Source organism: Mycobacterium sp. E3247 (assembly GCF_001667785.1).
GTDB lineage: Bacteria > Actinomycetota > Actinomycetes > Mycobacteriales > Mycobacteriaceae > Mycobacterium.
The window spans coordinates 1-41971 of sequence record NZ_LZJG01000028.1 but is presented as its reverse complement, the minus strand read 5'-3'; the positions used below and the strand labels follow the sequence as shown (position 1 = coordinate 41971).

The 41971-nt window shown below is 65.9% G+C and carries 44 protein-coding genes; 27 read left to right on the top strand and 17 right to left on the bottom strand.

Going from position 1 to position 41971, the window contains the following annotated elements:
- Both hrpA and A9X04_RS01305 read left to right on the top strand, forming a co-directional pair.
- Positions 1 to 3813, top strand: a 3813-nt coding sequence (gene hrpA / locus A9X04_RS01310) for an ATP-dependent RNA helicase HrpA (protein ID WP_156764170.1), incomplete at its 5' end; no start/stop codon positions are given.
- Between the two features lie 112 nt (positions 3814 to 3925).
- A complete protein-coding gene (locus A9X04_RS01305) occupies positions 3926 to 5419 on the top strand; it encodes an FAD-dependent monooxygenase (protein ID WP_255396470.1) in 1494 nt (497 codons plus the stop codon).
- Here the strand turns inward: A9X04_RS01305 and A9X04_RS01300 are convergent.
- Positions 5416 to 5598: a hypothetical protein gene (locus A9X04_RS01300; protein WP_067916981.1), complete on the bottom strand. Its 183-nt coding sequence runs from the start codon at positions 5596 to 5598 to the stop codon at positions 5416 to 5418. The two genes, A9X04_RS01305 and A9X04_RS01300, sit on opposite strands and share 4 nt — an antisense overlap.
- A 162-nt stretch (positions 5599 to 5760) precedes the next feature.
- Between A9X04_RS01300 and zwf the strand changes: the two genes are divergently transcribed.
- Positions 5761 to 7260, top strand: a complete 1500-nt coding sequence (zwf, locus tag A9X04_RS01295; protein ID WP_067916979.1) for a glucose-6-phosphate dehydrogenase — start codon at positions 5761 to 5763, stop codon at positions 7258 to 7260.
- Positions 7261 to 7304: 44 nt separating this feature from the next.
- A complete protein-coding gene (locus A9X04_RS01290) occupies positions 7305 to 7745 on the top strand; it encodes a nuclear transport factor 2 family protein (protein ID WP_067916977.1) in 441 nt (146 codons plus the stop codon).
- 48 nt (positions 7746 to 7793) lie between these two features.
- Here A9X04_RS01290 and A9X04_RS01285 read toward each other — a convergent pair whose 3' ends face one another.
- Positions 7794 to 8717 (bottom strand): class I SAM-dependent methyltransferase, encoded by a 924-nt coding sequence (locus tag A9X04_RS01285; RefSeq protein WP_067916975.1) that lies wholly within the window; start codon positions 8715 to 8717, stop codon positions 7794 to 7796.
- Positions 8718 to 8882: 165 nt separating this feature from the next.
- Between A9X04_RS01285 and A9X04_RS01280 the strand changes: the two genes are divergently transcribed.
- Positions 8883 to 9764: a CoA ester lyase gene (locus A9X04_RS01280; RefSeq protein WP_067916974.1), complete on the top strand. Its 882-nt coding sequence runs from the start codon at positions 8883 to 8885 to the stop codon at positions 9762 to 9764.
- 10 nt (positions 9765 to 9774) lie between these two features.
- On the opposite strand, the gene A9X04_RS01275 is transcribed toward A9X04_RS01280, so the two are convergent.
- Positions 9775 to 10521 carry a sensor domain-containing protein gene (locus tag A9X04_RS01275; RefSeq protein ID WP_067916972.1) on the bottom strand — a complete coding sequence of 249 codons (747 nt, stop codon included), beginning with the start codon at positions 10519 to 10521 and terminating at the stop codon, positions 9775 to 9777.
- A gap of 396 nt (positions 10522 to 10917) precedes the next feature.
- On the opposite strand from A9X04_RS01275, the gene A9X04_RS01270 reads away from it, so the two are divergent.
- Positions 10918 to 11307, top strand: coding sequence for a hypothetical protein (locus A9X04_RS01270; RefSeq protein ID WP_067916971.1), 390 nt, complete (start codon positions 10918 to 10920; stop codon positions 11305 to 11307).
- 193 nt (positions 11308 to 11500) lie between these two features.
- Entirely contained in the window at positions 11501 to 12736 is a 1236-nt protein-coding gene (locus tag A9X04_RS01265) for an osmoprotectant NAGGN system M42 family peptidase (protein ID WP_102417793.1), read from the top strand.
- Between the two features lie 11 nt (positions 12737 to 12747).
- On the opposite strand, the gene A9X04_RS01260 is transcribed toward A9X04_RS01265, so the two are convergent.
- Both A9X04_RS01260 and A9X04_RS01255 read right to left on the bottom strand, forming a co-directional pair.
- Positions 12748 to 13518: a class I SAM-dependent methyltransferase gene (locus tag A9X04_RS01260; protein WP_067916969.1), complete on the bottom strand. Its 771-nt coding sequence runs from the start codon at positions 13516 to 13518 to the stop codon at positions 12748 to 12750.
- 52 nt (positions 13519 to 13570) lie between these two features.
- Positions 13571 to 14254 (bottom strand): GAP family protein, encoded by a 684-nt coding sequence (locus A9X04_RS01255; protein ID WP_067916968.1) that lies wholly within the window; start codon positions 14252 to 14254, stop codon positions 13571 to 13573.
- Between the two features lie 243 nt (positions 14255 to 14497).
- On the opposite strand from A9X04_RS01255, the gene A9X04_RS01250 reads away from it, so the two are divergent.
- Both A9X04_RS01250 and A9X04_RS01245 read left to right on the top strand, forming a co-directional pair.
- Complete coding sequence (locus tag A9X04_RS01250; protein ID WP_067916967.1) at positions 14498 to 15931, top strand: FAD-binding oxidoreductase; 1434 nt, start codon at positions 14498 to 14500, stop codon at positions 15929 to 15931.
- A gap of 41 nt (positions 15932 to 15972) precedes the next feature.
- Entirely contained in the window at positions 15973 to 17034 is a 1062-nt protein-coding gene (locus A9X04_RS01245; protein ID WP_067916965.1) for a hypothetical protein, read from the top strand.
- Between the two features lie 83 nt (positions 17035 to 17117).
- Here the strand turns inward: A9X04_RS01245 and A9X04_RS01240 are convergent, their stop codons facing one another.
- Positions 17118 to 17669 (bottom strand): FKBP-type peptidyl-prolyl cis-trans isomerase, encoded by a 552-nt coding sequence (locus A9X04_RS01240; RefSeq protein ID WP_369828905.1) that lies wholly within the window; start codon positions 17667 to 17669, stop codon positions 17118 to 17120.
- 189 nt (positions 17670 to 17858) lie between these two features.
- Here A9X04_RS01240 and A9X04_RS01235 point away from each other — a divergent pair, with 189 nt between their 5' ends.
- On the top strand, positions 17859 to 18215 hold the full coding sequence (locus A9X04_RS01235) for a DUF732 domain-containing protein (protein ID WP_067916961.1): 357 nt from the start codon (positions 17859 to 17861) through the stop codon (positions 18213 to 18215).
- A 252-nt stretch (positions 18216 to 18467) separates the two neighbouring features.
- Positions 18468 to 20735, top strand: a complete 2268-nt coding sequence (locus tag A9X04_RS01230) for a bifunctional diguanylate cyclase/phosphodiesterase (protein ID WP_067916959.1) — start codon at positions 18468 to 18470, stop codon at positions 20733 to 20735.
- A gap of 14 nt (positions 20736 to 20749) precedes the next feature.
- Here A9X04_RS01230 and A9X04_RS01225 read toward each other — a convergent pair whose 3' ends face one another.
- Complete coding sequence (locus tag A9X04_RS01225; RefSeq protein ID WP_067916957.1) at positions 20750 to 21448, bottom strand: DUF899 family protein; 699 nt, start codon at positions 21446 to 21448, stop codon at positions 20750 to 20752.
- Positions 21449 to 21511: 63 nt separating this feature from the next.
- Positions 21512 to 21730 (bottom strand): hypothetical protein, encoded by a 219-nt coding sequence (locus A9X04_RS30765; protein WP_197508976.1) that lies wholly within the window; start codon positions 21728 to 21730, stop codon positions 21512 to 21514.
- On the opposite strand from A9X04_RS30765, the gene A9X04_RS31235 reads away from it, so the two are divergent.
- Positions 21660 to 21941, top strand: a complete 282-nt coding sequence (locus A9X04_RS31235) for a hypothetical protein (RefSeq protein ID WP_369804366.1) — start codon at positions 21660 to 21662, stop codon at positions 21939 to 21941. The two genes, A9X04_RS30765 and A9X04_RS31235, sit on opposite strands and share 71 nt — an antisense overlap.
- Positions 21942 to 22044: 103 nt before the next feature.
- Positions 22045 to 23580, top strand: coding sequence for a hypothetical protein (locus tag A9X04_RS01215; protein WP_156764169.1), 1536 nt, complete (start codon positions 22045 to 22047; stop codon positions 23578 to 23580).
- A 32-nt stretch (positions 23581 to 23612) separates the two neighbouring features.
- On the opposite strand, the gene A9X04_RS30185 is transcribed toward A9X04_RS01215, so the two are convergent.
- Together A9X04_RS30185 and A9X04_RS01210 are read right to left on the bottom strand one after the other, a co-directional pair.
- A complete protein-coding gene (locus tag A9X04_RS30185; RefSeq protein ID WP_197508978.1) occupies positions 23613 to 23750 on the bottom strand; it encodes a hypothetical protein in 138 nt (45 codons plus the stop codon).
- Positions 23751 to 23795: 45 nt separating this feature from the next.
- On the bottom strand, positions 23796 to 24386 hold the full coding sequence (locus A9X04_RS01210) for a TetR/AcrR family transcriptional regulator (RefSeq protein ID WP_067916953.1): 591 nt from the start codon (positions 24384 to 24386) through the stop codon (positions 23796 to 23798).
- Positions 24387 to 24485: 99 nt separating this feature from the next.
- Between A9X04_RS01210 and A9X04_RS01205 the strand changes: the two genes are divergently transcribed.
- From A9X04_RS01205 to A9X04_RS01195, 3 genes are read left to right on the top strand one after another with little or no spacing between them, the layout of a single operon-like run.
- Positions 24486 to 24962 (top strand): DUF1772 domain-containing protein, encoded by a 477-nt coding sequence (locus A9X04_RS01205; RefSeq protein ID WP_067916951.1) that lies wholly within the window; start codon positions 24486 to 24488, stop codon positions 24960 to 24962.
- Positions 24963 to 25007: 45 nt separating this feature from the next.
- Positions 25008 to 25325, top strand: a complete 318-nt coding sequence (locus tag A9X04_RS01200) for an NIPSNAP family protein (protein WP_067916949.1) — start codon at positions 25008 to 25010, stop codon at positions 25323 to 25325.
- Positions 25326 to 25348: 23 nt separating this feature from the next.
- Complete coding sequence (locus tag A9X04_RS01195) at positions 25349 to 25744, top strand: DUF4267 domain-containing protein (protein ID WP_067916983.1); 396 nt, start codon at positions 25349 to 25351, stop codon at positions 25742 to 25744.
- 71 nt (positions 25745 to 25815) lie between these two features.
- Here the strand turns inward: A9X04_RS01195 and A9X04_RS31230 are convergent, their stop codons facing one another.
- Positions 25816 to 26115: a hypothetical protein gene (locus A9X04_RS31230; protein WP_082974737.1), complete on the bottom strand. Its 300-nt coding sequence runs from the start codon at positions 26113 to 26115 to the stop codon at positions 25816 to 25818.
- Between the two features lie 506 nt (positions 26116 to 26621).
- Here A9X04_RS31230 and A9X04_RS01185 point away from each other — a divergent pair.
- Complete coding sequence (locus A9X04_RS01185; protein ID WP_067916945.1) at positions 26622 to 27707, top strand: methyltransferase; 1086 nt, start codon at positions 26622 to 26624, stop codon at positions 27705 to 27707.
- A 36-nt stretch (positions 27708 to 27743) separates the two neighbouring features.
- Here the strand turns inward: A9X04_RS01185 and A9X04_RS01180 are convergent, their stop codons facing one another.
- The gene (locus A9X04_RS01180) at positions 27744 to 28361 is read right to left on the bottom strand and encodes a TetR family transcriptional regulator (protein ID WP_067916944.1); all 618 of its coding nucleotides are present in this window, start codon (positions 28359 to 28361) and stop codon (positions 27744 to 27746) included.
- 161 nt (positions 28362 to 28522) lie between these two features.
- On the opposite strand from A9X04_RS01180, the gene A9X04_RS32010 reads away from it, so the two are divergent.
- Both A9X04_RS32010 and A9X04_RS01170 read left to right on the top strand, forming a co-directional pair.
- Positions 28523 to 29779, top strand: a complete 1257-nt coding sequence (locus tag A9X04_RS32010; protein ID WP_156764168.1) for a PPE family protein — start codon at positions 28523 to 28525, stop codon at positions 29777 to 29779.
- 498 nt (positions 29780 to 30277) lie between these two features.
- The gene (locus tag A9X04_RS01170) at positions 30278 to 32518 is read left to right on the top strand and encodes a bifunctional diguanylate cyclase/phosphodiesterase (protein ID WP_231985631.1); all 2241 of its coding nucleotides are present in this window, start codon (positions 30278 to 30280) and stop codon (positions 32516 to 32518) included.
- Positions 32519 to 32641: 123 nt separating this feature from the next.
- On the opposite strand, the gene A9X04_RS01165 is transcribed toward A9X04_RS01170, so the two are convergent.
- Entirely contained in the window at positions 32642 to 32848 is a 207-nt protein-coding gene (locus tag A9X04_RS01165) for a hypothetical protein (RefSeq protein WP_067916939.1), read from the bottom strand.
- 198 nt (positions 32849 to 33046) lie between these two features.
- On the opposite strand from A9X04_RS01165, the gene A9X04_RS01160 reads away from it, so the two are divergent.
- From A9X04_RS01160 to A9X04_RS01145, 4 genes are all read left to right on the top strand, one after another.
- Positions 33047 to 33277 carry a DUF167 domain-containing protein gene (locus tag A9X04_RS01160; protein ID WP_067916937.1) on the top strand — a complete coding sequence of 77 codons (231 nt, stop codon included), beginning with the start codon at positions 33047 to 33049 and terminating at the stop codon, positions 33275 to 33277.
- A gap of 87 nt (positions 33278 to 33364) precedes the next feature.
- Positions 33365 to 34177: a PPOX class F420-dependent oxidoreductase gene (locus A9X04_RS01155; RefSeq protein WP_067916935.1), complete on the top strand. Its 813-nt coding sequence runs from the start codon at positions 33365 to 33367 to the stop codon at positions 34175 to 34177.
- A gap of 326 nt (positions 34178 to 34503) precedes the next feature.
- A complete protein-coding gene (locus A9X04_RS01150; protein WP_067916933.1) occupies positions 34504 to 34749 on the top strand; it encodes a hypothetical protein in 246 nt (81 codons plus the stop codon).
- 425 nt (positions 34750 to 35174) lie between these two features.
- Positions 35175 to 36110 carry an SAM-dependent methyltransferase gene (locus A9X04_RS01145; protein WP_067916931.1) on the top strand — a complete coding sequence of 312 codons (936 nt, stop codon included), beginning with the start codon at positions 35175 to 35177 and terminating at the stop codon, positions 36108 to 36110.
- A 173-nt stretch (positions 36111 to 36283) separates the two neighbouring features.
- Here A9X04_RS01145 and A9X04_RS01140 read toward each other — a convergent pair whose 3' ends face one another.
- Positions 36284 to 37246, bottom strand: a complete 963-nt coding sequence (locus tag A9X04_RS01140; protein WP_067916929.1) for an alpha/beta fold hydrolase — start codon at positions 37244 to 37246, stop codon at positions 36284 to 36286.
- A gap of 263 nt (positions 37247 to 37509) precedes the next feature.
- On the opposite strand from A9X04_RS01140, the gene A9X04_RS01135 reads away from it, so the two are divergent.
- The 3 genes from A9X04_RS01135 to A9X04_RS01130 all read left to right on the top strand — a co-directional run bounded on the left by A9X04_RS01135 (position 37510) and on the right by A9X04_RS01130 (position 39787).
- Complete coding sequence (locus tag A9X04_RS01135; protein ID WP_067916928.1) at positions 37510 to 38811, top strand: EAL domain-containing protein; 1302 nt, start codon at positions 37510 to 37512, stop codon at positions 38809 to 38811.
- A gap of 125 nt (positions 38812 to 38936) precedes the next feature.
- A complete protein-coding gene (locus A9X04_RS29320) occupies positions 38937 to 39338 on the top strand; it encodes a nitroreductase family deazaflavin-dependent oxidoreductase (protein ID WP_082974733.1) in 402 nt (133 codons plus the stop codon).
- A gap of 113 nt (positions 39339 to 39451) precedes the next feature.
- Positions 39452 to 39787 carry an SDR family NAD(P)-dependent oxidoreductase gene (locus tag A9X04_RS01130; protein WP_082974731.1) on the top strand — a complete coding sequence of 112 codons (336 nt, stop codon included), beginning with the start codon at positions 39452 to 39454 and terminating at the stop codon, positions 39785 to 39787.
- A 26-nt stretch (positions 39788 to 39813) separates the two neighbouring features.
- On the opposite strand, the gene A9X04_RS01125 is transcribed toward A9X04_RS01130, so the two are convergent.
- Together A9X04_RS01125 and A9X04_RS01120 are read right to left on the bottom strand one after the other, a co-directional pair.
- Positions 39814 to 40392: a zeta toxin family protein gene (locus A9X04_RS01125; RefSeq protein WP_067916926.1), complete on the bottom strand. Its 579-nt coding sequence runs from the start codon at positions 40390 to 40392 to the stop codon at positions 39814 to 39816.
- A 22-nt stretch (positions 40393 to 40414) separates the two neighbouring features.
- On the bottom strand, positions 40415 to 40804 hold the full coding sequence (locus tag A9X04_RS01120; RefSeq protein ID WP_067916924.1) for a hypothetical protein: 390 nt from the start codon (positions 40802 to 40804) through the stop codon (positions 40415 to 40417).
- 114 nt (positions 40805 to 40918) lie between these two features.
- On the opposite strand from A9X04_RS01120, the gene A9X04_RS29315 reads away from it, so the two are divergent.
- On the top strand, positions 40919 to 41158 hold the full coding sequence (locus A9X04_RS29315; RefSeq protein ID WP_082974729.1) for a hypothetical protein: 240 nt from the start codon (positions 40919 to 40921) through the stop codon (positions 41156 to 41158).
- A gap of 78 nt (positions 41159 to 41236) precedes the next feature.
- Here A9X04_RS29315 and A9X04_RS01115 read toward each other — a convergent pair whose 3' ends face one another.
- A complete protein-coding gene (locus A9X04_RS01115; RefSeq protein ID WP_231985629.1) occupies positions 41237 to 41566 on the bottom strand; it encodes a hypothetical protein in 330 nt (109 codons plus the stop codon).
- Between the last annotated feature and the right edge of the window lie 405 nt (positions 41567 to 41971).

The window sequence follows — 41971 nt, the reverse complement described above, 5'->3', positions numbered from 1 at the left end:
CGCGACGCCAAACCCGACAAGCTGCGCCACCTCGCCGAGGAGATCGCCGGGGCGGAGGCGCTCGTCGCCGCCCGGCAAGCCGCGGTGCCGACCATCGCCTATCCCGACCTCCCCGTCAGCGCGCGGCGCCGGGAGATCGCCGATGCGGTGCGAGCGAACCAGGTCGTGGTGGTCGCCGGCGAGACCGGTTCGGGCAAGACCACGCAGCTGCCCAAGATTTGCCTCGAGGCCGGCCGCGGCGTTCGCGGAACTATCGGGCACACCCAACCGCGGCGGCTGGCCGCCCGCACGGTCGCGCAGCGCATCGCCGACGAACTGGGCAGCCCCCTGGGCGAGACGGTCGGCTACACCGTGCGATTCACCGATCAAGTCAGCGACCGAACCCTGGTCAAACTGATGACCGACGGCATCCTGCTGGCCGAGATTCAACGCGACCGCCGCCTGCTGCGCTACGACACCCTGATCCTCGACGAGGCGCACGAGCGCAGCCTGAACATCGACTTCCTGCTGGGTTACCTGCGCGAGCTGCTGCCGCGCCGCCCCGACCTGAAAGTGATCGTCACCTCGGCGACCATCGAGCCGCAGCGTTTCGCGGACCACTTCGGGGGCGCGCCGATCGTCGAGGTGTCCGGGCGGACGTACCCGGTCGAGATCCGGTACCGACCGCTCGAAGTCCCGGTGTCGGGCGGTCCGGACGATGATCCCGACGACCCCGACCACGAGATCGTGCGCACCGAGACGCGTGACGAGGTCGAGGCGATCGTCGACGCGATCGGTGAGCTGGAGGCCGAGCCGGCCGGGGATGTCCTGGTATTCCTCTCGGGTGAACGCGAAATACGCGACACCGCAGAGGCATTGGGCGGACTGAAGAACACCGAGGTGCTTCCCTTGTACGCCCGGCTGCCGACGGCCGAGCAGCAGAAGGTGTTCGCACCGCACACCGGGCGGCGCGTCGTGTTGGCGACCAACGTGGCCGAGACGTCACTGACCGTGCCCGGCATCCGCTACGTCGTCGACCCGGGCACTGCCCGTATTTCACGCTTCAGCCGTCGCCTGAAGGTGCAGCGGTTGCCGATCGAACCGATCTCCCAGGCGTCGGCCGCGCAACGGGCGGGCCGCTGCGGCCGGGTGGCGGCCGGTGTGTGCATCCGTCTCTACTCGGAGGAGGACTTCGCGGCCCGTCCGCGCTACACCGACCCGGAGATCCTGCGGACCAATCTCGCCGCGGTGCTGTTGCAGATGGCGGCCCTGGGCCTCGGCGAGGTCGAGAGCTTTCCGTTCCTGGACCCGCCGGACCGGCGCAGCATCCGCGACGGCGTGCAACTGCTGCAGGAATTGGGGGCTTTCGACGCCCAGGGCGCCATCACCGAACTCGGCCGCCGCCTGGCGCGGCTGCCGGTCGATCTCCGGCTGGGCCGGATGATTCTGCAGGCCGAGACCGAGGGATGCGTGGCAGAGGTGCTGGTGCTGGCCGCGGCGCTGACCATCCACGACCCGCGGGAGCGGCCCACCGACCGCGAGGACGCGGCTCGACAGAAGCATGCGCGTTTCGCCGACGAGGACTCCGACTTCCTGTCCTACCTGAACCTCTGGCGCTACCTAGGGGAGCGGCGTAAGACCTTGTCCGGCAATCAATTCCGCCGGATGTGCCGAGATGAGTTCCTGCACTATCTGCGCATCCGCGAGTGGCAGGACCTGGTCGGGCAGCTACGCGGCATCGCGCGCGACCTGGGCGTCAGCGAGTCTGGCGACCCGGCCGACCCCGCACGGGTGCACGCGGCGCTGCTGGCGGGGTTGCTGTCGCACGTCGGCATGCGCCGCGAGGACGGGCGCGAGTATCTCGGCGCGCGCAACTCGCACTTCGTCCTCGCACCGGGCTCGGCCCTGACCAAACGGCCGCCCCGCTGGGTGGTCGTGGCCGAACTGGTGGAAACCAGCCGCCTCTACGGGCGCACCGCCGCGCGCATTCAGCCGGAGGTCGTCGAGCGCGTCGCGGGCGACCTCGCGCAGCGCTCCCACAGCGAACCGCACTGGGACCCCAAGCGCGGCGAGGTGATGGCCTACGAGCGGGTGACGCTGTACGGCCTGCCCCTGGTTGCGCGCCGCCGCGTGGGTTACGCCCGGATCGAGCCGGCGGTGGCGCGGGAGTTGTTCATCCGGCACGCATTGGTGGAGGGCGACTGGCAGACGCGTCATCACTTCTTCCGCGACAACGCTCGGCTGCGCGCCGAGCTCGAAGAACTGGAGGAGCGGGCCCGCCGCCGCGACCTGCTCGTCGGCGACGACGAGGTCTATGCGCTCTACGACGCGCGCATCCCGGCCGACGTCGTGTCGGCGCGGCACTTCGACGCGTGGTGGAATAAGCAGCGGCACAACACCCCCGAGCTGCTGACGTTCACTCGTGACGACCTGTTGCGCACCGGAGACACCGCCGACACCGAGCGGCCGACGGCCTGGCATTCGGGCGATCTCAGCCTGCCCCTGACCTACCGGTTCGAACCCGGCGCCGCCGACGACGGCGTCACGGTGCACGTGCCGATCGACGTGCTCGCGCGGCTGGGTGGTGACGAGTTCGCCTGGCAGGTGCCGGCGCTGCGCGAGGAGCTGGTGACCGCCCTCATCCGCTCCCTGCCAAAAGACTTGCGCCGCAACTTCGTTCCCGCGCCGGACACCGCCCGCGCCGTGCTCGACGGGATCGACCCGGCCGGCGAGCCGCTGCTGGAAGCGTTGCAGCGCGAGTTGCGCCGTCGCACCGGCGTTCTGGTGCCCATCGACGCTTTCGACCTGGACAAGCTGCCCGCGCATCTGCGCGTGACCTTCGCGGTCGAATCAGCCGACGGCACCGAGATCGCCCGCGGCAAGAACCTCGATGCGCTGCAACAACGGCTGGCCGCGCCCGCCCGCCGGGCCGTCGCGCAGGCGGTCGCCGGCGACCTGGAACGAACGGGGCTGCGTGCCTGGCCCGCCGACCTGGACGCGCTGCCACAAGTCGTCGAGGAGACGGTCGACGGACGCACCGTACGGGGCTTTCCCGGTTTCGTCGACGCCGGTGGCGCGGTCGACCTGCGGGTGTTCGCGACGTCGGCGGAGCGGGACCACATGCTGGGGCCGGGCCTGCGCCGATTGGTGCGGCTCAGTGCGGCGTCACCGATCAAAGCCGTTGAGCGACAACTGGCCCCGCGAACACGGCTGGCACTGGGGTCGAACCCGGATGGCTCGCTGACCGCGCTGCTCGAGGACTGCGCCGACGCCGCGGCCGACACGTTGATACCCGGGCCGGTGTGGACCCGCGACGACTTCACCACGCTGCGCGAGCGGGCCGGCAAGAACATGGTGTCGGCGACCACCGACATTGCGGCCCGCGTGGAGCGGGTGTTGGCCGCCGCCCAGGACGTGCAGCTGCTCCTGCCCGACCAGCCGCCGCTCCCGCAGAGCGACGCGATCGCCGACATCCGCGCGCAGCTGAACCGACTCTTGCCGCCGGCGTTCGTTACCGCCACCGGACGCGCCCACCTGGCCGATCTGACCCGCTACCTGAACGCGATCCGCCGGCGCCTCGACCGACTGCCGCACGGGATCGACGCGGATCAACAGCGGATGCTGCGGGTGCACGCCGTCCAGCGCGCCTACGACGAATTGCTGCACGCGCTGCCGTCCGCGCGGCGGGCGGCCGACGACGTCCGCGATATCGCGAGGCAGATCGAGGAATTGCGCGTGAGCCTGTGGGCGCAACAGCTGGGCACCCCACGGCCGGTGAGCGAGCAGCGGATTTACCGAGCCCTCGACGGGCTGTGGGAGCGTCCGGCGGATTAATCCCCTCCCACTCTCAACCTATAGCGCACTGGGGGGCTTGCGGCAAGGCCCGGGTGATGCCGCACAATCGCTGGCCGAAGTCCGTTTTCGCTGTTACCGGGGGTGGGAATTGTTGTCGCACAGGAACGTCGACCATGGGGTGCTGGTTGTCGGGGGAGGCCCGACGGGGCTGATGTTGGCCGGTGAGCTGGCGTTGGCGGGGGTCGATGTGGCGATCGTCGAGCGGCGCGCCGACCAGGACCTCGTCGGCGCCCGCGCGGGGGGTTTGCATGCGCGCACCATCGAGGTCCTCGACCAGCGGGGAATCGCCGATCGGTTTCTTGCCCGCGGTCAGGTCGCCCAGGTCACCGGGTTCTCCCAGATCCGTCTGGACATCAGCGACTTTCCCACCCGGCATCCGTACGGTCTGGCGCTGTGGCAGAACGAGATCGAGCGGATACTCGCCGACTGGGTGCACGAGCTGGGGGTGCGAGCGTACCGCGGATGCGAGGTGACCGGCCTCGCCCAAGACCATGGTCGCGTGGGCGTTGCGTTGTCCGATGGGCGATCTCTCCAAGGGGAGTACCTGGCGGGCTGCGACGGCGGACGCAGCGTGGTCCGCAAGGCCGCAGGCATCGACTTCACCGGGTGGGAACCGACCACCAGTTATCTGCTCGCCGAGGTCGAAATGGATCCGGGCACAGGCGATTCGCCGCTGTGGGGGATCCGTCACGACGCGGTCGGGGTTCATTCGCTGGCCGCGGCCGACAATGGGCGGGTGCGGGTGATGGTCACCGAGCAACGCCTGGGCCCCGCGAGCGAACCCAGCCTGCGTGAGCTCCGCGAGGCGCTCATCGCCGTCTATGGGACGGACTACGGGATCCACAGTCCCGCTTGGCTTTCCAGATTCACCGACACGGCCCGGCAGGCCGCAACCTATCGCGCCGGGCCCGTCCTGCTCGCCGGTGACGCCGCGCATGTCCACCACCCGATCGGCGGACAGGGCCTCAATACCGGCGTGCAGGACGCGGTCAACCTGGGATGGAAGTTGGGACAGGTGGTCAACGGAACATCGCCGGACAGCCTGCTCGACACCTACCACGCCGAACGGCACCCAGTCGCCGCGCGGGTGCTGCGGAACTCGATCGCGCAGATGGCGCTTCTTCGCCCGGACGACCGCACCAAGGCCTTGCGCGACACCATGTCCGAGCTCCTCGAGATGGACGAGCCCCGCAAACGGTTCGCCGGCATGATGGCCGGCCTGGATATCCACTACGACTTGGGCGACGGGCACCCGCTGCTCGGACGCCGCATGCCCGACCTCGACCTGACCACGAACGACGGCCCGATGCGGGTTTTCACGCTGCTCCACCGGGCCCGGCCGGTGTTGCTCAACCTCGGTGAACCCGGCCGTTTCGACGTAGCCTCATGGGCGAACCGGGTTCAGCTGATCGACGCGCAATATGCGGGTACGTGGGAGCTTCCGGTCGTCGGCGCGGTCGCGGCTCCCGGCGCGGTTTTGATCCGGCCGGACGGACATGTCGCCTGGGTCGAGGGATACGGCGGTTGCGCGCTTGGCGACGCGCTCGACGCGTGGTGCGGCGACTCGCGCTCTTCTAGCTGCTAGTCCGGCGGTTCGTCGCCCGAGCCGCGGGTGGCGGCGCGTTCCCGGTCGCTGGGCTTGCCCGCAACGCCCTCGGCCTCCCGGTCGTCGGCGACCTTCTCCTCGAGCTGGTCGACGATGTCCTCCAGCTCCTGAGAATGACCGCGCAGGTCTTTGTCGGGTTTCGTCATATCACTTCCCATTGACTGTGGTCGGGTGCCGTGCCGTCGGTATCCAGTACCCCGTCAGCCTGGTGGTAACCCGGTGGGGGCCTGTGATCCTCGGTTCATCTTGGTCCACGTCGGGTTGACCAGCTGGCGGTGACGGACGCGACATAACGCCGCGGCGGTGGAAGTATCGCACTTGTGGCCGACAAAAAACCGCAGACCATCTCTTACCCGGCGGCCGACGGACGCCCCCGCCGCCACCAGACCGAACGACTCGACCCCCACGTCATCGTCCTGTTCGGCGCGACGGGGGATCTGGCCAAACGCAAGCTGATCCCCGGTCTGGCCTACCTGGACCAGTCCGAGCTCGCACCCGATATCCATATCGTCGCAACGTCGCTGGAAGACCTCAGCGACGACGAATTTCGCGAGATCGCCAAAGAGGCGATCGATTCGTTCGGCACGCACAAGCTCTCGCCCGAACAGTGGGCCAACTTCGCGAAGATCGTCACCTACGTCCCGCAGGGCGCCGGACCGGAAGCGCTGGCCGCGGCGGTCGCCGACGCCGAGGCCGAACTCGGTCCCGATGTCCGGCGTCTGCACTACCTGTCGGTGCCGCCGAAAGCCGCGCGTCAAGTCATCACCATGCTGCGCGACGCCAAGCTCGTCGAGCGCTCGAGGGTGGTGATGGAGAAGCCGTTCGGGACCGACTTCGCCAGCGCGGTGGCGCTCAACGACTTCGTGCACGAAACGTTCGAGGAATCCCAGATCTTCCGCATCGACCACTTCTTGGGCAAGGAGGCTGCCCAGAACATCTTGGCGTTCCGCTTTGCCAACGGCCTGTTCGAGCCGATCTGGAACCGCAACTTCATCGACCACATCCAGATCGACATCCCCGAAGCCCTCGGCCTGGATCAGCGGGCGAACTTCTACGAGGAGACCGGCGCCTACAAGGACATGGTCGTGACCCACCTGTTCCAGGTGATGGCGTTCGTGGTCATGGAGCCGCCGACGGCCCTCGAGCCCTTTGCCATCAGCGAAGAAAAGAACAAGGTGTTCCGGTCGATGCTGCCGGTCAAGCCGTCCGAAGTGGTGCGCGGCCAGTACAACGGATACCGCGACGAACAGGGTGTGGCCAAGGACTCCGACACCGAGACGTTCATCGCCCTCAGGGTCGGCATCGACAACTGGCGCTGGGCTGGCGTGCCGATTTATCTGCGCACCGGCAAGAAGATGGCCGAGGGCATCCGCATCATCTCGATCGCGTTCCGGGAGGCGCCCCGGACGATGTTCCCGCCCGGCTCAGGGGTCGGGACTCAAGGTCCGGATCACCTCACTTTCGACCTCGCCGACAACTCGAAGGTGTCGCTGTCGTTCTACGGCAAGCGGCCGGGCCCCGGAATGAAGCTGGACAAGCTGTCCATGCAGTTCTCCTCGCAGGAGATCGACACCGTGGTGGACGTGCTGGAGGCGTACGAACGGCTCATCCTCGACGCGATGCGTGGCGATCACACGCTGTTCACCACCGCCGAGGGCATCGAATCGTTGTGGGAGCGTTCGCAGGAACTGCTCGACGACCCCCCGCCGGCGAAGATGTACCAGCCGGGCACCTGGGGCCCCAACGCCATTCATCAATTGATCGCACCCAATGCGTGGCGACTGCCGTTCGAGCGCGAGTGGCGGGACGTCAGGGGCTGATTGCACCCCGGTTAGCCGGATCCATCCCGGGCAACCCAGGGCATATGACGAATAAGACCAACACCAGAGATGACGTCGCCAGCATCCAAGCGGTAACCCATGCATGGGAGAAGGCACTCGCGGAGCACGATGTCGAGGGGCTGCTGGCCTGCTATGCGCAGGACGCGGTACTGGAAAGCCCGGTCGCCGCTCACATACTCGGCGGCCCGGGGGTATGTCGGGGTCGCGATGAGCTGCGTCCCTTCCTCACCGAAGTCGTTGCTCGTACACCCGATGAACGCCAGTACCACCGCGCCGGATTCTTCACCGATGGGCACCGCGCGACGTGGGAATACCCGCGCGAGACCCCGAACGGTCCCCAGATGGACTTCGTCGAGGTCATGGAGATTGACGACGGGCTGATCACCGCCCACCGCGTCTACTGGGGATGGCGGGGCGTTCAGATCCTCATCAACGATGAGTACCACCGGGCAGACGGAAGCTAGGGGCGTTAACTCGCTCCGCTTTCCGCAGCCCACCGGAGGAGGCCGCGCTCAGCCCCTTTCGGCACTGATGTAGGTGACGGCGCCCCGGAAAGTCTTGAAGATCTCGCTGTCGGGAACGGCAAAGCCGTAGTCGGCGTACAGCCGCTCGGTGGGGTAAGGGGTGACGACCCAGCCGGTGGCGGCCAGGTGCTCGCCGGCGGGTTGGCGTTCCCCATGCCACACCAGTTCGGCGACATCGATGTCCAGCCCGTGCTTCCGCCACGTGGTGCGCATCGCCCGGGCTCGCTCATCGCTGAACACGCCCATGTCGGTGATGTTCTCGGTCGCCAGCCGGCTGCCCGGCGCGCTGAGCGCAGTGATGTTGTCCAACAGCCGGTCCTGTGCCTGCGGTGGCAGGTACGGGAGCAGACCCTCAGCGATCCACGCCGTGGGGGCGGCGGCGTCAAAGCCAGTCTCTCGTAGGGCTTTTGGCCAGTCCTCACGCAGATCGATACCCACGGTTCGGCGTTCGGCGGTCGGTTCGCCCCCGATCCGGGCCAGCGTGTCGCCTTTGAACGCGATGACCGCGGGCTGATCGACCTCGTAGACCACCGTGCCCGCCGGCCACGGCAACCGGTAGGCGCGAGCGTCAAGTCCGGCCGCCAGGATGACGGCCTGACGTATGCCCGCCGCGGTCGCCGACGTCAGGAAGTCGTCGAAAAACTTGGTGCGCACGGCGATCTGCTCACGACGCTGCTGCAGCGTCAAGGGCATGTCGTCGCTGTCGAGCGGGATCTCGCCGTCCAGCATGCGGACGAAGAACGGGTGGCCGACGGCGCGCACCAAGGGCTCGGCGAACCGGTCGTCGAGCAGCGGGTCCGGCGCACGGGAGGCCAGCGCCCGGGACGCGGCAACCATCGTCGCGGTCGCCCCGACGCTGGAGGCCAGATCCCAGCTGTCACCCTCGGTGCGCGCGGAGCCAAGTGTTGACATTCGCTGCTCCCTCCCGGGATTGCGCCGCCGCGGCGGCCAATTCGCGTTCCGGAGGCTCACCGCAGACCAACCGCGCGGCTAAACCACCCGTATCGAAGGGTACTTTCTGCCTATGCCGCGGTCACTATGCACCCATGAGCTCCACGACAGGAGGCGAATCGGTTGATGGCACCCACGTTGCGCCCGCGCCGCTCGGCGTTGTACCTGCCCGGCAACAAGCCTCGGGCATTGGAGAAGGGCAAATCGCTCGCCGCCGACGTGGTCATCTTCGACCTCGAGGACGCCGTCGGGCCTGACGCCAAAGCCGATTCGAGGGCGGCGGTGTGCGACGCGATCTCGTCCGATGGTTACCGCCCCCGGGAGGTCGTCGTGCGCATCAACGGTTTGGACACCGAGTGGCACGACGAGGACCTGGCGGCTGTGGCGCGCTCGACCGCCGACGGGGTGCTGGTGCCGAAGGTGGAGTCGGGTGACCAGGTTCGAGCGCTGGCCGCAACGCTCGACGCGCTCGACGCGCCCGAGTCGTTGCGGCTGTGGGTGATGATCGAAACGCCGCGGTCCTTCCTGCGGGCCGAGGAGATCGCCTCGGCCAGCGATCGATTGGCGGCAATGGTGGTCGGCACCAATGACCTGGTGAACGATCTGCACGGCTTGCACGTGCCCGGGCGCGCGCCCGTCGTGCCCGCGCTGGCGTTGGCCGTGCTGGGAGCCAGGGCGGCCGGAAAGGTGATCCTGGACGGGGTCTTCAACGACATCACCGACGAAGACGGGTTTCGCGCCGAGGCCCGGCAAGGCCGCGAAATGGGTTTCGACGGCAAGACTTTGATTCATCCGTCCCAGATAGGGCCGGCGAACGACCTGTTCGGCCCCTCGCAAGAGGAACTCACCGACGCCCGCAAGGTGGTCGCGGCCTACGAGCAGGCGCGGGCCAGGGGCACCAGTGTCATCACGATGGACGGTCGGATGATCGAGAGCCTGCACGTCCGCAACGCCGAGCGGATTCTCACCCTCGCCGAGCTCATCGCGGAATTGGCATCCGCCTCATAAGCGTGCTCGCTTATTGCTTGTCGGCTTTGCCGGCGATCTGACCGGCGAGCTTGACGGCCAAGTCCGATGGGTCCTTGCGGACCGCGCTGACATCGATCGCGACGTTGTTGCGCACGGTCAGCGCCCGCTGGCAGGTCATGGTCAGCAGAACGTTGCCGTTGTCGCGAATAGTCATCGTCAGGGTGGTGCTCAACATTCCGTTCGCGTTGGAGACCGCTCCCACCTGCCAGCCCGTCTCCGGGGTGTCCTGCCCGGCCGGGGTGGTGAACTGGCGGTTGGCGCAGGCCGGCCAGCGCTGCGCCGAGGTGGAGAAGAAGGAGTTGGCCTCCTTGGCGGTCGGGAACAACACCACCACCTGTTCCACCTCGGGGTCCGGTTCGCTGGAATTCGGGGGACTGGGCGCGACTTCGTCGTCGCCACTGGAAGCGGTGTAGCCGCTGCCGGCATACACGGGGGCCTGCCCGGGGCCGATGGCGTAGACGCAGTCGTCGGGGAATTTCCAGCCTGCAGGCCACGGCTGCTTCGCGGCGTCGTCCTTTAGCTTGTCGCTCTTTTCCTTGCTCTTCGATCCGGTGGTCCCCAAGGCGCTGTCGAGGTCCGCGGACGTAAGCAGCAAGCCCGGTAGCGCGGCCTGCGCCACCGGCGGACTGGTGGAGGTCGTGGTCGAAGAGCCGGGAGCGCCGCCGTTGCTACCGCCGCACGCGGCAACCAGAATTCCGATGGCGGCGGCGGACACCGCGGTCGATAGTTGGCGCATGTGTTGCTCACCCTTCGTGGTTGCGTTGATCCAGAAGGCGGAAGCATATCGGTTGCGACAGCAAATTGCGCAGTCAACCAAAATATTCATCGGGACTATCGTCGACCGCTCTCACCGCCCAGCGGCGCGCGGTGCCGCACGCCGGGTGCAAAATGGAAACCCAAGTGCGTGTGCATGCCGGACACTGCGAAATAGTTCGCAGTTCAAGGGTTTCCTAGGGCAACAAAAGCGGATGGTACGGATTTCATCGCCGCGCACCTCGCGGAATGGCTCCGACGTAAACAGCGCTTGAAAGTGCGCCCGGCGATCGCCGGCTGCCGGTAAGCTCCGCCCAGCAAACACCATTTCGGAATAAGGGAGCCTGCGATGCGGCTACACCGGATTACGTCCGCAGCAATGGTCGCGCTCGCCATCCTCACGGCGGGGTGTTCGAGCGGCACGTCGGCGTCAGGCTCGACGGCGAGTCAGGCACCGACGTCGTCCCCGCAGGCGTCCACGTCGTCGCCGCCAACTACACCGCCCTCCACGCAAGCCCAGTCGTTCGACCAGTCCACCTGCCTGGACATCTCCTTCGCCAAGGACAACCTGATGGTGGCCAACAACCCCGAGAAGGCGCGCAAGTACGCCGACACGCTGGAAAAGTACGGTCCGCCGGACACGGTGAAGGCCGCGATCGAGCACTTCGTCACCACCGGCGGCGCGCGGCCCGACGACCTCGATCTCGACACCAACCGGGACGCGCTCACCGCTTGGATCAAACAGGTGTGCCCCAACGTGAACCCTTGACCCGCTGATCCAGCCACCTCCGTGTGACGGAATCGGGTTGCGCAGACGGGCGGCCGGATACGCGTTGCTCTACCGTTGGCTCCGCGGGTCGGGGTGCCCTCTTGTGGTGCGAGTCTCACGGCCCGGGCCGGTGGATCGACGGTGACCACGCGGTAGGTTGAACGCGGTCCCGGACGATCCGAAAGGAGACACCTTGCGTGACACCGCGGCCATGACCGACGCCGACCGCACGTGGATGGTCGACACCCTGCTCGCGCTGCTGCAGACGCCAAGCCCGGCGGGGCGGACGGATGCGGTGATGCAGCATATCGGCGACATCTTCGATGACTTCGGCGTGCCCTTCTCCTTGACGCGGCGCGGTGCGCTGACCGCCGAACTTCCAGGGGCGTCGGCCACCACCGACCGCGCGCTTGTCGTCCACGCCGACACCATCGGCTGCATGGTGCGCAGGCTCAAGGACAACGGGCGCCTCGAGGTCATCCCGGTCGGCACCTTCTCGGCCCGGTTCGCCGCGGGCGCGCGGGTGCGGATCTTCTCCGACGACCCCGACGAATTCATCACCGGCACGGTCATGCCCCTCAAAGCCAGCGGCCACGCATTCGGCGACGAGATCGACCTGCAGCCCACCGACTGGGAACACGTCGAGGTGCGCGTCGACCGCAAGGTCTCCTCCCGGGAGGACCTCCTCCGTCTCGGCCTGCAGATCGGCGACTTCGTCGCCCTCATCGCCAGCCCCGAACTGACCGCCGACGGCTACATCGTCTCCCGCCACCTCGACGGCAAGGCGGGCGTCGCGATCGCGCTCGCCCTGGCCAAGAACTTCGCCGAGCAGAAGCTGGTGCTGCCGCACCGCACCATGCTGATGATCACCATCACCGAGGAGGTCGGCCACGGGGCGAGTCACGGGTTACCCGCCGACGTCGCCGAATTGGTTTCGGTGGACAACGCCGTCTGCGCGCCGGGACAGCATTCCATCGAGGACGGCGTGACGATACCGATGGCCGACCTGCACGGGCCGTTCGACTACCACCTGACCCGCAAGTTGTGCCGGCTCGCCGAGGAGCAGGGCATCCCGTGCGCGCGCGACGTGTTCCGCTTCTACCGCTCAGACGCCGCCGCGGCGATCGAGGCGGGCGCGGGTACCCGCGCCGCGCTCGTCGGCTTCGGCCTCGACGGCAGCCACGGTTGGGAGCGCACACATCTGGACTCGCTGCAGGCGGTCTACTGCCTGCTGCACTCCTGGCTGCAGACGCCACTCACCTTCGCCAAATGGGACGCCAAGCCTTCGGGCAAGCTGCGGGACTTCCCGTCGTCCAAGCAACCCGCCCCGAGCGAGCGGTGGGTGCCGCTGGCCCGCGGGGAACACGATTCCCCGGGCGAGGCGTCGCCGGGCTCGCATTGGCCGCCCTCGGAGGGTCCCCAGGCCTGAGACGCCAACCCCTAACGGTCGGCGCGGGGGATCCGGTCTGCGCGCCAGCACCGAGACTTCATGGGGACGTCTATCGCTTCGGCATCAAAGAATCGCTCGTTCAAGGCGGCGCGGGCATTGGCCAGTCGCGCCGCGCGCTCATCCGGCGACGCGATGATCACCCTGCTGTAGGTGCCGACCATCGAGACGACGTCGTCTATGGTCATGGTCCGCACAAACGTGAACGTCTCGCGCGAAACGTTGTGGAAGATCTGCGGGTCGGGAAGCACGACGTTCTCGTGGCGCCGGCGGAAGCGGTCGGGGGATTCCGCCTCGGGCGTCTCCTCGCCCGGAAGCAGGTCCAGGTTCCGGACCCAATCCACCTCACGGTCTCGACTGGTCCAAATCAAGCCGAATCGCCCATGGTCGCGCAGGACGCGGCCAATCTCGGGAACTGCGCGCTGGGGATCCATCCAGTGCCACGCCGAAGAGACGAACACTGCGTCGACGGAAGCGTCGGGAAGCGGGATCGACTCACCCGTGCCTTCGACGGCACGCACCTCGGGCGACCGCTCGGTGAGCACCGCCCGCATGCGTGCGTCGGGCTCCACGGCGATGACCGTCGCCGCCCTGCTGATCAGCGCGCGGGTGAACAGGCCGGTGCCCGCACCCAGGTCCACGGCCACGGCGCACCGGGGCGGCACCAGCCAGTCCACCGCTTCTTCCGGGGGCCGCGGACGAAAGCCGTCGTAGTCGTCGGCGATCGAGCCGAATGACATCGCGCGTTGCTGGCGATCGGTCATATTCGCCAAAGTAATCCGTCTTGCTGGGCGGGAGGTGGGAAGGAGTTGTGCGTCACCACAGCGCACTGTGGTTGACGAGCGCGTCGGTTATCAGCCCGATCCCGAAGACCAGGAACAGAAGTCGCACCGATATCGGGCCGTAACGGGTCAGGGCACGCACGAGACTGCGCTGAATGCGCTTGGCTCGCATGGTTTTCCTCATCGAAAGCGTAAGGATCATCAGCGGCGGGGAAAGCGCGATGGCCCAGTAGACCAGGATGACCAACGGCCAGAGCGGCGGCCTCGGGTGCAGGGCGGCGAGCATGGTCAACGCGGTGAGATAGGGGATGGCGGTTGGCGCTTGGCCGCTACCGACCGCCAACCCGAGGAACCCGAGCAACCACGGGCGCTGGCGCATCGCCGCCAACGCCCAGCCGGGCGCCGATGACTGAGCGGTCAGCGGGAAGTAGGCCAGGCCGGTCAGCACCACGCCGAGAGCCAACTCGCCGCGAAAACGGATGGCCGGCGTCACGTGGAAACCGACGACGTGGGTCAGGAAGCTCAGACCCAGCACCGTGCACACCCCGAACGTGGTCGTCACGGCGAACACGCCCGCGACGAAGCTGAGGGCACCCGGAACCGGCGACCGGCGATTCAACCGACTGTCGAAGATCACCGCGGAAACCACACCCAGGTTGAGGACGTTCAACGAATCGAGAAGCGCCAGGCCGGCAAGCGCCAGCACAAGAGCACCCACGTGCCAGAGCCCCGCTTACCGTGCGATCTCGCGGGGCGCGCACATCGAAGCGGCGATCACGCTGCAGACAATACGAGGCGAAGACCCGCCTGTCTGTCTGAGGTTGCGGGCATGGGGCCGCGCGGGTGGATCACCGGTGCGGTTCGTATGGATTTCGATCCGGTCACAGGGCATGGGGCAACGCGAATTTCGGTGTCGCGCGGTCAAGGATGCGAAACATGAGGCAGACGGGGGAGGCCGCCGGTGGCGCGTGAATTCTCCCGCCAGGCCTTCCTGCGGGGTGCCGCCGGAGCACTGGCCGCCGGTGCGGTCTTGGGGCCAGGCCGGGCGGCGGCAGCCCCGAATCCCACCGGCTGGGAGGGTCTGTCCACCGCCATCGGTGGACAGGTGCTGTTGCCGGACAACGGTGGGTTCGGCTCGGCCAAGCAGGTCTTCAACACCAACTACAACGGCTTGACGCCCGCGGCGATCGTCACTCCGACGTCGGCGGCCGACGTGCAGAAGGCCATGGCGTTCGCGGCGGCGCACAACCTGAAGGTGGCTCCGCGCAGCGGCGGTCATTCCTACATCGGCGCGTCCACGGCGAACGGCGTCATGGTGCTCGACCTGCGCCAGCTGCCGGGCGGTATCAACTACGACGCCGCCACCGGGCAGATCACCGTGACGCCGGCGACGAGTTTGTATGCCATGCACGAGGCGTTGGCCGGCGCGGGCCGGGGCATCCCCACCGGCACCTGCCCGTCGGTCGGCGCCTCCGGGCATGCGCTGGGCGGGGGACTGGGCGCCAATTCCCGCCACGCGGGCCTGCTCTGCGATCAATTGGTTTCGGCCTCGGTGGTGGTGCCCGGCGGCCAGGCGGTGACCGCGTCCAACGCCAGCAATCCCGACCTGTTCTGGGCGTTGCGCGGTGGCGGCGGCGGGAACTTCGGCGTGACCACTTCGCTGACGTTTGCGACGTTCCCGACCACCGATCTCGACGTGGTGAACCTCAACTTCCCACCCGAGTCGTTTGCGCAGGTCCTGGTGGGGTGGCAGAACTGGCTGCGCACCGCCGACCGGAACAGCTGGGCACTGGCGGACGCCACCGTCGACGCGATGGGCACGCATTGCCGGATCATGGCGACCTGCCCGGTCGGGTCCGGGGGCAGCGTCGGGGCCGCCATCACCAAAGCCGTTGGGGTGCAACCCTCGGGGACCGAGAACCACACGTTCAACTATCTGGACCTGGTGAGGTATCTGGCGTTCGGGAACCTCAACCCGTCACCGCTTGGATATGTCGGCGGATCCGACGTGCTACCCGTCGTCAACGCCGCCACCGCCCAGGGGATCGCCAAGGCCGTCGAGGCATTTCCCCGCGGCGCCGGGCGCATGTTGGCGATCATGCACGCGCTGGACGGCGCCCTCGCCGATGTCGCGCCGGGAGCCACCGCCTTCCCATGGCGCCGGCAGTACGCGCTGGTGCAGTGGTATGTCGAAACCGGTGACGCGGCGGCGGCGACCAATTGGCTCAGCACCGCGCACCAAGCCGTGCAACCCTATTCGGTCGGCGGTTATGTGAACTACATCGAGGCGAACCAGCCCGCCTCGCGGTACTTCAGCTCGAACCTGTCCCGGCTGACCGCCGTGCGCCAGAAATACGATCCCGGCCGAATCATGTTCTCGGGACTCAACTTCTAGTGAATGGCGTGGGCGTCTGACGTCGGGACATAATCCCCACCATGACCGACACGGTAAAAGTCACGCTGAATCGCAACAGCGTTGCGATGGGCGATGACGTCGAGTCCCATCGGGTCTTCTGGATCTTCCCCGGCTCGGCCACCGTCGACGATTTGCTCGTCGAAATCTCCCGCTACCTGCCGGGAGTTGCCGGACCGGTCGGGTGGTTTGTCGACGTCAACACCGACGATCAGCTGCGTCGCCGCGAGCTGGGGCTGATCTACACCCGCGACGACCTTCGGCAACCTGCACAGTTCTGCAGACTGGTGACGGGCAGTACGACATTGGGCGACCTGGCCCGGATGGCGAAGCTTCCGGACCTTGATGTGTACGCCCGGTACCTGACCTGGGACATGGGGCGCCCGCTCGCGTTGAGCGAGGTGACGGGCGGCCCCACCTACACCGGGGCCCAGCCGGCCAAGCTGGAATCGGAAGCCGCCGCACAAGCCAAAACGGACTGGGTTCTGGACCGCGAGCTGGATCGCCGCGCCGCGGCGGTCGCTGCCGCGCGGCGTGAGTGGATTCGCACCAACATCGTTTCGGGGAGCACGCCGCCACCCGGGACCGAGGTCTTCATCGCGCGGAACTTCCACTATTTGGCCGATCTGCACTGCCCGGCCAGCATGAATGTCGCCGCGCAGCTGCTGGGGACCGATGAAGCGCGATACAAGAACCTGGAAGAGACAACCGATTTCGATGCGCGCCCGGCGGTGGTGACGCTGGCGTTGGTGCTCGCGGCGTTTGAATGGAACACCACCCGCGGCAGCTGGCAAGCCGGCGGACGCCCATACCTCAAGCCGTATTTCGAATACCTCGCCGGTCGCGGCTACCGGCTGTCCCCGATAGAACACGTCATGGCCGGGCACATCACGGCCGCGCAATTGAAGTTCTCGGCGGACGACACCACCAGGCTGGACCGCATCCGGCAGTTGCGCAATCTGCAATACCAGCTGCGCATGAACCGCTATTACAACAAGACGCTGGCCGATGACCAGTATCGGACGGCGATCGCGTCTGTCCACGCCGAACTTTCGGAGCTCGGGGAGCTTCCCGGGCCGGTGTAGCCGTCTCTGCGGGTGAGCCGACTTCCCGGCTGGCCCCGGCCCGGCAGTGCTGCAGGTCGGCGCGCCCGAACCGGCTGGTCGAACTAGCCTGAGGCGCTGAGGATCTTGATCGCGAAAACGAGCGAGTCGCCCGGCCGGATTCCTGCGCTGGGCTGACCGTTCGGGTAGCCATCCGCCGACGTCATCGCGACGGCCACCGTGGAGCCGACCTTCTGTCCCGCGATGGCCTTCTGGAAGCCCGGCACCACCCCGCTGAGCGGGAAGTCGATCGGGGCGCCCCGCTGGTAGCTGCTGTCGAAGACGGACCCGTCACGCCCGTTGACCCCCATGTAGCAGACAGACACCGTGGCGGTGCCCGGCACCACGGGTCCGTCGCCGGCGTGCAGCGTATGGACCTGGGTCTGCGTGACGCTAAACGGTGTCGTCACGTCCACCCGCGGAGCGGCCGTATCCGTGGAACCGGTCACCGCGACGCTGCCCGTGGTTCCGGCCAGGGTCCAGTCGGGGGTGCCACCGGCCGGCGGTGCCGCGGTGGGGCATGAGCCGGCCGCGGTGGCGTCGTTCGACGCGGCGATCGCCAGAACACTCGCCGCGATGCAGGCCGCGACGGAGGAATACACCAGGGAGGACTTCACGGGCGTCACGCTACAGCCAGTGATTGCGCACGTTGGCGCTGCCCTCAGCCGGGTCGCGGGCGAGCGTGAAGGCTGACGAAGCGACTTCACTGCGAACCAAGCGGCCTTCTCGGGCTTTCGTCTATTCTTCAGATGCGCGCTGCTGTGGACCCGAAAAGTGCCGGCGGCCCGGCGGAACGGAGCGATCGAATGCCCTCACCTCGCTTGCTTGCCCCACTGGCCGTCGCGGTGGCGGCGGGCGCCGCCCTGGTTGGGAGCGCTGCCGTCGCGACCGCCACCACACCCCAAGACGAGGCATACCTCGCCCAATTGCGCGCCGTCGGCCTGTCGTGGCCGCCCCAGACGGAAGAGGCTCTCATCGGCGAGGCCCACCTCATCTGCTACGACCTCACCTGGGGTTGGACGCCACAACAGATCGCCGACGATGTCCACGCCCACCTGAACGCGAGGGGCGTGACGCTGTTAGACGTCGGAACCATGGTCGACGCCGCGCACTCGGTCTATTGCCCCGGCAACGTGTGCGACGCCCCCACACTTTGCACATGAGGGCGCGTAGGGCTCAGAACGCCCCGTCGCCCTAGCCTGTCGCGGGTGCACGGCACCACATCGACTCGCCGAAGCGACGGACCCAAGGGCAGCGGAAAGCGGCACGGACGGTCCTGTCCAGCAACGACCGAGAACACGCCAACAATGAGCAGAACTGCTCGTGAGGTGTGCCGTAGCCATATCCTGCTTGCAAGGCCACCCGACCGATCGAGGGGAACGGTGTCACTGACACGAAGGCGACGAGCGCTGGTCGTGTTGGCGACGATCGGCCTCCTCGTGTTCGCGGCGATGTTGTTCGGTGCCGGCGATGCCTCGCGTCGGGCGGTCATCGCCTCGGCGGGGACAGTCGTCGGGGGTGTATTCGCCGCCGGGTGCTCGATCAGCGCCGCGCGCACGTCTCGAAGCCGCCAACGGTTTGCATGGATCGTCATGTCGATCGCCCTGGCCGGTTGGACGGCCGGCGAAGCGGTGTGGTTCTACGTCGCCCTGGGTGGCGTTCTGCCGGCCGCGGATTTTTCGGCGGCGAACATGGGCTACCTCATCTTGCCGCTGTGCGCGTTGATCGCCGCCGTTGCGATTCCGAGTCGGGATGATTCCCGATTCGGCGTCGACCTCCTGCTCGACGGCATCCTCATCACCGCCTCGCTAGTGGTCGTCCTCGTCCTCCTGCCGCTGGGTCGCTCGGCGCACCCATCACAGTCGGTGAGCGTTCCGCGGATCTTGTTGGCTACCGCCGCGGGCGTATATGTCGGGCTGGTTGCGATGAGCTTCATCATCGTGAGGAAGGCCGAGACGGGCCGCAAGCTTTCCCCGACGCTGATGACACTGGGCTGGGGAGTCATTGCAGCGACCGGGGTGGTCCACGTCTACCAGGATTACGCCTACCAGTTGCCGAGTGACCTGGTCCTTCTTGGCTGGGCCGGCGGAATGTACTTCTTCGCACTGTCCGGTATCACCTCTCATCCGACGCCGGAACCCGACCTCGGGTTTTCGCGACCCTCGTCCAGGGCGTCACTGTGGCTGCCGTACCTGCCGGTGTTGCTGGCCATTGTCGTTGGCGCCGTACACTTTTGGCCCACATACCGGGGCGAGGCGTTCGTCTTCGTGGTTTGCGTGGTGCTGTTCCTCACCACCCTGATCCGCCACATCCTGCTGCTGGACCGCAAGCAACGCCTCCTTGTCGCGGTGACTGACGCGGCGCTGCGCGACCCGACAACGGGGTTGGCGAATCAGCGACTCTTCGACGATCGCCTTGCGCACGCGCTGCGCTTACACGTTCACCACAGCGTGCCGGTCAGCGTCCTGGTGGTGAGCGTCGACGATTTCAAGCTGGTCAATGACACGCTCGGTGAGGATGTGGGCGACCAACTATTGCGCGGCGTCGGCGAACGGATCCAGGCCAATACCAATGACAGTCACACGGTTGCGCGGATAAGCGGGAACGAATTCGCCGTCCTGGTCGAAGACCGTCCCGACGTGGCCGCGCAGGTGGCCAACGGTCTGGTCCGGTCTTTCGAGGAACCAGTCGACATCGAGGATCATCGCCTGGACGTTCGGGTGAGCATCGGCGTGGCCTCGGCCGGATCGGGACTCGCCGCCGCTCCGACGTCGGGCGATCTGATCAAACAGGCGGATGCGGCTCGCTCCTATGCCCAGCTGGCGAGCGCCACCAGTGTGCGGACCTTTGCCCCCGGAATGGACGCCCCGCTTGGCGGGTCGCCGGCATACGAGGGTGCCATCGCCCGACTGCAACTGCTCGGAGAACTGCGACGCGCCATCGAGAACGGCTCGCTCACCCTGCTATACCAGCCGAAATTCAGCATGTGGACCGGTTCCGTCACCGGGGTAGAGGCGCTCGTCCGCTGGCAACACCCGCGATCTGGCGTGCTGGAGCCTGACAAGTTCTTGCCTCTGGCCCGCGAACACGGGCTGATGGACGCCCTCACCGATCTGGTGCTGTCACGCGCCGTCGCCGATGCTGCCGCCTGGCAAAGTACAGGTGCCGCGATTCCTGTCGCGATCAACCTGGGGGCGCCGTCCGTCGACCAGGATTCGCTGCCCGATCGCATCATGTCCGTGCTCGACAACTACGGGATGTCGCCCAGTTCCCTCACGATCGAGATCACCGAGGATTTGGTGGTCGCCGACCTGGCGAAGGCGCGCACCGTGCTGAATCGTCTCCGCGAGAACGGTATCCGGGTGGCCATCGACGACTTCGGCAGCGGCTATGCCACCCTGACTTATCTGCGCGAGCTACCGGCCGATGAAGTCAAACTCGGCCACGAATTCGTCGCACCGATCCTGCATGACGACCGCGCCGCCACCATCGTGCGCTCGGTGATCGAGTTGTCATCGGGGTTTGACATCACCACCGTTGCCGAAGGCGTCGAAGACTACGAAACGGCCCATCGGCTCAAGGAATACGGTTGCGACGCCGTACAAGGGAACTTTTTCTGCCCACCGTTACCCGCGTCCGAGATCCCGCGGGTCCCCGCGAACTCGGCGCTCGCGGCGCAGTAGTTCGGCGGCGCGGGTCACCCGTTCTCCGTCGCTCCGTAGGCGGCGGCGATATCGGGGGAGCCCGGCCACCCCGAATAAGTCGGGCGCGAAGGCCACCCTTCCGGTGAATCCAGCCACTCCTCCTGCCGTCCCCAGGGCAGGATGTCGATCAGCCCGAACGTGTGGCTGAGTTGCTCGGTGCCTCGCCCGTTCGAATGCCACGTGCGGTACACGGTGTCACCATCGCGCAGCAACACGTTGACCCCGAAGCCCCCGCCGGGCGGCGCGTCCATGTCGGCGGCGAAGGAACTCTGCGACGACGAATACCACTCCATGCGGTTGCCGACCTTCCGCTGGTAGGCCAGGGCTTCCTCGATCGGTCCGTTGGTGACGATGACGAACCGGGCGTCGTAGTTGTCGAGGAAATCCAGCCGGGTGAATTGCGACGTAAAGCCTGTACACCCGCTGCACTGCCACTCCGCGCCGTCGGACCACATGTGGTGGTAGACGATGAGCTGCGAGCGGCCGCCGAACACATCGACCAGGCGGATGGGCCCGTCAGCGCCCACCAGCGTGTAGTCGACCAGTTCGACCATCGGTAGACGCCGACGCTGGGCGGCGATCGCGTCCAGTTCGCGGGTGGCGGCCTTCTCACGTTTGCGCAATCCATCGAGTGCGGCCCGCCAGGTTTGCTGATCCACGACTGGCGGCAAGGCCGTGCGTTCAGAAGACATCGGGTCCACCTTTTCCTTCGATTGGCTCTTCTCCTAGGGTCTGACCGGAGAAGTGCCCGGAATTCATCGCAGGACCGCCGTGGTCGCGGGAGCGTCGTCGGCGTGCACTGGGCTCTTGACCCCTTCGCCCCGCCTCGCTTCGATGAAGGTTAGGCACGAGGGGAGGCCCACGATGAGGACGTTGGTTCGCCACCTTGTCGTCGTCGCCATGATGGCGTTCGCGTCGACGGCAGCGGTGACGATCGCGACGCCAGCGGTGAGTTCGGCGGACTGCGCTGACAACGAGTGGTGGGACCCGACGGGCAAGGTATGCCGGCCACTCGGCGTCGGCCCGCAGCCTTTAGCGTGCGATCCGGGTCAGTGGTGGGACCCCACGGCTAATGTGTGCCGGCCTCTTGGCGTCGGGCCGCAACCGCTCGCGTGCGACAACGGCTGGTGGTGGGACCCCGGCGCCAACGTCTGCCGTCCGCCCGTGGTACCGCCGGCGGGCTAGTAGGAACGAATCGCTGGACCCACGATGCCGTAACCAATTGGGTTGCGGCGTCGGTGCGTCAACAATCGCCCGCACGCGGCTCTCGCGGGTCTACGATGTGGCCGTGGCGGACGTGACGGTGGCAATCTTCACGTTCACCAGGAACGAAGCAGTCGCCGTAACCGACTTGCTGGCAAGCCTTCACGTTGACCTACCGGTAGACGGCACAACGATCTGGACGCCGGCAGCGCCGGGCGGAAAAGTTCTGGAGGGTCGCCTGTCCGACGGCCGGACAGCCAGGGTGGAACACCATCCCCTCAGCGCCCAGGGGAATGTCGTGGCCGCGGCCGCTCTCAGCAGATCGACTCGGGAGAACCGGGCCGACTACTACCTCTTCTACGGCTGTTGCGGGACGGTCGACCCGAAGAATGTGGGTCAGGTGTTTCGGGCCGCGAGGGTGTCATACCTGTCGTTGGGAGTGGTGGTCGCCTCGCCCGACGGCGAGGTCGTCAAGCTGAAGAACAAGTGGATCGTCCGCACGCAGCCCGACGAGCAAGCTCCGCTCGAAGCGATCGAGATGCGGGCGGGGTCGGCAGGTGCTCCGGGCTCGGTGTCGGGTCTGGACCTTCCCGATGCGCACGTTCTGGCAACCGACAAAGTAATCAAGGTGTCACCAGGGGTCGCACCCGTGCCGATCGATTCGAGCGGTCCGGTCTACGCCAGGGAGGACTGGACGTATTCCCTGGCGCTGGCCCTGTACTCCGGAACGGCGACCCAGCCCGTGCTCGTCGACATGGAATCCTTCGGCATCGCTTCCGCAATGCGCTCGTTGGGCCTGTGTGAGCGAGTGCTCGTGCTGCGCGTGGTAACAGACGCCTTGAGTGACAAAGCAGATCAAAACGAGGAGGACCAACTCGACTTCCTGAGGGCAGGCTTGCCGGAGCTGGCCTCCGCGGTAGCGACCATCTTGGGCATCTCGACGACGCCCGAACGCAAACCGCGGGCACTCGAGGAAGTGGTGCGAAGGTTGCGGGCCGGCATCGTGATGGCGGCGCCCTCGACGCGCGACCCCAGGGAATCAGAACTGGTTCGTGTCGTCTCGGCCGCGTCGCTCGCCTGGGACGGGCAGCTCGACCGGGTTGATCGCTTCTCTCGTCCGCTCCTGCCATCGGGCGCCCAGATCGCAGAACGAGCCAACGCCGGCATGACAGCACGGCTTTTCTTAGAACAGGTGGCTTCCGATTTTCGACGCGTGGCATCCGTCGAACTCGATCTTCGGGAGGTGGAAGCACAACGTAGTTCGGACCAGGGCGCGGCGGCCCTGCAGCGCACAGGTGTGGTGAGCCGGCCGGTAGCCCCGTTAGCCGTCGGTCAATACCTTGCGTCCTATGAGCGTGACGCGGATGCGGACCTGGGGCGTGCGTTGGAGCCATGGATGCAGTCCGCGGACGCGGCTGACCGCGAATCGCAATGCGCCGCGTCATTCGGCGAAGTCCTCGGTCCCCTGGTTCACGTCGCATTGGGCACGGCGAACGACCACGCGTCGATGGTGCTGCCCGACTGGTCCGACGGAGTGGGGGAGTTGTGGTGCAAAGAGTTTCTGATAGCAGGGTCTGAGATCCTCAAAGACCCGGAATTGCTTGTCTCACAACAGATTTGAGTGAACAACCGGCACAAGTAGCAGCGACGCGCCTAATGGTGGCCTGCCGTATCGCTCTGCATCGAGTCGTCGGCGGCCAGGCCGCGCGCACGCTTGTTGGCGTACATGCGTTCGTCCGCCAAGCGCATGACATCCTGTACTCCCGCGGCAATCCCGGCGCCGAAATCCACCGGATCAGCAAACAAACGTGCGCTGGATGAGCTGCCTGGTTTGGGCTAGTGCGTCGGCCCTCGCCCGCCGGTGAACTCTCTGACGAGCAGCTGAAGGCGTTCCGAGTCGTAGCCGGGGCGTAGCCGTCCGGTAAGGGTGAGGCTGACCAGTCCGTGCAGTGCGGCCCACAACACCTCGGTCAGCGCGTCGGCATCCCGCTCATCGGCGACCAGGCGGACCGCGTGACGCAGCTCGGCGAACGCTGCTGCCAGCTGAGGCGGTGTGTCTTGGGCGGCGAAGCGCAACGTGGTCGTGCGGGTGAACATCGCGTCGTATACCGCCGGGTTGTCGCGGGCGAAGTCGAGATAGGCCTGGGCGATCCGGGTGAGGGCGTCGGCGGCCCCACCCGCGTCCGAGCGGGCGGCCCGAATCGCGTCTGCGAGTTCGCCGAATCCATCGACGGCGACGGCGTCGGCGATCTGCTCCATGCCGGTGAAGTGCTTGTACAACACAGGCTGGCTGTATTCGATTTCGGTCGACAGCCGGCGGGTGGTGACGACGTCCCAGCCTTCGGCCTCGGCCAGCCTGCGGGCCGTGGTGACGATCAGCCGCCGCCTGGCGGCGCGCTCACGCTCACGACGATCTTCGAGGGCCATGCCCGAATGGTAGCACGACTAGAAAATCTAGCATTGCTATTGACGCCGACCGGCGGAAGGGTTAGCGTCGCTAGCAGTTGCCGGTGAGAGGAGATCGAAATGGACTTGGGTTTCGTCACGCGTGCTGTCGCACTGATCGCGGTGCTGGGCACCGCGGTGGTCTACGGCACCGATGTGTTCTGCGCGATCGTGTTGCGGCCGGCGTTGGCGGCGATCGACAACGACGCGTTGGTCGCGGTCATGGGGAGGGTGCATCGATACGGAGATCGGCGAATGCCCGTGCCCGGCGTACTCGGGATCGTCGCCGCCGCGGCGAGCGCGGTGCTGGCCATCGTCGCCGCGCACTGGCCGCAGGCGATTGCGGCGGCCGCCGCACTGGTGTTGCTGTTGGTCTGGCTTGGGCTCTACACACAGGTCAGCGCGCCCATCAATCGACGACTGACAGCGGCCGCCGACGCCGGACAACCACTCCCGAGCGGGCGCGTGCTGCAAGCGAAGTGGGACTCGGTCATCGATGCCCGCGCGGTGCTCCAGGGTCTGGCCGTGGCCGCCCTGTGCGTCGCGCTAGCGATCTGACGGGCTCATAACCGGCCGGGTTCGACTGAAGGAGAACCGAGTTCGATGTTTCAGCTCAGGATTTACACTCTGCGGTCGCCAGCAGCTCTGGAGCAGTATGCAACGGTGCACTGGGCCCGCCATCTCGCGACCTTCGAGACCTTCGGAGTGACCACTTCCGGTGTGTGGACCGAGCAGAGCGGCGGCTCAAACCGGCTCGTCGCGCTGATCCGCTACCCACCGGGCGCAGACCCCGAACAACTCACACGCCACATCATGGCGAGCCCGGAATTCGCCGCCGACATGGCCGGCTTCGACGTCGGTGACATCGTCGACGTCCAGACGACACTGCTTGACCCGACCTCGTTTTCACCAATTCACTGACCAAACCCACAGGAGTGCTCGACATGACCGTCACCATCATTGGCTACACGCTCGCCGGACTGCTCGCGGCGGGCATCATCTTCATCGGCGCACGCTTCCTCGTCGCGCCGCGTGTCGCCGCCCCCGGCTACGGGGTGCTGCCCGATCCGGACCAACCGGGTGCGGGCCAACCGGGTGCGGGCGCGTATTTGAGCGCCAAAGGCGTGCGCGACATCGCCTCGGGGCTAGTCGTCGTCATTTTGATGGTCGCGGGCGCGACCCACCTGGTCGGCTGGGTGATGTTGGCGGCCACCATCATTCCGGTCGCCGACGCGGCCATTGTGTTGCGCAACGGCGGCTCCAAGTCGATCGCCTGGGGCGTCCACGGCGTGACCGCCGCCGTCATGCTCGTCACGACCGCGCTGCTGCTCGTCTCCTAACGCGGTGGGCCGCGGCGGCTGCCGGAGCAGTGCACGACGGCGAGCGCTGAGTCCCCTTTGAGGTTTGGGTGTCAGTGCTCGTCGTAATGTCCGTCGTGCACAGCGTGCCGACAGCCGTCATGCACGTAGTCGACGTGGTCCCCGTGGGGGATCGCGACGTGGCCACATCCGTCGCCGTGCCGGTGATCGTGGTGCTCGTGCACCGTGTGGCCGGCCGGCTCGCATTCGTCGTAGTGGTTCTCGTGCTGCCGATGAACATGACCGTCGTGGACGTAGTCGACATGGTCACCGTGCGGGATCGCGACGTGACCGCATCCCGCGCCGTGTACGTGTTCGTGCTGAAGGTGCTCGTTGTGCAGTGTGCCGGTCATTGTTTTCATCACCGCCCGTACCGAAATTGAATTCGCGCGCTATTGGTGCGACCGAGAGCCCCACTGTAACCCCGGACTCGTGCACGACGCCAGGCATGGCCGTAAGTCATCTGCCCGCTGAGCCGGCCCGCGGTGACGCTTGGATCCAACGGCGTGGGGCGCTCGTTGGAGGGCTGCCTCACGAAGTGCCGCTAGGCCTTTCGGCGCGATGCACCTTTACCCGGCCGCGACGCCCAGGGGCGGTTGCAGGGGCGGTTGCACGCTGGTCGTGGGGAGGCATCCGGTAGCTGTTACTGCAGTAAATGCGAGGACCGCGGCAACGACGACCTTTGTGGCTAGACGTGACATGACGACTCCGTTCATCCGGCCCCTGTCCAAACCGTAGATGAATCGAAGCATTATTTCAATACCCATTGAAATAGAGCGAACTTGCGGGCATAGTCCTACAGAGAATTCAGCCGCGGAGCGCGCCAATCGTGGCGAATGCGAACGAGAAGGGTAGTCGCTTGACGTCCGAGGTTGCGCCGGTCAAGGTCGCGCGAGCCGTTGAACAGGTCCGTCATCGCCTGTCACGGTTGCGCCAACGGTTCGCTCCGCCTACAGCGGTGATGATGGAGTTGATCCTGAATGCGTGGGTTGCTCAAGCGATTACGTCCGCCGCGGATCTCGGCGTGGCGGACGCCCTGGCGGATGGCCCGCTGTCCGCTGAGCAGCTGGCGAACCGAGTCGGCGCGGACGCCGACGCCCTGAGTCGGCTCATGCGCGCGCTGATCGGCATCGGGATTTTCTGCCAGTGCAGCGATGGGCGTTATGCACTCACCCCGCTCGCGGACACTCTGTGCACCGATGCGCCCGTGTCAATGGCCGGGATGGCGCGGTGGGTTGGGTCGCCCCAACATCGCGAGCACTGGAGCCACCTGACCGACGCGATCCGGACCGGGAAAGCGGTGGTCCCCGAGCTTCGCGGCAAACCGGCCTTCGAGTACCTGGCTGAAGAAGCGGAGCTAGGGGAGATTTTCAACTCGGCCATGACCAACGTGTCCGAGTTCGCGACCGTGCCCGTGACCGCGGCCTACGACTTCAGCGCTTTCGGCACGATCGTCGATGTCGGCGGGGGACACGGTCGGCTGCTGGCGGCGATCCTGGAGACGGCCCCGAATTCGCGTGGTGTGCTGTTCGATCTTCCGCAGGTCGTGGCGGACGCTCCCGAATTGTTTCGCAAGTACGGTGTCGACGACCGCGTCCGGATCGACGAGGGTTCGTTTTTCGATTCCGTGCCGGAGGGCGGCGACGCGTATGTGCTCAAGAACGTCATCCACGACTGGTCCGAGGAAGACGCGGTCCGCATCCTGAAGAACGTTCGCATCGCGACCCGCACCGGCGCGCGACTGTTGCTCTGCGAGTTTGTCATTCCCGACCACGACCGCGATTTCCACGGCAAGTGGGTGGACATCGAAATGCTGGTCGTCGCCGGCGCGCGCGAACGCACCGCGGACGAATATGGTCGGCTTTTCAGCCGAGCCGGCTTCCGGTTGAACCGCGTCGTCGACACGGTATCGCCGCTGAGCGTCGTCGAGGCGACCGCGGTGTAGTCGACGCATCGACCGCCGCATCGGCGCGTGGCCGGCTTACTGCGACGGCAGATCCAGCCCCAACTCCTCGGCGGGGATGGTCAAGAAGCGGTGCACTGCGGGCCCCACCAACCGAACCACCTCATCAACCCCGAGCGTCGATAGAGGCGGCACACGCATGATGTATCGCAGCATCGCGGTGCCGACGAGGTTGGTCGCGGCCAGCATCGCGCGCAGTCGCGCTTCTTCACCACCGCCCAAGGTGCTGGACACCGCGGTGAACAGATAGTCGTGCAGGAAACCGCGAAATGCATCGTTGGCATCGCTGTTCGTCGTCGCGGACTGGACCATCGACGCCATGCTCGCGGCCGTATCGGGTTGCTCCCAGAGGCCAAGGTAGGTCCGCACCACGCGGCAACCCAAGTCGTCGTCCTTTCGGGCGAGCTCAGTCGTGAGCAGGTCAGACGGCAACACCAACTTCATCGACTCGCGAAACAATGCCGCCTTCGAGCCGAAGAGATAGAGGACCATCGACGGATCTACTCGCGCATCGTCGGCAATCACCCGCAGCGTCGTCTTGTCATAGCCATGCATGGCGAACTGCCGCTTTGCCGCGCGAAGGACCGCGTCGCGCGATACCGGCTCGCCTTGGCGTCTACCGCGGCGCTTCACCATCTTCCCAGGTGACGACACGGGCGAACCATATCATTTCAATAACTATTGAAAAGGTGACACGGCGGATGTACGCTCCCCGTGAGAGTTATTCTATGGCCGTTGAAAAGTCCTCGAGTGGCTCTTGAACCAGCCACCGCCCGTCCGCGGAGAGGACTGACGAGATGGACTTCGCGTCGCTGCCTCCGGAGGTCAACTCCGGGCTGATGTATGCCGGGCCCGGGTCGGGGCCGATGCTGGCGGCCGCGGCAGGTTGGGACGCGTTGGCCGCCCAGCTGGAATCCACCGCCAGCGGCTACGCGGCCGAGTTGGCCCGACTGACCGGCCAGGCATGGTCCGGCCCCTCGTCGGCGCTGATGACGGCCGCGGCCACACCCTATGTGGAGTGGCTGTCTATTACCGCCGCTCAGGCTGCGCAAACCGCCGCCGAGGCCTACGCGGCGGCGGCGGCCTACGAAGCGGCGTTCGCAATGACGGTGCCCCCGCCGGTGATCGCGGCAAACCGGGCGCAGTTGATGGCGTTGATCGCGACCAATTTCTTCGGACAGAACACCCCGGCGATCGCGGCCACCGAAGCCCAGTACATGGAGATGTGGGCGCAGGACGCCACAGCGATGTATGGATATGCCGCCGCGGCCGAGACGGCGAGCAGCTTGGCGCCGTTCGACGAGCCGCCGCAGACGACCAACCCGGCAGGGCAGGGCGCCCAGGCCCAGACCGTGGCGCAGGCCGCCGGCAACGCCGCCGGCGCGACACAGCAGATCGCCTCGACCAATGCGACGATGCACACCCTCAGCTCCACCACCGCCGACACCGTCGGGCCCGTCGTTCCGGGCCAAACTGTCACCGTCGCGCCGGGAGACACCATCGCCGTCGGGGCCGATACCGGCATGTACCTCAACAGCGGGTCGATCACGATCACCGGGACCGGCACCAACCTCATCAGCTTCGGCACCGTAATCGTCAACCCCGGCAGCACGATTCACACGATTATCGACTGCTCCGAGGGCGGTGTCTTGATCCCCGCGGGCGTCAACGTCACCGCCGGCTCGAGTCCGATCGTCCTTGCCCCCGGATCGTTCCAGGAGGTTCTGGTCAGTCTCGTCAACGGCTCCGCCACGCTCCCCGTTGTCGGCACTGAACAGGTCGCCGTCCAGACCTTCGCAAACACCGCAACCGCCATCGCCGGCCCCGCCGGCGCGTCCATCACCAACGTCTTCGGGACCGTCAGCGTCACCACCGTCACGCCCATCCCTAGCTCGTCGAGCGCATCAGGGGCCCCCGTCGCGGTCGGCCTGGCGTCCCCGGGCCTCGCGGGTACCGCAGGAATTCAGCCTCAACTCAACGTGGATGAGCTGTTGGAATGGGCTCAGACCGTTTCCGGTGCCGACCTGAGCGGCAACCTGGTGGGTGCCGGTTGAGGGTAGGAGAGTCGTGGTAGGCCGCGGGGATCCGTGCCGCCGACCCGCCGGTCATTCCAGAAAGGTTGCCGGGACACACCTTCCAGCAGACGCTGATGGCAACGGTGATCCGCCCACCCGTGCTCATGTCAACCCAATCCTCGACTTCGAATCATTAGTCGGGACGACCCGCCCGATAATCGGCAAACGAAACCTGTTTGTGTGCAATCGGATTAAGCCATTGCTAACGCTCACCGTCTGCAATTCCGCCGCGTTTCCCGGACTTTGCGGTTAGGCGGGTCCGTCGGCGGGAACAGACGGACGGGTGGTAACGGGACTATTCCGACCTGCGACCATTCGGCTGGCCGGTCTGCAAATTTGCCGGTGAAACCGCGTGCAGTAATCCTGCAATAACGGTCCAGCCATCAGATTGTTCTGTCAGGATATTGAGCGTCAACGCCGCGGGCTGGAGGGGGCGCGTTGCCGTTTGGGAGTCGTCGCCTGTGTCGCGGGCTATCTGTGGTCGTCGTCGCCGCGGCGGGGTTCAACGCGCTCGGGCTGTGGGGAGTCGCAACGGCGCAACGTGTGCAGTTTGTCCTCGAAGCAACGATCTGTTTCGGCGCGTTACTCGTTGGGCTTGCCGTCACGCGCCGGGTGACCGGCCTGTGGCGGTGGTGGCGGGTCGCGCTCCTCGTGGCGATCGCTACCTTTTTGACCGCCGAGTTTCTTTCGTGGCTGAGTCGAGCCGAGGACCGCGCGGCAACCGCGCCGCAACCAGCCGTCATCGGCTACTTTCTCGCCGGACTGTTATTCGGCACCGCGATGGTGCTTCTCGTGCGTGCCGGCAACCATGCCGGCGATAGAACATCGCTACGGATGTGGCCGGGGGTCATCACCACCGTCCTCGATGGCTCGCTGGTGACCCTGGCATTTTGCCACTTGGTGTACGTCGCCCGTCTGGGCGCCATGGGCGGCGCCGCGCTGCCGCGGTCGACGAATTCCGCAGTGGTCTTCGGCATCGCCGCTGTTGAGCTCGTCGTGGTGGTGGCCGCAGTTCTTGTTGCGATGTGGTATCCGCCGTATCGGCCCGGCCGGGCGAACTACATGCTGCTTGCAGCCGCGGTGATTACCCTCACCTCCTCGGACAGGCTGCTGGCCTACCTCCGGAGCGTCGGAGTGACGACGCTCGACCTGTGGATCGGCACCGGATTCGTCATCGCGCCGGTGTTGATCACGTGGAGCCTGCTTGAACTGCCACCGCGGCCCCGACCGCCCCACGACGAGATGGAACAACCCACCAACTGGGCGCAGCTGACGCTGCCTTACGTGGGCTTCATGGGCAGCACCGCACTCCTCGCGTTCCACGTGCTCATCGGCCGAATGGTAGATCCGATCTTCGTCAGCACTTATCTGGCGATGGCGCTGCTGGTCGCGACCCGCTACGTGGTGGCGATGCGTGTACAGCGGATGTTGACCGAACAGCTCGTCGACGCCAAGCGCCGACTTGCACACCAGGCCCACCACGATGCATTGACCGGACTACCGAATCGATTGTTGTTGGCGCAGCGGCTGGACGAAGCGATACACGATGGGCCGTTCGTCTTGATCTTCGTCGACATCGACGACTTCAAAGAGGTCAACGACCGATTCGGGCACGCCGCCGGCGACGAGCTGCTATGCGCGATCAGCGAGCGCCTAGGGCGTTGCCTCCGCCCCGGTGACACGCTGGCGCGGATCGGGGGAGACGAGTTCGCCATCCTGATCCCAGGTGGTGTCGAGGCACCCGAGATCTTCGCCGACACGCTACGGGTGGCGTTACGGAGCCCGTTCTCGGTGCAGGGGAGTTCGGTGCGGGTGCGCGCCAGCATGGGCCTGGTTAGCCCCGTATGTGATGGCCTCCCGCCGACGTCTGACGACCTGCTCAGGCAGGCCGACATCTCGATGTACACCGGTAAGCGGCTGGGCAAGGACACCGCCGTCGTTTACCACCCGGCATTCAGCGTGTCGGAAGATTTTTCGACGGCGCTCCGGCACGCGAAGGGGCGCATTCCGGAGGGCTTTCGGCTGAAGTATCAGCCGGTGGTGTCTCTCCCACAAGGCGTCCCCGTCGCGGTAGAGGCGCTTGCCCGGTGGACAGCACCAAGCGGGATACAGATTCCTCCGCAGACATTCGTTTCCCTGGCCGAAGCGAATGGCATGGGGGCCCAACTCGATGCCATGGTGCTCGATCTGGCCTGCGCAGAGATCCAGGCCGCCGGCCTCCATCTGGACCTCCACATCAATGTCGGTGCCGCACGACTTGGCAGCGTTGAATTCGAACATGTCATCAGCCGCACGCTGAGGCGACACCGCTTATCGCCGCGCCGGCTAGTCCTGGAAATCACCGAGACGGTTCCCGTCGTTGACCTCGCCGACGGGGCGGCCGCGATCAGACGGTTGTCCGAATTGGGCATCAGGGTGGCCTTGGACGACTTCGGCGCGGGCTACAACTCGCTGACGTACCTTCACGAATTGCCCGTGCAAATCGTGAAGCTCGACCGCGGCCTCGCAGTGGGCGTCGCGCCGGGCCGAAACCTGACGTTGTACCGGTCGGTCATCGGTTTGTGCGAGGCGCTGGGGCTCGACGTGATCGCCGAAGGGATAGAAGTAGTCGAGCAGGCCGAAACGGTTTTCAAAGCCGGATGCCTGTTGGCACAAGGTCACCTATTCGGGGCGGCATCCGAGCTCGTCGATATCGCCATATCTTCTAGCGCCACCTAAGAACCGGGCAACACGTCACCGATTACCGCAACAATCAGGCATTCCAAGTTCCGGATACCCGGCTCAATATGCTTGTTGGGCGGGGCATTTCGATTTCGCCATTATTCTGCGTTGCCGAGCTGCTCAGGCGGGGCAGGCGCGCGCCAAGGCGGCCATCTCGTCGCCAAACTCATGGTTAACCTCACCCGCCGCTTTGGCCGATGGCGGCAATTTCACATTCAGCGGGTCTTGTCTGGCCAGCTCGTCGTTCATCGGGTTGGCGTCTTTCATGAATTCTCGCGCCAGCGCCGCAGCCCGTTGCGCGTGGGCCGACAGGCCAGGTTCGGTCACCTGGTTGGCGCGCTCCTGGAGACCGTCGCGCCATGCCCGGTAGTCGGCGTCAGTGGGTATCGAGTCTTGCTCGTAGGAGCCCGGCGGGGCGAACCGCAGAAGATCTCGACACCGTCCGACGTGACCGCTTCCACGTGCGGAAGTGCCAGCGCAATTTAGCGGGGGAGTCATGGCCGCCGACCGGTAGCGTTACGCGGCATGACCGACTCCGTCGTCGTCAGGGTCAAACCCGGCAGTCGCAAGGGCCCCCTCGTCGAGGTTGGCCCGGATGGTGAGCTGACCATCTACGTTCGGGAGCCAGCGGTTGATGGCAAGGCCAACGATGCCGCCACCCGGCTACTCGCAGCCCACCTTCAATTGCCCAGAAGCCGGGTCGAATTGACATCCGGAGCGACGTCGCGGCTCAAACGTTTCCGCGTGAGCCGCTGAGGGCAGCACCCTCGTACGTCGTGTCACATACCGCCGTCCTATTCCGTCTAGCGAGCAGAGGCAAGGAAGCACTGTCGGAAGGGCGGCATCATGAATCGATTGAGTACACCGGCGCAGACCTACCTGATTGCGGTGACAGCGGCCGTAGGGGTCGCCACCGCGGGGATCGGGATCTGGTGCCTCGTCGATCCGAATTCGTTCGCCGATGCCGTCGCATTTGATGCGCACCGCCACTTCTTGCATGACGTGGGCGCGTTCCAGGTCGGCCTGGGCCTCGCCCTGCTACTCGCCCTGATTTGGGCGGATGCGCTGGCCACGGCGCTGGCCGGATTCCTGGTGGCGAACACCGTGCACACGGTGAACCACATTGTGGACCTGGACGTGGGTGGCTCCGTCGGCCAGGCGTGGGCGCTCGGTGTGATTTCCGTTGCCCTGGTTCTGGCACTCGTGCTGCGGTTACGTCAGCTCGGATACGTCCTGGGCGCCGTTGGCACGGCGACTAGTCCGCCGTTGGCGCCATTCGTGCGCCAAAAGACGATCAGCCTCACGACCTTTCGCAAAGACGGCACGGCCGGCTCCAGCCCGGTCAGCATCGTGGTAGACGGGGATCACGCGTATTTTCGAAGTTTCGAACGGGCGGTCAAGGTGCGCAGGATTCGCCGCAATCCCAGCGTCGAATTCTGCCCGGCAACGGCATCGGGCAAGCCCGTGGGATCCGCGCTATCTGGGCGCGCACGTCTGCTAGAGGGCGCTGAATACCAGAAGGCGGCACGTCTGCTGCGGCAGAAATATCCTTTTCTGCATGGCGTGCTGGTGCCTTCGGCGCACCGGCTCTTGCGGTCCAAGTTCGGCCGCACCATACACGCGGAGCTGACTCTGCTTTCTGAATCGCCGAGCTAGCACCGTTGTGGTCACCTCTCCTCGGCGCGGATCGGAATTGATTCGCCAGATGAATCACCGGCTCTTCTGGGCCGCGAACATGGCATCGTCCGGTAACGCTGTGGTGCAGGGTATTTCTGCACAATTCAAGCGCCCACTCCCGCCCCACGGCGAGGTGGCGTAGCGGTAAGGGCGCCGTCAGCCGAGCATGGTTGGCGCGGAGCACGACTCTGTGCTGTGACCGTTAAGGATCGTTACCGAAATCGTGATTTTCGCACTCGTATCATTGGATTTACGCGAGATCCGCAAACGACGCCGATCGGCATCCGCGAGCCTAGGGGGCTGATATGACGACCGCAATCGCCGCGCACGAGCCAGTCGAGAAAGACGCGGTCGACGCGCATGACGATGTCACTTTGGCGGTCGCCAGGGTCAACGCCTTTGCCTGTCGCGGGGAAACTGTTCTCGCCGAATTGAAGCCGCGCTGGCGCGCCACCGAAGAAGAGATCTTGCGCGCGGCGATCACGGTGATTTTGGTAGCCCTCGTGGCGGTGATCGGCGTCGCCGCGGGCGCGATCTTGACAATGGGCTAGCAGCGGATACGGCACGTGGCCTTAAACCCGCACGAGAGAACTCGATCAGGGGGCCACAAGTCATCGGCATGGCCGAACAGCTTGAAAAGTGCTGCAGCACAAAGTTGATAATCCGCCGTATTCGAGTCCTACATACCGCCCCCGCGTGACGTCGCCGGGGGAGAGGACGTCAAGGCCTCGTCATGAGACAAACTGCGCCCAGCAGATGCGGACCATCGTTGAAGTCAGAGCTGTGTCGAAAACCGCTGCTGTCCAAGAATTTTGAGCGGATCGAAATACCCCGGGTAGGGACGCGCGGTCGAGGCGGGTCTCATTTCAAAAGATGAGAACGAAGTAGTTTGCTGGTAACCCGAGACGCTGACGGGATGTGGGCCGATCGAGGATGAGGGGTTGTACTGTATCCAGGCGACTTTCGGAGGTTCACGATGACACAACCCGACGACGACACCTGGGGTCCGGCCACCAGGGTGGGAACTACGGCCACCATGGCGGCGGCGGCCAGGGCCATCGCCACCAGGGATAAGGTCATCGACGATCCTTTCGCCGAGCCGTTGGTGCACGCCGTCGGTGTGAGCTTTCTGACCCGCTGGGCTACCGGTGAGCTCCTCGCCTCGGATCTCGACGCCGAGGGCAGCCCATGGGGCCTGGCGCAGATGCCCGCATCGATTGCGGCCCGCACGCGGTACTTCGACGAGTTGTGTGCCGATGCCGCGGCAGCGGGCATCCGCCAAGCCGTAATTCTCGCCTCGGGCCTTGATTCCCGCGCCTACCGACTGGACTGGCCCGCAGGGATGACGGTGTTCGAGATCGATCAACCGGCTGTCATCGAGTTCAAAACCACGACCCTGGCCAAGCTCGGTGCCAAACCAAAAGTTGACTTGCGCACGGTCGCCATCGACCTGCGCGACGACTGGTCTACGGCACTGGCGACAGCGGGTTTTGACACCGGGAGGCCCGCGGTGTGGATCGCCGAAGGCCTATTCGGCTATCTGACACCGGAGGCCCAGGATGGGCTGCTCGACACGGTCACTGCGCTGAGCGCGCCGGGTAGCCGACTCGGGAGTGAGGCTGTGCCGAATACCGCCGACATGGACCCCAACGCAGCGCGCGAACGCATGCGCGAGGCGACGGCCAAGTGGCGTGACCACGGCTTCGAACTCGACTTCGACATGATCGGGTTTGAGGGTGAGCGCCACGACGTGGGGGCGTACCTGGATGCACACGGCTGGACGTCGGTCCCAACTCCGATGGCCGCGCTGCTCGCTCGCCACGGGTTAGGGGCGATCGCGCAGGCCGACGATGATCGACAGACGATGAATGGGGTCACCTACTACAGCTCAACGCTGAGCACAGACCGTTAGCGTTAGCGGCAACTCCCATCCCGCCGGCCCGCGCGATCAGGGACCCGGTGGTTGAGCCGGCCCTCAATTACCGCTCGGCGTGGCGATTCTCGCGCGGGATCGCACTTTTCCGCAGAATCGGAAAACTTAGACCTCGGATGCCGAGCTGCGTCAGCGGGGCATCGCGAGCGGAATCAAACGCGTTGCGGGGCAAAGGATTGGACAGCCTGGACGAGCTCGTCGGCCGCCTCCCAGTTCAGCAGGTGTCCGGCGTCGGGCACCGAGACCAGCCGCGCTCCGGGAATGCCCTCAACGAGCCGGCGTGAATGGCTGAGTGGTGTCGTGCGATCGGCGGTGCCGACCATCACCACCGTCGGTGTCGTGATCTCGCCCAGCCGCGGATACCGGTCCTCACGCGAGAACGCCCGCACGATCGGCAGTAGCGGCCCGTGCTCCTGCATGTGCTTGTTGAAGAATTCGACGAACACCGCGATCATGGCCGGCGACGGGCGCGCTCCGCATTGCGCGGCACCGAACAGCGTCGCGACAGTCTCGTTACGCATCAACCGCTGAATGATGCCGAGTTGCAGCAGGGGGATCTGCAACCGGTTCTGCGGCGCCTCGTCCAGGATGCGGCCCGCCCAGGTGGCGAACAAGATGAGACCGCGCAGGCGGGCCGCCAAGCCGACGTGATCGAGCATCGCGCGGATGGTGACGAACCCGCCCATCGAGTGGCCAACGAGGACCGCGTCGCGAAGATCGAAATGCTCTGCGACGGCTGCCAAGTCGGCCGCCATGGGCTGCGATCCAACTCCATCGGAACCGAGGGTCGAGTGCCCGTGGCCGCGCTGGTCGAAGGCGATGACCCGAAACCCGCGGGCCTGCAGTTCATCCCACACGAGGTTCCACTCCAGGACGTTGGCGCTGTAGCCGTGGACCAAGAGCACGGGCGGGCCCTCGCCGGCCACCAATGCATGCAGCTCGGTACCGTCGGGGCGAGGGATCGTGACGCGCTCCCCGGTGGGTTCGACGACCAGCCGTTCACGGGGGAAGGGGTCGGGGTTTCGCCCGATGCGAGTGGTGATTTCCCGCGCGGCGGCGCAGCCCACCACGCCGGTGGTCCCGAGCGCGACCCCCGCCACCAGCCCAGTTCTCACGCGCAGATCCTTCCACCGGGCAGCGTGGCCCGCCGTAGTCCACATCGGGTGCTTCGCATAAAGGTATGCCACATTGGTGCGGCATCCGCACCCACCGTCGTCGGTGTTGTCGCTGCTGGCGTGCCTCAGCTTCGTCGATGCCTGCGTTCTGCGGTGAAATGCGGCTTTCTTTCAGACATTGGTTGCAACTTTGAATAACGCCCGGAATTGGGGGCACGTCGGTATCGTAATTCCGCAACCCTGACGCGCGGCTGGGAACGGGGATGAATGTGGAGAGCCTGGTTCAGACACTGGCCGCGTCCATGGATCCAGTGTCTTTGATGGGTCGCGTCGCGGAGCAGGCTTGCGCGTTCATGCAGAAAGCCGATGGAGCGGCCGTTACCCTGCTTCGCGCCTCCGACAACGCCTACGTGACCGTTTCCGGACACGGCGTGCTTGCGAGTACGCCGGGTTTCGTAGTGCCCAAACAGAACAGCTTTCAGGGTCTCGCGGCGCGTGAGAAACACCCCAAGTTGATAGCCGATGCGCTTGTAGACCGCCGACTGTCACCACGAGTTCGCGCGATGAACAAACAATGGGGGACTCGGTCTTGGGCCGCGATTCCCCTGATGTACAACGACGAAGCCATCGGTTCACTGCTGCTGGCCGCGACAACCCCCGGTGCGTTCACTGACGCTGATGTCGACGCGATGCTCGACATCAGTGAGTTCGTTTCCGCCGTGATCGGCGCCCAATCACAACTCTCAACGCTGCTGACCCACGTGATGACCGACAGCGAGGATCGCGGGCAGCGCGCCCTCACGGCGCGATTCATCGCTTCGGTGATGTTGCCCGAAGCAGTGGAGACCGAGGAGTTGCGACACCGCCTGGACGAACTGCTGGCACAGCCGAGCGCTCTCAGCGCGGTCTTCCAACCCATCATCCATCTGGCAAGCGGGACGACGACGGCCTACGAAGGGTTGATACGTTTTCCCGCATCGTCGGAGTTCACCCCAACACAATGGTTCAGCGCTGCCCGGCGCCTGGGCCGAGGTCTCGAATTAGAACACGCCGCTATGCACACCATCCTGAGTGCTGCTCGCCGCATCCCCAGTGATTGCCCAGTCGCCGTCAATCTGAGCCCGAGCGCCGTGCTGGAACCGGCGATTCAAGACATGCTGGCGGCCCAGGACCGGGCGTTGATCGTGGAAATCACCGAGCATGAACCGTTTCCCGATGACCTTGGCCCGGGTCTGAAACCTCTGCGCGATCGCGGCATACAGATGGCAGTCGACGATGCCGGCGCCGGATACGCCAGTTTCACCCAACTGCTGCGGCTGCGTCCGGACATCATCAAGATCGACGGGGAGTTGATCGCCGGCATCGACGACGATCCCGTCAAACGTGCGTTGGTGACCGCACTGAACGCGCTGGCATCGGAGCTGCACGCCAAGCTAGTGGCCGAGGCTGTGGAGACAGCCAGCCAGCTCGAGACACTGACTCGTCTCGGTATCGAATACGGCCAAGGCCTTTACCTGGGGCCACCTCAACCAGGGGCTCAGCCATACCAAGTCAAAGTGCGTTAGCCGGAGCACGTGCCGCCGCATCTTCAGTGCGACGCCCAGCGCAAGGCCGACTGTTCTCGACCGTTTCACTCCCCGTGTCCGACCTATGTCCAGAGACGAGGCGATCAGTCTAGATAGGAGATGCAATGCCAGCACACAGGTCGCTCGCGAGGTTCAACCGTCGTGCCACTAACCGAGTTGTTGGCCAGCTGGCGCCGTGGCTGCCGGGATTCGGGGTCGTGGTGCACACCGGGCGCAATTCCAAACGCGAATACCGTACACCCGTAAATGTTTTCAGGGTGCCTGACGGCTATGTGATAGCCCTGCCCTTTGGGCCAGAGGCTGACTGGGTGCGCAACGTCATCGCCGCAGGAGGATGCGAACTTCGTGTGCGGGGCGGCCGGATAAAGCTCGCATCACCCGAACTTTTGCACGATGAACAGCGGCGACACGCGCACCCCGTAGTCCGAGGGATCCTTCGGTTCGCCAATGTCACCGACTTTCTCCGGCTACGCTTCACTAGCCCTCCGACACCCGCAGCGACCTAGTCGCGGACACCACGGGTAATCCACTTTTACGGGCGGATCCGATCGAACGTGTGAGACGAAGGCCGCGCGTGGCGCGTGCGTGGGCAGGCCTTCAGTAGGGTAGATCCGTAAGTCTGAACAATGCGCGTGTCCTCGTCATCGGCGGCACCTCCGGCATCGGCTTAGGCGTAGCGTCCGCTGCGGGGGACCGCGGCGCCATACCCATTGTGGTTTCACGGCATGAGTCCAGCGTCGCTCGCGCGCTGGCCCAATTGCCCGAAAACGCCCGCGGCGCAACGGTCGACCTCACTGACCATGCGGCGATCGAGCAGCTGGCCGCTGACATCGGCGACATCGACCACCTCGTCTACACCGCCGGCGACTCGGTCACGCTGGCGCCGGTCGCCGATCTCACGCCGGAGATGATCACCGCTTTCTTTCAGAGTGGCCACCGATTGCTGCGGCGCTGATCGTGGACAGCTCGAGCCAAGCGCACCTAGCCCGGCCAGCGTCGCGATAGCTTGTCGGACGCCCACGCCGGCCACGTCGGTGCGCCAATGACCGTGCCCGCGGTCAGTTGGGCGACAATTCGGGGCCCGTCGAGGCGTGAATTGTCGTAGATCGTTGCGGTGTCGGCGATCTCGATCGCATTGGCCACCAGTTGCCATAATCGGCGGTGCCGTTCACGGATCTTGCCCTCGGGGACGTCGTGACCGCCGTGGAGGACGCGCCGCCGCACGCGTTCGACGGCGAGGCCCTCGGGAATCAGCATCACGTGCAGAGCGATGACGTAGCCCGCATCGTGGGCGGAGCGGATAAGGTCCAGCTTCGACGGATGGGAGAAGACGGTCTCGGCGATGAACGACACGCCAGCCTCGATCAGCTTGGCGCGGGTATCCGCAGCGATCCGCGCTGCATCGTAGGCGTGCGCAGCTGGATCATCGGGCCAACGCTGCTTGGCGATCTCATCGGCATTGACGAGAACGCTGCGTGGCAGCAACGGCGCCAACGTGAACGCGATGAACGTCGACTTACCAGCGCCGTTCGGGCCGACGACGAGGTCGAGCCGCCTCACCGGCGCCTCGCGAAGTCATGGCTCATCCGTCGACGTCGACCACCGAGGTGGTTCCGTCGGGCCGGTACTCGACTATCTCGCCGTCGTCGTTGAGCGCGACCGTCGTGATGCCGCGCGCTGACAGCAAGTCACCGTAATGGGCGGTGGCTAGCGACTCCTCGATAGCGGCCGAGATCTCCGCGTTGAAGACGATGCCCTCATCCTCGGACAGGTGGTTCGTGTCGAGATCACCGGCTAGGGCGGCCTCGACACGGCGACGCGAGGCCGTTTGATGGCTCGACACTGCCCGGCCCACCCGAGCCCAATGATCGAGTTGCTGCTTGGCCGACCGGCTCTGGCGAGCACCCTCAGCAGCCGCGCTGTCCACAAGGTCGGCGGCAACCCTGGTGACGCGGTCGGCGACGTTGGTCATGTCCGCACCTCCTGTAGCAGGATGCTACGCCTTGTAGCGGAATGCTACAAGGCGCAGACTACTCGCTAACCCGAATGCAGTAGTCCTGTTGAACTCACGATGGCCCGAGGCGGGATGGCTCAGGCGGCGCGGGGACGACTTGACCTGCTTGCCGAACTCGACTCAGCCGATGCTGTTCGCTGCATCAAGCCCGATCTCGCATCAGTGGGCATGCTAAAGGCGCGCGGCCTAGTCGTCACCGCACCTGGAGAGACGGATATCGACTGCGGCTATATCGATGTGCACCTAAACGGCGATCGCGTCGATCTAACCGGGGGAGCGGTAACCATCACGCGCGGCGATGTAATGGTCTGACCGCCGCCGCGAGGCTACGGCCTGGCGAATCCCGACCACTTCGCTGACGTCATCGCTGACCCGCGGCCGGCGGCTGCTCTATCGGTTGGTTTGGACCGGCACGATCTGGGTGCGGGCGATGGCGGCGTCGCGCTCGGCGGCCAGCGCCGTGCGCCGTGGATCAGCCATGTAACCATCCATCGCCTCCTGCGACGCCCATTCGAACAGCTGAATCTCCAGCGGCCAGCGACTTGAGCCGTCGGTACGGTCCCGGCGCAAAACCTTCCCGTTGTGTTCAGGAACCAGCGCTAGGACGGTGTCCTCGTAGGCAGATAGGGCTTCATCCATACCCGGGCGCGGCCACAGAAATACGTACATCGTCAGCGACGCATTCCGAGTCTGTGCGTTGACCGCGGGGCGGCTACTCATGTGAAGACCTTACGGGCTGGCCGGGCTGGATCCCGCCGCTGTGCGCCGTACTCTACTGGTAACCCTCCATATTCGATTCGTGCATATTCCTCGAAACGCGTCTCCGGCAGGGGAGCGGCGCGGCGAAACGGAAGGCTTCATTACGGTCGGCTATTGCCGCGCTCACAGCCGCGGGCGCGGCGGCCGTAACTGGACTGTGTGTTGCGCGGTGCTGAGCTGAATCTGGCGACCAGCGCGGCATCTACGGCAATTACCCGCCCGCGGTCTGACTTAGTGCCAGCGCAGCGGCAAACTCGACAGCCGGACCGCGTCCTCGAGGATAACCGGAGGCACGGACTCAGCATCTAACACGAACGCGGGGATAGTGCGTAACCATTCGCTGACCAACACAGTCAACGCTGTTTT

Coding starts and splice junctions, on each gene's coding strand:
- A9X04_RS01195 (WP_067916983.1), top strand. CDS start 25,349: ATGACCGTCACCATCATTGGCTACACGCTCGCCGGACTGCTCGCGGCG.
- A9X04_RS01300 (WP_067916981.1), bottom strand. CDS start 5,598: ATGGGAAGTGATATGACGAAACCCGACAAAGACCTGCGCGGTCATTCT.
- A9X04_RS01205 (WP_067916951.1), top strand. CDS start 24,486: ATGGACTTGGGTTTCGTCACGCGTGCTGTCGCACTGATCGCGGTGCTG.
- A9X04_RS01235 (WP_067916961.1), top strand. CDS start 17,859: ATGCCCTCACCTCGCTTGCTTGCCCCACTGGCCGTCGCGGTGGCGGCG.
- A9X04_RS29315 (WP_082974729.1), top strand. CDS start 40,919: ATGGCTCAGGCGGCGCGGGGACGACTTGACCTGCTTGCCGAACTCGAC.
- A9X04_RS01290 (WP_067916977.1), top strand. CDS start 7,305: ATGACGAATAAGACCAACACCAGAGATGACGTCGCCAGCATCCAAGCG.
- A9X04_RS01135 (WP_067916928.1), top strand. CDS start 37,510: ATGAATGTGGAGAGCCTGGTTCAGACACTGGCCGCGTCCATGGATCCA.
- A9X04_RS01160 (WP_067916937.1), top strand. CDS start 33,047: ATGACCGACTCCGTCGTCGTCAGGGTCAAACCCGGCAGTCGCAAGGGC.
- A9X04_RS32010 (WP_156764168.1), top strand. CDS start 28,523: ATGGACTTCGCGTCGCTGCCTCCGGAGGTCAACTCCGGGCTGATGTAT.
- A9X04_RS31235 (WP_369804366.1), top strand. CDS start 21,660: ATGGCGTTCGCGTCGACGGCAGCGGTGACGATCGCGACGCCAGCGGTG.
- A9X04_RS01280 (WP_067916974.1), top strand. CDS start 8,883: ATGGCACCCACGTTGCGCCCGCGCCGCTCGGCGTTGTACCTGCCCGGC.
- A9X04_RS01180 (WP_067916944.1), bottom strand. CDS start 28,361: ATGGTGAAGCGCCGCGGTAGACGCCAAGGCGAGCCGGTATCGCGCGAC.
- A9X04_RS01210 (WP_067916953.1), bottom strand. CDS start 24,386: ATGGCCCTCGAAGATCGTCGTGAGCGTGAGCGCGCCGCCAGGCGGCGG.
- A9X04_RS01145 (WP_067916931.1), top strand. CDS start 35,175: ATGACACAACCCGACGACGACACCTGGGGTCCGGCCACCAGGGTGGGA.
- A9X04_RS01260 (WP_067916969.1), bottom strand. CDS start 13,518: ATGACCGATCGCCAGCAACGCGCGATGTCATTCGGCTCGATCGCCGAC.
- A9X04_RS01225 (WP_067916957.1), bottom strand. CDS start 21,448: ATGTCTTCTGAACGCACGGCCTTGCCGCCAGTCGTGGATCAGCAAACC.
- A9X04_RS31230 (WP_082974737.1), bottom strand. CDS start 26,115: ATGACCGGCACACTGCACAACGAGCACCTTCAGCACGAACACGTACAC.
- A9X04_RS01200 (WP_067916949.1), top strand. CDS start 25,008: ATGTTTCAGCTCAGGATTTACACTCTGCGGTCGCCAGCAGCTCTGGAG.
- A9X04_RS01275 (WP_067916972.1), bottom strand. CDS start 10,521: ATGCGCCAACTATCGACCGCGGTGTCCGCCGCCGCCATCGGAATTCTG.
- A9X04_RS01150 (WP_067916933.1), top strand. CDS start 34,504: ATGACGACCGCAATCGCCGCGCACGAGCCAGTCGAGAAAGACGCGGTC.
- A9X04_RS01120 (WP_067916924.1), bottom strand. CDS start 40,804: ATGACCAACGTCGCCGACCGCGTCACCAGGGTTGCCGCCGACCTTGTG.
- A9X04_RS29320 (WP_082974733.1), top strand. CDS start 38,937: ATGCCAGCACACAGGTCGCTCGCGAGGTTCAACCGTCGTGCCACTAAC.
- A9X04_RS01115 (WP_231985629.1), bottom strand. CDS start 41,566: ATGAGTAGCCGCCCCGCGGTCAACGCACAGACTCGGAATGCGTCGCTG.
- A9X04_RS01270 (WP_067916971.1), top strand. CDS start 10,918: ATGGTCGCGCTCGCCATCCTCACGGCGGGGTGTTCGAGCGGCACGTCG.
- A9X04_RS01245 (WP_067916965.1), top strand. CDS start 15,973: ATGACCGACACGGTAAAAGTCACGCTGAATCGCAACAGCGTTGCGATG.
- A9X04_RS01285 (WP_067916975.1), bottom strand. CDS start 8,717: ATGTCAACACTTGGCTCCGCGCGCACCGAGGGTGACAGCTGGGATCTG.